Below are 57671 nucleotides of genomic sequence, written 5' to 3'. Positions count from 1 at the left end.
CGCCGGAGCCAACGCCATGGGCGCCAGCTGGGCGATCGGCTGCACCAAAGTAAACGGCAGGGCCTGCGCCGCCCAGGCGCCATTCGCAACGGCACATAGCAATAAAACCCGCACAAGCAGACGCCAGGGGCGGCAGAGATATTGATACATACGGGGAGACATGCGGGCATCCTTGGCGCTGGCTTATGCAAAGCGAATAAGCACCAAGTTTGACACGGAAGAGAAAAAAAGCCCGTCGATCGACGGGCTTCAAGTGTTGCAGAACGCTTCAGTTACAGCGGCTTGCCACGATTGCCATGCTGCGCCACAAAGTTCTGGACGGCCTTGAGCTCGTTAGCCAACACCGTGCACTTTTCTTCACGCTCGAACAGATCGACCAGGTGGGCAGGCAACTCCAGCGCCTTGCCAACACCCGCCTTGAGTACCGCGTCAGGGAACTTGACCGGATGCGCCGTACCCAGCACCACCATCGGCGTATCGAGGCTGCGACGACATTCGCGCGCGGCCCGCACACCGATAGCGGTATGGGGATCGAGCACTTCGCCCGTTTGAGCGAAGACATCGGCGATGGTCTCGCAGGTCTGCTCGTCGTCGACCGCCAGGGAATCGAACAGCTTGCGGGTTTCGGTCCAGCGGTCCTGTTCGACACTGAACTGGCCATCCTGCTTGAAGCTGTCCATCAACTGCGCGATGGCGGCGCCATTACGACCGTGCATGTCGAACAGCAGGCGCTCGAAGTTTGACGACACCATGATGTCCATCGATGGCGACAGCGTGGCGTGCAGGGTTTCCTTGGCGTAGCCATTGCCGCTCATGAAGCGGTGCAGGATATCGTTGCGGTTGGTCGCGACGATCAGTTGGCTGATCGGCAGGCCCATGTTGCGCGCCAGGTAACCGGCGAAGATATCGCCGAAGTTGCCGGTCGGCACCGAGAACGCCACAGAGCGCGCGGGGCCGCCCAATTGCAGAGCGGCGTGGAAGTAGTAGACGATCTGGGCCATGATCCGCGCCCAGTTGATCGAGTTGACCGCGACCAGACGCGTGCCCTTGAGGAAGCTCTGGTCGGCGAAGCTGGCCTTGACCATTTCCTGGCAGTCGTCGAAGTTGCCTTCAATGGCGATGTTGTGGACGTTGTCGCCGAACAGCGTGGTCATTTGCCGACGCTGCACTTCCGAAACCCGCTGGTGCGGATGCAGGATGAAAATATCGACGTTTTCGCAGTGCTTGCAGCCTTCAATAGCAGCCGAACCAGTATCACCGCTGGTGGCACCGATGATGACCACCCGCTCGCCGCGTTTGGCGAGGGTGTAGTCGAGCAGGCGACCGAGCAGCTGCAAGGCGAAGTCCTTGAAGGCCAGGGTCGGGCCATGGAACAGTTCCAGCACCCACTCGTTGGCGTTGAGCTGGCGCAGAGGCGCCACCGCTGCATGGCTGAAGCCGGCGTAGGTCTCTTCGAGAATTCTCTTGAAATCGGCGTCGGGAATGCTGCCAGCAACGAACGGGCGCATTACCCGGAACGCCAGCTCGTGGTAAGGCAGGCCGGCCCAGGAGGCAATTTCTTCCTGGGTAAAGCGCGGCAGGTTTTCCGGCACATAGAGGCCGCCATCGGTGGCCAGGCCAGCCAGCAGCACGTCTTCGAAATTGAGCGCCGGCGCCTTGCCGCGCGTACTGATATAACGCATAAGAGCAAACCTTTGGTTTGAGCTTCAAGCTGCAAGCTTCAAGCTGCAAATCAGCGCGCCGTGGCGTTGATCTTGCAGCTTGCGGCTTGTCGCTTGCAGGCTGTTGTCAATTCAGTTGTTCGACGCGGATGCGCACCACACTGCCGATTACATCCTGCAGGGCTTCGAGCGCGGTAATGGCGTCGTTCATGTGTTGCTCGACCACGCGGTGGGTCAGCAGGATCATCGGCACCAGACCGTCTTGCTCCTCGACTTCCTTCTGCATGATCGACTCGATATTGATGCCACGCTCCGAGAGAATGCTGGCCACCTGAGCCAATACGCCCGGGTGATCCTTGGCCTGGATGCGCAGGTAGTAGGCGCTCTCGCAGGCTTCGATCGGCAGGATCGGGTGGGCCGACAGCGAGTCAGGCTGGAAGGCCAGGTGCGGCACGCGGTTCTCGGGATCGCTGGTCATGGCGCGAACCACGTCGACCAGGTCCGCGATCACTGACGAAGCGGTGGGCTCCATGCCGGCGCCAGCGCCGTAGAACAGCGTCGAGCCGGCGGCGTCCCCGTTGACCATGACCGCGTTCATCACACCATTGACGTTGGCGATCAGGCGATCGGCCGGAATCAGCGTCGGGTGCACGCGCAGCTCGATGCCATTGGCGGTGCTGCGGGCCACGCCCAGGTGCTTGATGCGATAGCCCAGCGCCTCGGCATAGTTGACGTCAGCGGTGGTCAGCTGGGTGATGCCTTCGGTGTAGGCCTTGTCGAATTGCAGCGGGATACCAAAGGCGATGGATGCCAGGATGGTCAGCTTGTGCGCGGCATCGATACCTTCGACGTCGAAGGTCGGATCGGCTTCGGCATAACCCAGCGCCTGGGCTTCAGCCAGCACGTCCGGGAAGGTGCGGCCCTTCTCGCGCATTTCGGTGAGGATGAAGTTGCCGGTGCCGTTGATGATCCCGGCGACCCAGTTGATGCGGTTGGCGGACAGCCCTTCACGGATCGCCTTGATCACCGGGATGCCACCGGCAACCGCTGCTTCGAAGGCGACGATAACGCCCTTCTCGCGGGCTTTGGCGAAGATCTCGTTGCCGTGCACGGCGATCAGCGCCTTGTTGGCGGTGACCACGTGCTTGCCGTTGTCGATGGCCTTGAGCACCAGTTCGCGGGCAACGGTGTAGCCGCCGATCAATTCGATGACGATGTCGATCTCGGGGTTGCTGGCGACCGCGAAGACATCGTTGGTAATGGGGGTTCCGGTAATCTGGCAATTCGGGTTGGGCGAACGCATGGCAATTTGTGCCACTTCGATACCACGCCCGGCACGGCGGGCGATCTCCTCGGCGTTACGTTGAAGCACATTGAAGGTGCCGCCACCGACGGTACCTAACCCACAGATGCCTACTTTGACCGGTTTCACTCTGAACTCCCCATGAAACGGCCGACACTGAGTCGGCCGTGAAATACGGTCGCAAACGGGTTGCGACCTGATGTTTTGTTGCCTGGCGTGATTATTCGCCAGCCAGAGCCAGCTTGGCCACTTGAGCCGCTGGCTGGTAGCCCGGTATCACTTGGCCGTCAGCCAGAACAATGGCAGGCGTGCCATTGACGCCGATCGACTGGCCCAGGGCGAATTGCTTGCTGACCGGGTTGGCGCACTTGGGTGCCTCGACATCCTTGTTGGACATGAGTTTTTCAAGCGAGCCTTTGCGGTCCTTGGAGCACCACACCGCTTGCAACTGCTGATCGCCTGGCGAATCGAGGCCCTGGCGCGGGAACGCGACATAGCGCACTTCAACGCCCATCTTGTTCAGCTCAGGCACTTCGGCGTGGAGCTTCTGGCAATACGGGCAGGTGGTGTCGGTGAACACGGTGATGTGCGACTTGGTCTCGCCGACGGCCGGAAACACGACGGTTTCGGCCTGAGGAATGGCGTTGATGGTCTTGGCGATCGCTTCACGTTCGGTCTTTTCGGTCAGGTTGACCGGCTGGCCGTCCTTGAGCTGATAAAGATAGCCCTGCATAACGAACTGGCCATCGGGGCTGGCGTACAGTACGCGGCCACCTTTGAGCTTGACCTCGTAGAGGCCGTTGAGCGGGCTGGCCGCCACGCTTTCGACTGGCACATCCAGCTTGAGGGTTTGCAAGGTATTGCGAATGGCCTGTTCGGGGGTATCCGCCGAGGCCGCGACGCTGAACAGCGCAAGCGCAGCAGCAGCGACAATATGGGTTACGCGCATGAGAACTCCTGGGGCGACGTATGGACAGTCGGAGACGATGGCGACGCGCCTGGAGCGACGTTCGAGGTCCGGCTTTGTTGACCCGCCAAGCCTATCACATTCGCTACGCCGGGCCGAACAGGCAGGCCGTAACTCGATGTTTTTCACAATGCCCCTTCACCCCCGAGGATGGTGCACCGCGTGCAGTTCCTGCAGGCGTGCGCGGGCCACATGGGTGTAGATCTGAGTAGTCGACAGGTCGCTGTGCCCCAGCAGCATCTGCACCACGCGCAGGTCGGCGCCATGGTTGAGCAAATGGGTCGCGAAGGCGTGGCGCAAGGTGTGCGGCGACAGCGACTTGGAGATCCCGGCCACCCGCGCCTGATGCTTGATGCGGTGCCAGAACGTTTGCCGGGTCATCTGCTCGCCGCGCTGACTGGGGAACATCACGTCACTCGGCCGACCGTTCAGCAACTGGTCCCGGGCACCGCGCAGGTACCGCTCGACCCAGACGACAGCCTCTTCGCCCATGGGCACCAGCCGCTCCTTGTTGCCCTTGCCGACCACTCGCAGCACACCTTGGCGCAGGTTGACCTGATCCAGCGTCAAACTGATCAACTCGGTGACCCGCAGGCCGCAGGCATACAGCACTTCGAGCATGGCCCGGTCGCGCTCACCGATTGCCTCGCTCAAGTCCGGAGCCTGCAGCAAGGCTTCGACATCGGCCTCGGAGAGAGACTTGGGCAAGGGCTTGCCCAGTTGCGGCATGTCCACCTGCAAGGTCGGATCGACGCCAATGAGCCGCTCGCGCAGCAAGTAGCGATAGAAACCCCGCGCGCCGGACAGAAACCGCGCGGTCGATCGCGGCTTGTAAGCCTGCTCGACACGCCAGGCCAGGTGATCGAGGATCATCTCGCGTCCGGCGCTGCCCAACTCGACGCCACGCTCCTGCAACCAGCCATTGAACAGCGCGAGGTCGCTGCGATAGGCCTCGCGACTGTTGTCGGACAGCCCCTTTTCCAGCCACAAGGCATCCAGGTACTGGTCGATCAGCGGGTGGTCGATGGCGGGCATAAAAAACTCGAAGACTGGTTTGCACGCATTCTACCCGCCCCTTGCCGATAAATCGCAGGCAACAAAAAAGCAGCCCGAAGGCTGCTTTTTTTATCAGATCAAAACTGCACTCAGGACAGTTTTTCCTTGATACGTGCGGCTTTACCAGACAGGTCACGCAGGTAGTACAGCTTGGCTTTACGCACGTCACCACGACGTTTCACGGCCAGGCTGTCGATTTGCGGGCTGTAGGTCTGGAAAGTACGCTCTACGCCAACACCGTTGGAGATTTTACGTACGGTGAAAGCACTGTTCACGCCGCGGTTCCGCTTGGCGATAACAACGCCTTCGAACGCCTGCAGACGTGCACGATCGCCTTCCTTCACTTTCACCTGGACGACAACAGTGTCGCCTGGGGCAAAGGTAGGGATCTCTTTGGTCATCTGCTCTGCTTCGAGTGCAAGGATGATTTTGTTGGTCATGCTGTGCTCCTAAGGAAAATCTCTCGATTTACCATCGATACGTTAACTATCGTCCCGCTCACGAAGGTATTCCGTGAGCAGCTTGTTCTCTTCTCCAGAAAGCGAGCGTCTTTCCAGAAGATCGGCACGTCGTTCGTAGGTCCGCCCAAGGGACTGCTGCAAACGCCAGCGCCGGATATGTGCGTGATTGCCACTTAGCAATACGTCGGGAACACGCTGATCCGCATACACCTCCGGTCGGGTGTAGTGCGGGCAATCCAGCAGACCATCGGTGAAGGAATCTTCCTGCGCCGAGTCCGCATGCCCCAAAGCTCCGGGCAGCAGTCGTGTAACCGCATCGATCAAGACCATGGCTGGCAGCTCGCCGCCAGACAGCACGTAATCTCCAATCGACCACTCTTCGTCGACATGAGCTTGAATGAACCGCTCGTCAACGCCTTCATACCGCCCGGCGATCAGAATCAATGACTCCGATGTCGCCAGTTCCTGCACCGCGCCTTGTGACAACGGCCGGCCTTGTGGCGACAGGTAGATCACCTTCGCCGCTTCCCCTGCTGCGCTTTTGGCCTGGGCCAGAGCGTCTTCCAGAGGCTTGATCTTCATTACCATCCCGGGGCCGCCCCCAAAGGGCCGGTCATCCACCGTATGGTGGCGATCCGTGGTGTAGTCCCGCGGATTCCAGCAGGTCAATTGCATCAACCCCTGCTTTACCGCGCGGCTGGTAATGCCGTATTCACTGATGGCCGAGAACATCTCGGGGAACAAGGTGATCACTTCTACGCGAAGGCTGGCCATCGCTTAGAAGTCCGCATCCCAATCAACCCTCATCTCGCCAGCGGCCAGATCGACCTTCAACACGCATTGCGCCGTATAGGGCAACAGGCGTTCACGATCATCCAGGCTGCCCGCGCAGGGCTTCACCACCATTACATCGTTAGCGCCGGTCTCCAACAGGTGATCGATGGTGCCGAGCAGTTGCTCCTGCAAATCGATGACTTTCAGACCTTGAAGCTGGTACCAGTAGTACTCGTCTTCGGTCAGGTCGGGCAAAAGGCTCCGCGAGATGCAAATCTCGTAACCGGACAGAAGGCGTGCTTCGTCACGATCGTCGAGGCCTTTGAGCTTGGCAACCAGATCCTTTTGAGTGGAACGGCCGCTGACCAGCTCTACCTGTTTGACCACAACGCCGTCACGCTTGAGCGTCCAGGTCTTGTAATCGAGCAGGTTTTCTATCGGATCGGTAAAGGAAAAGACCTTCACCTCGCCGCGAACGCCGTGAACCGAGAAAATCTTGCCGACAACGATCAAGTCATCAGCGGAATCTGGCGTCGCGTTCATATTGCTCAGGCCGCAGCCTTGGCAGCTTCCTTCAACAACTGAGCAACGCGCTCAGAAGGTTGTGCACCAACGCTCAACCAGTGGTTGACGCGCTCTTGGTTCACGGACAGACGGATTTCCTGACCACGAGCAACAGGGTTGAAGAAACCAACCTGTTCTTTGTGCGAACCGTCACGTGGGTTACGCGAGTCGGTTACGGTCAGTTGGTAGAATGGGCGCTTTTTGGAGCCGCCACGAGCCAGACGAATGGTTAGCATTGAACATCGTTCCTGTAGTCGGTGCTGCAAATCATAATGCACAGCGGGCACACGGGTGCCCGAAAGGCCGCATATTCTCAAGGAATACACGGACATTTGCAAATGCCTTTTTCCGGAAGGTATTCCGGGGTTCAGGCTTGCAATGCAAATTTGCTCATAAACCGTTGTGAACAACGGATTTCGGCCGTTTGGCCAGGCAGCCCGCGGCATCGCGGGCCTATCGCTCGACGGCGGCAACAGGCCGCCATCGAACCGAATTCTGTTACATCCTCGGCATGCCACCGCCGCCGCCAGGCATCATGCTGCCCATACCGCGCATCATCTTGGCCATGCCGCCTTTGGTGGAAAACTTCTTCATCATCTTCTGCATCTGCTTGTGCTGCTTGATCAAGCGACCGATGTCCTGCACCTGAGTGCCGGAGCCCATGGCGATCCGACGCTTGCGCGAACCGCTGATCAGATCAGGGTCGCGGCGCTCGGCCGGGGTCATGGAGTTGATGATGGCTTCCATCTGCTTGAACTGTTTTTCCGCAGCGCTCTGGGCGTTGCCCATCTGCGCCAGGTTGACGCCACCCATGTTCGGCAGCTTGTCCATCAGGCCACCGAGGCCGCCCATGCCCTTCATCTGCACGAGCTGATCGCGGAAGTCTTCGAGGTCGAAGCCCTTGCCCTTCTTGAGTTTCTTGGCGAGCTTGTCGGCCTTGTCCTTGTCGAGATTCTGCTCGGCCTGTTCGATCAGGCTGAGCACGTCCCCCATACCCAGGATGCGCGAGGCGATACGATCAGGGTGGAACGGCTCGAGCGCTTCGCTCTTCTCGCCCATACCGATGAACTTGATCGGCTTGCCAGTGATGGCTCGCACCGACAGCGCGGCACCACCACGCGCGTCACCGTCGACCTTGGTCAGCACCACGCCGGTCAGCGGCAGGGCATCACCAAAGGCCTTGGCGGTATTGGCGGCGTCCTGGCCGGTCATGGCGTCGACCACGAACAGCGTCTCGGCCGGCTTGACCGCGGCGTGCAGGGCCTGGATCTCGGCCATCATCTCGGCGTCGATGTGCAGGCGACCGGCGGTGTCGAGGATGACCACGTCGATGAACTTGAGCTTGGCTTCACGAATCGCCGCGTTGGCGATGTCGACGGGCTTCTGGCTCAGGTCGGACGGAAAGAAGGTCACACCGACTTCGCCGGCCAGGGTTTCGAGCTGCTTGATGGCCGCCGGACGGTAGATGTCGGCCGATACCAGCATCACGGTCTTTTTCTTGCGCTCCTTGAGGAAGCGCGCCAGCTTGCCGGCGGTGGTGGTTTTACCCGCACCCTGCAGACCAGCCATAAGAATGACCGCCGGTGGCGTGACGTTCAGCACCAGGTCTTCGTTGGCGGCGCCCATCAGGCTTTCGAGCTCGGCCTGGACGATCTTCACGAACGCCTGCCCTGGGGTCAGGCTGCGCGACACCTCGGTGCCGACGGCACGCTCCTTGACGGCGTTGACGAAGTCCTTGACCACCGGCAAGGCGACGTCGGCCTCGAGCAGCGCCATGCGCACTTCACGCAGCGTGTCCTTGATGTTGTCCTCATTCAGCTTGGCCTTGCCGGTGACATGGCGAAGCGTCTGTGAGAGCCGGTCGGTTAGATTTTCAAACATGCGCGATCCTATACAGGTTCGGTTGAACCGAGGTTTTGGTAGCGGGTGGCTCGAGCGCACTCGAGGGGCCCGCTCCAAGGGCAGGGCGGCGATTATAACCAAGAGTGAGGCCGGCCGACACTGCCGGTGAGCGCAGTCTTTCGTCCGGCGCGCTTTCTATGCCAAACTCGCGCCTTTAGAGCCCGCTCGTCAGGACTTATGCCCCCCTTGTCACCCAGCCTGTTACCCAGCCTCGCCGCCGCCCTTTTATACGCCGCTGCGACCGTCTATCAAGCATTGCGCCTCGGTCAGGGCGAAAAGGCCAGCAGGCGACTGCTGTTCGTGCTCGGCGCACTGGCGGTGCTCGCTCACGGTACGGCGCTGTTCCCTCAGCTCTGGACGGCACATGGGCTGAGCCTCGACTTCCTCAATTCGGCCAGCCTGATCGCCGCAGCGGTCATTGCCCTGACGCTGGTCGCGTGCTTCAGCCTGCCGGTACACAACCTGCTCATTCTGCTGTTCCCGCTCGGGATCATCACGGTGCTGCTGACGCAATTCGTGCCCAAGGGTACCGTACCGTTCATCGATGAAGAGCCCGGCATCCTCGCGCACATCCTGTTGTCGCTGCTGGCCTACGGCATGTTCACCATCGCCGTGGTACAAGCCTTGCTGCTGCTGCTGCAAAACCATCAGCTCAAGCACAAGCACCCCAAAGGCCTGATCAAGAACTTCCCACCCCTGCAAACCATGGAAAGCCTGTTGTTCGGCTTCCTGTGGGCTGGTTGGGTGCTGCTGTCGATGTCGCTGGTGTCCGGCTGGCTGTTCGTCGAGAACCTGTTCGCTCAGCACCTGGTACACAAGACCCTGCTCGCCTGTCTCGCCTGGATCGTCTTCAGCGTGCTGCTGTGGGGACGCAACCGTCTTGGCTGGCGCGGCCACAAGGCTATTCGCTGGACTCTCTCGGGCTTCTGCCTTTTGATGTTGGCGTACTTCGGCAGCAAGCTGGTACGCGAATACATCCTGCACATCTGACGGCGGATCATGGACACTTTGCCTCTGGCACCCCTCTTCTGCCTGCTGGTGCTGACCTTGCTCTGGGCGGCGCTGTTCACTGCGGTGGAAGCCTCCCAGCACCAGCTCAATCAACGCGCCAAGGGCAAACGCAAGGCCCCGGACGCACCGACCTTGCACGCGCCGCTCGACAGCCTGGTGCTGTGCGTCACGGTCAGCAAGATCGCCACCATCACCCTCGCCACCACGCTGGGCATGTACCTGTGGGGCGATCGCGGTGCCTGGCTGGCGGCAGTGATCATTGCCGCCGTGCTGCTGATCGTCGCCGAGTTCTTGCCGCGCCAGCTGGCCCGGCGCAATCCCGAGGCGTTCATCATTCTGGGCAACACCTTGCTGCGCCTGCCGCTCAAGGTGCTGTACCCAATCGCCTGGCTGCTGGCGGGCTTCGCGCGACTGTTGGCCAAACCGTTCAAGGTCAAGAGGCGGACCGGCGGCCTAGACCAGGACACGCCATCACCGCGCGCGGTGCTGGACGAGCTGTCCAGCGAGGCGCGGGCCAACAAACCGCACCTGCTCAATACCCTGCATGCGCTGGACAAGATCACCGTCAACGACATTCTGGTGCCACGCAACGATGTCGACGGCATCAACCTCGATGACTCCCTCGAAGAAATCACCGACCAATTGATCGCCAGCCGCCATACCCGCTTGCCGGTCTTCCACAGCGACATCAATCTGGTCGAACGCGTGCTCAACACCCGCCAGATCAGCCATTTGCTGCCGCGCCGCGAACTGACCATGGAGGCGCTGCTGGGCGCCTGCTATGAGGCTTATTTCGTGCCGGAAAGCACGCCCTTGCAGATGCAGCTGCTCAATTTCCACAAGCAACAGCGGCGCCTCGGCGTGGTGGTGGACGAGTACGGCGAAGTGCTGGGCCTGGTGACACTGGAAGACATCCTCGAAGAAATCGTCGGCGAATTCGAAGACGAGCACGCGGAGGACAACCCCCACATTCACCCGCAGGCCGACGGACGCTTCGTCATCGATGGCGCGGCCTCGTTGCGCGACCTCAACCGCAGCCTGGGCTGGCACTTGCCCAGCGACGGCCCCAAGACCCTCAACGGCCTGATCACCGAAGCGCTGGAAAACATTCCGGAGAGCAGCGTGTGCCTGAAGCTGGGACGCTATCGCCTCGAAATCCTCGAAACCGAGGATAACCGCGTGTCCCGCGTACTGGTCTGGCACACCAGCAGCCTGCCGCCGGCGCTGTAGCGGGGGCCTGTTCGACGGCGAAAACCGCCTGCAAGCCCCCTCGCTACAGGCCTCGCCAGACACAAAGCGTTGATCCAGAGCGGCGGCCTTCCTATAATCGAGCCGCTTACCCAGCCCGCCGACACCTGTGCCCACCCGCACTTGAGGTGATCCGGCCAGTCAGCCCGCCTGACAGTTCGTGCGCATGTCTGCCGCCAGCCGCTCTCACCCTGAGCCTGGCCTGCGCCCGCCCCCATCCCTGGGGCGCCTGTCCCGCACCAAAACCATAACAATTTGCTGCTGCGAAGCCCGGCCTTGCGCCCAGGCGTCTTTGCCGCAGCACGACTGCCAGGGATTATCCGCATGATCAGCCAGACCCTCTATAACGAGGCCAGCGCGGCGCCACCGGCCAACTCTGCCGCGCGCGTCGCCACTGCCAGCTTCATCGGTACGGCCATCGAGTTCTATGACTTTTATGTATACGCCACGGCCGCCGCCCTGGTGATCGGTCCGGTGTTCTTCCCGCAGACCTCCGGCACCGCGCAGATGCTCTCGGCCTTTTTGACCTTTGGTATCGCCTTCCTGGCCAGACCCTTGGGCTCGGCGCTGTTCGGCCACTTTGGCGACCGCATCGGCCGCAAGTCGACATTGGTGGCGTCCTTGCTGCTGATGGGCGTGTGCACCACGCTGATCGGCGCCCTGCCCGGCTACGATGTCATTGGCGCCTGGGCGCCCATCCTGCTGTGCGTGCTGCGCTTCGGCCAAGGCCTGGGGTTGGGCGGCGAATGGGGCGGCGCGGCGCTGCTGGCCACCGAAAACGCCCCCAAGGGCAAACGCGCCTGGTTCGGCATGTTCCCGCAACTGGGGCCGTCGATCGGTTTTCTGTTGGCCAACGGGTTGTTTCTGACACTGGCGGTCTGCCTGAGCGATGAACAATTCCGCAGCTGGGGCTGGCGGCTGCCGTTTCTGCTCAGTGCGGTCTTGGTGATGCTGGGCCTGTATGTGCGCCTGAAACTCGAAGAAACACCGATTTTTGCCAAGGCCGTTGCCCGGCACGAGCGGGTCAAGATGCCGGTGGTCGAGTTGTTCAGCCAGCATTGGCAGCCGATGGTGCTGGGTGCAGCCTCCATGGTGGTGTGCTACGCGCTGTTCTATATCTCGACGGTGTTCTCGCTCAGTTACGGGGTCTCGACTCTGGGTTATAGCCGTGAAGGCTTCCTAGCCATGCTGTGCTTCGCCGTGCTGTTCATGGCGGCCGCGACGCCGCTGTCGGCCTGGCTCAGCGACCGTTACGGGCGTAAACCGGTGCTGATCGTCAGCGGTCTGCTGGCGGTGGCGAGCGGTTTCAGCATGGAACCCCTGCTGACCCAAGGCTCGACGGCGGGCGTGCTGGTGTTTCTGTGTGTATCGCTGTTCCTGATGGGGGCGACCTTTGCCCCCATGGGCGCCCTGCTGCCTGAGCTGTTTCCCACGCATGTGCGCTACACCGGCGCGTCGGCGGCGTACAACATCGGCGGGATCGTCGGGGCGTCGGCCGCACCCTTCTTCGCGCAGAAGCTGGTGGCGATCGGCGGCTTGAGTTATGTCGGCGGGTACGTGTCGGCGGCAGCCGTGCTCAGCGTGCTGGCGGTGCTGTGCCTGAAAGAGACGCGGGATGAGGATTTGAGCCAGATCTAGGCCAGCCACACCGGCCTCTTCGCCAGCAAGCTTGACTCCTACAGAATCGACCGGTGTTGAGTCATACACTGTGGGAGCCAGGCTTTGCCCGTGAAAGCGCCAGGTGACGCGACGCACATTCAGCGCCGCATCAGGGTGCCGATTGCACGGCTTACAGCTCGACCTTGACCGCCTGAGCCGCGCGAGTCGCCTTGGCACGTGCCGCTTCGATCGACTCGTCACGCGCCAGCGCCACGCCCATGCGGCGTTGGCCGTTCACTTCGGGCTTGCCGAACAGACGCAACATCGTATCCGGCTCGCTCAACGCCTGCCCCAGGTTGGCAAAGGCCGTCTGTGTCGACTGCCCTTCCACCAGAATCACCGCCGAAGCCGACGGCCCGAACTGACGGATCACCGGGATCGGCAAGCCGAGAATGGCCCGGGCGTGCAGCGCGAACTGCGGCAGGTCCTGAGAAATCAGGGTGACCAGGCCGGTATCGTGCGGGCGCGGCGAGACTTCGCTGAACCACACTTGATCGCCCTTGATGAACAGCTCGACACCGAACAGCCCGCGACCGCCCAAGGCCTCTGTCACCGCCCGTGCAACGCGCTCGGATTCAGCCAGCGCCACCGGGCTCATGGCCTGAGGCTGCCAGGATTCCTGATAATCGCCCTTCTCCTGCCGATGGCCGACCGGCGCGCAGAAGGTGGTGCCACCGATGTGGCGAACGGTCAGCAAGGTGATCTCGTAATCGAAATCGATGAAACCCTCGATGATCACCCGGCCCTTGCCGGCGCGACCGCCTTCCTGGGCGTAGTCCCATGCCTTTTGAATATCGTCTTCACCCTTGAGCAGGCTCTGGCCTTTGCCCGAGGAGCTCATGACCGGTTTGACCACGCACGGAAAACCCAGGTCGAGCACCGCGGCACGGTAGTCTTCGAAGGTATCGGCGAAGTGATACGGCGAGGTCGGCAGGTCCAGCTCTTCGGCGGCCAGGCGACGGATGCCTTCACGGTTCATGGTCAACTGCGTAGCCCGCGCGGTCGGAATCACCGTGTAGCCTTCAGCCTCCAGCTCCACCAGGGTGGCGGTGGCGATGGCTTCGATTTCCGGAACGATGTAGTGGGGCTTCTCAGCCTCGATCACCGCACGCAGGGCGTCGCCATCGAGCATATTGATGACATGGCTGCGGTGCGCGACCTGCATGGCCGGCGCATCGGCATAGCGATCGACGGCAATCACCTCGACGCCCAGGCGTTGCAGTTCGATCACCACTTCCTTGCCCAACTCGCCAGAGCCACACAGCAAGACGCGGGTCGCGGTGGGCGACAGGGGGGTTCCGATACGGGTCATTTCAGGTCCTCGAACAATAAGGAGGGATCGCGGGCGCCGGGCAGCCACCCGATAAAGCCCGGCATTTTACATGACCGGGCATCCACTGTTCAGCGCCGGGCGAGGTTTTTCCGTGCCCGCCAGTGCATGATCATCCACACCACGCTGACCCCAGCGAACTTGGACACCAGCGCCGTGCCGACCACTGCGGGGAAAAGAGCGCCGATCATGCCGAAAAAGATGAAGGTATCGAGCGGAATGCTCAGCGCCGAGCTCAGCCACAAGCGGTCATGCAACGGCCGCTTGGTGATGGAAAACACCAGCCAGTCGATCAGTTCCGAGAGGCCGAACGCGGTGGCGCTAGCCAGGGCGATGGCCGGATCGGAAGTGATGTAGGACAGCACCAGGGCCGCCAGCATCGCCAAGAGGGTGCCATGACCGAAGCGGGTCTGGACCATGTCGCGCAGGATGAACACCAGCCCGCCCCATGCCGACCAGATGACATCCAGGTGCGGCGCCGCAGAAAAAGCGTAGTTGATCAGCACGACGCTGGCGATGTAGGCGATCAGGAAGGGCATGGGATTGTGGGCAGGCATAGAGAAAGGTATCCAGTTTACACCTGTGCTCGACTCCAGGGCCTCATCGCGGGCAAGCCTTGCTCCCACCGGTGCACGACTCGCTACTGTGGGAGGCGATCAGGAAGGGCATGGGATTCGAGAAAGGTATCCAGTTTACACCTGTGTGCTCGACTCCAGGGCCTCATCGCGGGCAAGCCTTGCTCCCACCGGTGCACGACTCGCTACTGTGGGAGGCGATCAGGAAGGGCATGGGATTCGAGAAAGGTATCCAGTTTACACCTGCGCGCTTGGCTCCAGGGCCTCATCGCGGGCAAGCCTTGCTCCCACCGGTGCACGGCTCGCTACTGTGGGAGCAAGGCTTGCCCGCGACAGGGACGGCCCGTTCCACACCGATGTCACTGACTGAACAGCAACCCCTGCGTCCTCGCCCGCTCGTGGCACTGAGCCAATACTGCACGCCGCTCGTTGTTGTCCATGCGCCCCCAACGGGTGATCTCCGCCGCGGTGCGCTGGCAACCGGTGCACATGTCGTGGTCATCCAGCGCGCAGACGCTGATGCAGGGCGATGCCACCGGGCGTTCGCGTTCAGTGCTCATGCTGGGTCCACGGGCTTGAGATCCCGCGCATAGCGCCGGGCATTGTCGACATAATGCTGGGCGGACGCCCGCAGGCCTTGCTTCTGGACCTCGGTCAACTCGCGCACGACCTTGCCCGGAGAGCCCATCACCAACGAGCCATCGGGGATTTCCTTGCCTTCGGCGATCAGCGAATTGGCGCCGATGATGCAATGCTTGCCGATTTTTGCGCCATTGAGGATGACAGCGTTGATGCCGATCAGGCTGTAGTCGCCCACCGTGCAACCATGCAGCATGGCGTTGTGGCCAATGGTCACACCGGTGCCGATGGTCAGTGGCACGCCAGCATCGGTGTGCATCACGGTGCCATCCTGCACATTGCTGTTCACGCCGATATCGATCAGCTCGTTGTCACCGCGCAGCACGGCGCCAAACCACACACTGGCGCCGGCCTGCAGGCGCACCTTGCCGATCAGTGTGGCACTGGGCGCAGTCCAGCTGCTGGGATCAAGATCGGGCGCGTCATCGCCCAGGCGGTAGATCATGGAAAAGATTCCTCGGTCGCGGGGTCAGACCGGCGTGAAGTGCGCAGGCGGACGATGCAGGCTGATATTGGCGTCATACAGCAGGTTCATCAACTCGACGATCATGATCGCGGACAGCCCCCAGATCTTGTAGCCGTCGTAACGGTAACTGGGCACATACCAGCTCTGGCCGGCATAATCGATACGATGGGTGTGCTCGCGCGGGTCCTGGCGAAAAAACTCCAGCGGCACGCTGAAGACCGCGGCAATTTCCGCATCATTGGCGCGATATTCGACAAAGTCGGGAATGATCCCCACGAAAGGCGTGACCTTGATGCCGTGCTTGGACACCAGCGGGCTCAGTGGCCCGACGATTTCCACCAACCCGGGCGGCAGGCCGATTTCCTCTTCGGCTTCGCGCAGGGCGGTGTACATGAGGTCAGGGTCTTCGGGATCGCGGCGCCCACCGGGAAAGGCGACTTCACCGCCATGGGTCGACAGCCCCTTGGCGCGCAGGGTGAGTACCAGTTCGGGCGTATCCCCACGAGTGATGGGCAATAAAACGGCGGCCTCGGGAAAACGCTGATCCGTCTCCAGGGTGCGCGGCGTATGGCTGCTTACACGGCGAAGTAGCTCGTCCAGCATGGCTTCTCTCAATGCGTTGCTTGCCCTGCATGATGCACCAAAGCGACGCGCCGCCCAAGTGCTGTTTATGGGTCCGTGCTGCGGTGAGAGGAGCGCAGATATGCACTTAAGCTGTTGGCCGCTTCGCTTGCGTGGCTTGCCAGCAAACCCCGGCAAGCACCAAGATAGGCCCATCGACCAGGAGGCCTTCCATGAAATTCTGCAGCCAGTGCGCCCATCCCGTCAGCCAGTTGGTGCCCGAAGGCGACAACCGGCTGCGCTTTGTCTGTGAGCACTGCCACTGCATCCATTATCAGAACCCCAATATAGTCGCTGGTTGCCTGCCGATCTGGGGTGATCAGGTGCTCTTGTGTCGGCGCGCCATCGAGCCACGCTACGGGTTCTGGACCTTGCCCGCAGGGTTCATGGAGAACGGCGAGACCCTCGAGCAGGCCGCCTGTCGGGAAACCGACGAAGAAGCCTGCGCCCGCGTGCGCGACCTGGCGCTCTACACCCTGTTCGACCTGCCGCACATCAGCCAGGTACATGTGTTCTTCCGCGCCACGCTGGCCGATCTGGATTTCGCCGTGGGGAGCGAAAGCCTCGAAACCCGGCTGTTCAAGGAAAGCGAAATACCTTGGTCGGATCTGGCTTTTCCAACGGTCGGACGTACCCTAGAATGCTACTTCGCTGACCGGCTGGGGGATCACTATCCAGTTCGAAACGAATCATTGCCCCCTCTGCTCACCGGGTTGCCGGGCAGCCCTACCTGACGCCCGGCGGGCGCGTATTCATTCAGGATGTCGTTAAATGCGCTGGTTGCTTGCCTTGCTTTGCCTGTCTCTTCCGGCGTTTGCCTGCGCAGAGCTCACCGTTACGGTAATCAAGCGGCCCATCGCTGCGGTATCGGCGCCTGCGCCCGTTGCACCGAGAGCGGCACCCTCGTCGCCAGCGCAAACCGTCACCCCGGCAGCCAACGCCGCTAAGCCGACGCCCCCCGGCGCAGCGGCTTGGGCACCGAACTTGAAAGCACCAGTGCCCTCGGTCGCCTTTGCCCCGACAACCACCCTTCCAGCGCCTGCCAGCCCTGCCCGCACCCTGGCCAATATCGCCATCGACAAGGTGCTGGTGATCAAATCCGCCCACCGCCTGGAGCTCATGAGCCATGGCGAGCCGGTCAAGGCCTACAAGATTTCCCTGGGCAAGCAGCCCCGCGGGCCCAAGCTGGCCGAGGGCGACCGCCGCACCCCCGAGGGCTTCTACTGGCTCGACTGGCGCAAGACCAGCGACCGCTACAATCTGGCCATGCACGTGTCCTACCCCAATATCGATGACGCTGCCCGTGCGCGCCGTGAAGGCACCCCCCCAGGCGGCATGATCATGATCCACGGCACGCCGATCAGCGACGACTACCCGGAATGGTACTTCGCCTCCCTGGACTGGACCGACGGCTGCATCGCCATGAACAACGCCGACATGCGCGAGGTCTGGTCGCTGGTCAAGGACGGCACGATGATCGAGATTCGCCCCTGATACCTGCGCTCTGAACTGTTTTGTACCTCTGTAGGAAATACCCCACACACTGCTCAGCCTCCCCTGACACCGTTGTAGGACTCGTCTGGCCGACGTAAATAGCCTCGCTCAGTAGAGTTGCCCGAAACAATCAGATTCGGGTAAGGCACATGACCGCCACGCTTCTACAGCGCTCTGTAAGGCTCCGTGCAGGGGTCATGACCGCCCTGGCCCTCGTCCTGCTATTCAGCCCGGAAGTGGCCGCACAGTCATTGATCGACGCTCAGAGCGTGGTGCGCCAGCGCGAACAGCTCGAACTCGGTCAGCGTTTACGCAGCATGAGGCGCCCGCCACCCCTCCTGGGGCCCGCCTCGGTGGCGCCGCCAAATCAGGCCGCCATCCCCTTCTCCTTCAGCCAACGCTGCTGGTGGGTCGACGGCATACGCCTGACCGGCAATCGCCTGATCGCCCAGGCAGACATCACCCAGGCTATCGCACCGCACCTTTCAGCGTGCATCGATACCGAACAGATCAACCGCCTGCTCGCCGCCATCACGGCCTTGTATGTCGACAAAGGCTATATCGCCAGCCGCCCCCAGTTGGCGTTGCCCCCCGCCGATAGAGAGCCACTGCGCCTCGACATCACCGAAGGCTTCGTCGAGTCGATCGAGGTCAGCGACCAAAGCCTGCCCCTGTCACTGCGCAGCGCCTTCAATGGCATGCTCGGGCAACCGCTGCAGCTACGAAACCTGGAGCGCGGGCTGGAACAACTCAATCGACTGCAGGCGTTCGACCTCACCGCCGACGTCGAACCCGGCGATGCTATCGGCGCCAGCCGTATCGTCATCCGCCCCCTCAGCCGCCCCTCGCGCTGGAGCCTCAACGCCAACTTCAACAACGCCGGCAAAGCCAATACCGGCCGGCATCAAGCACAACTGACGGTTAGCCTGGACAGCCCGTTGCACCTTAACGATTTCATCTACCTCAGCGCCGGCCAGACGTTCGCCCATGCTCCAGCCTTGAGTCGCATCCTGGGTGTTTACTACGCCATACCGTTCGAGGCCTGGAGCTTCAACCTGAGTGCCAACGGGTCCGAATACCAGATGCCGGTGGTCGGACTGGCGGGTACCAGACTCAGCCACGGCAGCAATACCGCCCTGGGCATGGGGCTTGAACGCAGCCTGTGGCGGGATCAGCAACGGTTGCTGAGCGCCACCGTGCGGATCGACCGCAAGCGCACCGACGCGTGGATCGGCGAACAATTGCTGGAGCCGCAAAGTCCGCGACTGCTGAATGCCGAAGCGGGCTTGAATCTGCTATGGACCCAGCAAGGCATCTGGACCGCCTACCTGGGCGTCAGCCGCGGACTGAGCGACTGGCGCAGCGATGCCCAGCACCGCGACGTGATACGCAAATCAGGCGGCAACCCCAGCGCGCTACCCGACTCGCCACGCGGGCAATTCACCAAATGGCGCATATCGCTGGGCTACCTGACGCAGCGCCCCTGGGCCGGCCAGCAGTGGCAATGGCGCAGTCAACTGGCCGCGCAATACAGCCGCGACCCGCTCCCCCCCGCCGAGCAGCAGGTGCTCACCGAGCAGTACGCCGTGCGCGGCCTGCAGGACCTGTCGCTGGCAGCCAGCAACGCCGCCAGCTGGAACAACACCCTGATCCTCAAACACGGACTTGGCGCCGGCTGGTCCCTCGAACCACAGCTAGGGCTGGACGTCGGCTGGCGGCGCCTCGATCCCTTGCAGCGTGCTATCCGCGATCCGTTTGCGTCGGTAGCGCGCATGGCCGCCGCCAGCGCCGGCATCGCGCTGGTCAACCGCCATACCCGCTTGAACCTTGGCTATCAGCACGCACTGTACCTGCCCGGCGCATCCCGGCCACCGGGGTTCTGGCGCCTGGAGCTGGCGCTGAAACTGTGATCTCCCTACCTACAATAACTAGAGAAACGCCAATGATCCCCCTGCCGCTTCCCCTGTTCCGCCTGCGTCACGATCCCCTGCGCTGGATCATCGCCAGCCTGCTGCTGGCCCCGGCGCTGGCCAGCGCACAAGACGGTATCCAGCCGGCGCCCGGCCCCAACGGCGCAATCGCCGGGGTGGATCCCAATGGATCCGCCACCGTGATCACCCCAGTGGCGCCCAACGCCAATGGCGACTCGGTCAACTTCTTCGAGCTCTACAACGTCGCCAGGGAGGGCGTGGTCATCAACAATTCCCTCAGCGCCGGGGAGTCGCAGCTTGCCGGCTACCTGGCGGCGAACCCGCAGTATCAAGGGCGCGCCGCCGATATGATCTTCAACTATGTCATTGGCCAGGAACAGTCACGCATCCTCGGCACCCAGGAGATTTTCGGCCAGGCCGCCGACTATGTGCTTGCCAACCCCAATGGCATCTACGTCAACGGCGGGGGATTCATCAATGCGCCGCGCGCCTCGTTTCTGGTCGGGCGACCGGACATCGACGGCACCGGCGTCGTCTACCTCGACAGCCTGCGCGGTGACGGCCTGCTGGAAGTGGGCCCCAAAGGCCTGCAGAACCCTCAGGGCAGCATCAGCCTGATTGCGCCACGCATCGAGACCACCGGAGATCTGACCAACCAGGGCCAGCTGGACATCATTGCCGGCAACAACCGCCTTCGCTATGACGATGGCGAAATCGTCGAGACCGCCCAGCGCAGCCAGGCCGAGCAACGTTACGACGCCAGCCTGTTCGGTGCCATGCGTGCCGGGCGCATTCGTATCGTCAGCACCGCGCAGGGCGCCGGCGTGCGGCTTGCCTCACCGCTGATCGAGGCTGGCGACGGCGTGCAGGTGCATTCGGCCGGTGAGCTGCATCTCAGCGGGGACAGACGCGACGCCAATCACATAAAACTCACCCGCCTCGATTCAGGCGCCGGCCGCCTGGACCTGCGCAGTGAGGGCGATATGCACCTGAGCGCGCTTGATGCCTCAGGGAGCCACATCAACGTGCGCACCCGCAAGAACCTCTATCTGGACGCGGCGACCCGCGAGACCATTGCCAAGGACAACGAAAACTGGAAAAACAAAGCCTGGTTCGTGACCACCGAAACCTATCACCGCGATCGCACCACGACCGAGACCCAGCAGCTCGGCAGCCTGTTCGCCGCCGCCGCAGACATGAAGGTGGAGGTCGGCGAAAACGCTATCGTGCGCGGTGCTTTCGTGCGGGCTAACGGCCACTTGGAGGTCAGAACCGGCGGTGATCTGCAGATCGAGGCGGCGATAGATCGCAAGCACGTGGATGAACGAAGCGCCCACCGCAAGCACCTATGGCGCCAAGACACTCGCCGAGAGACGATCGAGGAAACCGCCGAGCAAAGCATGCTGCTCGGTGGCGATATCGACCTGCAAAGCGGCGGCAAACTGCGCATCGGCGGCAGCTCGCTCGAAAGCCGCACCGACATGACGATCAAGGCCCGCAGCGTCGATGTCGACACCGTCGCCTTGAAGGACAGCAAGAGCGACAAGCGCTATCGAGGCGACTTGGTGTCCGGGCATTTTTTCGGTGATACCGGCAAGGATGGCGACCAGCGCGTGACCCACCAAGGCAGCACGGTGGAGGCCGGCGGCAAGCTGATCATCGACACGGATCGGCTGGCCGTGCGCGGCAGTCAGGTCAAGGGCAGCGAGGACGCGCTGTTGATCAGCAAGCAGGACGGGGTGTTCATCGAGAGTGTCGAGAACATTCGCAAGGTCGAGACCAGCAAGGACAACAGCAAGGTGTTCGGCCTGTTCAAGGACGACCGTCGTCATGAGCGCGAAGAAACGCTCAACAAGAGTAGTGAAGTGCGCGCCGAGAGCAATCTCCAGGTCGTGGCGTCCCAGGATATCGTCGTCAAGGGTTCAACGCTGATCGCGGACGGCAAAGTGACGATCGAAGCCGGGGGTGATGTGAAAATCGAGCCGGTCAAGGATCGAGTCGTCGAGAAGAACACCCGCACGACTCACGGATACGTCGCGTCGGCGGGTGAGACCAAGGTCGCCGAAGACGGCAAGCCGGGGAGCAAGCAGTTCGCCGGGCAAGTCGGCTGGGAAAAGAACACCGACAGCATTCATACCGTTGACGAGAGGGTGCAGGGCAGCGCGCTTGAGGGCAATAGCCTGACACTCAAGGCCGGCGACGAGGTAGTGGTCGACTCGTCCAGACTCAAGACGCGTGATGGGGATGCCGAGATTAACGGCAAGGCGGTGAAACTCCTCAGCACCGATGCCGAACACAGCAGCGAACAGGAGCGGACGGTTTCCGGCGGCTATGTACGCGTCGAGGGCGGAATCGATCGTGTCGGCAGCGCTTCGGTAGGCAAATACGAACATGAGCGCGTCACCAAGAACAGTACTCAGGCAGCAGCCACCGAGCTGGACATCAATGGCACTGCACGGATCATTGCCGACAACGGCACAGGCCTGGTGCAAAAGCACGGCGCCAGGATCAACGTCAAAGGCATCTATGAAGAGCACGCTGGCACGGTCGACAACCAGGCGGTGTACGACACGACCCGCGAAACCACCGACAAGGTCACCCTCGAAGGCAAGGCAGGCCTGAGCATCGAGTACAAGGACATCACTCGCCCGATAGAAAAGGCCGTCAATGGCGAAGAACAGACCCGCCTGCAACAGAACGGCGTCGAAGACGCCATGGACCCACCGAGCCTGGGCATCGACATCGCCGCCGGTTACCAGAAGCGCAAGGCCGAAGAATCCACCAAAACCGCGCGCGGCACCCAGATCAAGGCCGACGTGATCGACCTGCACGTGCCGGGTACCGTCACGGATGTGGCCACCCAGTATGAAGCCCGCAAGATCCAAATGATCGCCCAGGAACACCAGATGCTCGCGGCCGCCAACCTGCAGCAAAAGACCCTGGATCGCTGGAATGTCGAGGTCGCCGCACGAGTCGATACCGTCACCGGTAGCGATATCAACGCCAAACTCCTGGGTGTCGGTGACTCGATGAACAACGCCTCCACCCAGCAAGTCGCGGTGCCGGGCAGCCTGACCGGCCGGCAAGGCATCACCATCCAGCTGGGCACCAATGGGATCTACGAGGGCACGCGGATCAACGGCGGTTCGGGCGATGTTTCGATCGTCAGCGGCGGCACACTTTCGGCCCCTCAGGCCAACGACCGGCAGAGCGTCGACGAGCAATCCCTGGGCGGCTTCGGTCAGCTGAAAGCCAGCACGACGCCGGGCGCCAGCAAAGCGGCGAGCCTGCTGAGCAAGCTTGATGGCAAGGAAAGCCACACTCAGGACGCTCAGGCTCGGATCACGCAGATCGACACGACCGGCAAGGTACGCCTGAAAAGCGAGGATGACCTGCGCCTCGAAGGGACACGCATTGGCAGCGCGCAGCAGCCAGCGGCCAGCATCGATCTGCAAGCGAATGGCCGGGTGCAGGTTTTGCCCAGCACCGACACCCATGAAGCCAAAGGCTCAGGCATGGGCGGCGCGCTGCAAATCACCGCTTCCGGCAATCCGACTGCAGGCGGCAAAGGTGGCGGCCTCGGGGGTGCGTTCACTACAGCGCGGGTCGACGAACAGGCGCAGACTTCGCACAACGCCGAGTTCCAAGGTCGCGACGGCGTCACTTTCGCCAGTGCCGCCAAGGCGGACGACGCAGTGCACCTGCAGGGCCTGCAAGCCACCACCAAGGCTCTGCAGGTTGATGCCAGCAACGGCGGCGTGCTGATCGAGTCAGCGCAGTCCACTGACCATCGCGACAATATCGACATGGCCGTTGGCGCTGGCGCCAACAGCAAAAGCAACCCCGCTGCCCCGAGTGCCGATACTTCAGGCCTCTACGGCCGAGTAAAGCTGGGGCTGGAGCAACTGGATAGCACCACCCACAGCAACGCTCGGCTGAAGGCCGACTCACTGATGATCAATAGCGCTGACGACACACGACTGGCCGGCGCCAACCTGGAGGCGGGGAATATCACCGGCGCCGTCGGCGGCGACCTGCACGTCGAAACACGCCAGGACCAGGTCGACGGCCTGGCAGTGAATGTCGACCTGAAACTCAGCCGGGAGAAGAACCCCCAAGGGCTGGTCAACGGCGCCACCTCGCTGGCCGGGCCTTTTGGTGCCAAGGTGCAGGAAGCCGCTGGCAAGCGGCTGTCGAAAATCGACCCGAACATAACTCCTTCGGTCGGCATCGATGTCGTGGAGCAGCATCGCAATACCGCACTCCGGGCCACCGCATTGACGGCGACCCGGAACATCGATCTGCAGGTGCAAGGCAACACCACACTGACGGGTGCGAGCCTGACTGCGAGCAATGTCGAGTTGGGTGATGGTGCAGTGAAGAAGACCGACCTCAGCGGTCAGGACTATCGGGCAGAAGCCGGCATCAACGGTTCGAATGCACCGCTGGATCTGGTGAAGGGGTTGAAGGATTCATTTGGCAAGGACACCGAGAACGGGGTCAATCTTGGCCTGGTTCGAGGGGGTGGGCATAGCGAGACGCAGCAGCTCAAAGCGACTGTACAGCAGCGTTAGTGCAGTTATCGCGGTAGCCGGCCCGGCCACTTCGCCAGCAAGCTGTGCTCCCACAGGCATACGACTCAAGGTCTCTGCACTGTGAGAGCAAGGCTCGCCCGCGAAGGCGCCAGTAGCCATGGAACAGGATTACCGGGTGTCAAAAACTTTCGAGCCGCCACACCTCATAGGCCGGCGTCTCGTAGGGATGGGCGGCCTTGAGCGCGGTGACGACGTCGGCAATCATGCCTTCATCGACCACCAGCTCGACCTTCCACTCCACGAGTTTTTCGACGATGCCGCTTTGGCCAATGAACGGCTGGCTGCCGTCCAGTGGCCGGAACTGGCCCTCCCCCAGCACCTGCCAGCAACACTGGTCATAGGCACCGAGGCGTCCCCCGCCAGCCGTGAAGACCGCCTGTTTGACGGCCTCCAGATGGCTGGGCGGGACGAAAAAGGCCAGCTTGTACACGCCTTAGTTCACCCACACGCGAGCATTGCGGAACATGCGCATCCAGGCGGCATCTTCGTTCCAGTCCTCAGGCTTCCACGAGTTCTGCACGCCTCGGAATACCCGCTCCGGGTGCGGCATCATGATGGTCACACGGCCGTCACGGCTGGTCAGACCGGTGATCCCGCGCGGCGAACCGTTCGGGTTGGCCGGGTAGGTCTCGGTGACCTTGCCGTGGTTGTCGACGAAGCGCAGTGCCACGCAACCCGACAAGTCCGCTTGCAGCAGCGCGTCCTGGCTGGCGAACTCGGCATGGCCTTCACCGTGAGCGATGGCGATCGGCATGCGCGAACCGGCCATGCCCTGCAGGAAGATCGAGTTCGACTCCTGAACCTGAACCATGGCCACCCGCGCCTCGAACTGCTCGGAACGGTTGCGCACGAAGTGCGGCCAGAACTCCGACCCCGGAATCAGCTCGTGCAGGTTGGACATCATCTGGCAACCGTTGCACACACCAAGGGTGAAGCTGTCGGTGCGCTCGAAGAACTGCTGGAACGCATCACGAGCACGAGCGTTGAACAGCGCCGACTTGGCCCAGCCTTCACCGGCACCCAACACGTCGCCGTAGGAGAAGCCGCCGCAAGCGACCAGGCCCTTGTACTCGTTGAGATCGACACAACCGGCGAGGATATCGCTCATGTGCACGTCGATGGCGTTGAAACCGGCACGGTCGAAGGCCGCAGCCATTTCGACCTGGCCATTGACGCCCTGCTCCCGAAGCACGGCCACCTGCGGGCGCACACCTTTCTTGATGTACGGCGCGCTGATGTTGTCGTTGACATCGAAGCCCAGCTTGGCGCTCAGGCCCGGGTTGTCTTCTTCCAACAGGGCATCGAATTCCTGCTCGGCGCAGGTGACGTTGTCACGCAGGCGCTGGACCTGATAGCTGGTTTCGGCCCACTGCCGCTGCAGCAGACGACGCTCGCCGCTGAAGACGGTTTCGCCGTAGAAGCTGATCCGCACTTCGCCGTTGTTGACCGGCTGGCCGATCACCGCGACGCAATCCCCCCCCAGACCCGCCGCACTGAACTGCGCGAGAATGTCCGGGGTGGCATCCTGGCGAACCTGGATCACGGCACCCAGCTCTTCGTTGAAGAGGATGGCAGGGATTTCCGCAGCGTTGTGGGCCAGGGTATCGAGGTGCAGATTGAGGCCGCAGTGACCGGCGAAGGCCATTTCGACCACGCTGGTCAGCAAGCCGCCGTCGGAACGGTCGTGGTAGGCCAGCAGGTGACCGTCGGCATTCAGGCCCTGGATCACGGCGAAGAAGGCCTTGAGGTCTTCTGCGTCATCGACGTCCGGCGCCTGGGCACCGAGCTTGCCGTGGGTCTGGGCGAGGATCGAGGCGCCCATGCGGTTCTGGCCGCGACCGAGGTCGATCAACACCAGATCGGTCTCGCCCTTGTCCATGCGCAGTTGCGGTGTCAGGGTCTTGCGGATATCGGTGACCGGCGCGAAGCCGGTGATGATCAGCGACATCGGCGAGGTGACGCTCTTCTCGACGCCCTCATCGCTCCAGCGGGTTTTCATGGACATGGAGTCCTTGCCCACTGGAATGGTGATGCCCAACTCAGGGCACAACTCCATGCCGACCGCTTTTACCGCGTCGTACAGACGAGCGTCTTCGCCCGGATGACCGGCAGCGGACATCCAGTTGGCAGACAGTTTGATATCGGAAATCTTGCCGATCGCCGAGGCGGCGATGTTGGTCAGGGTTTCGCCAATCGCCATGCGCCCGGAGGCCGGAGCATCCAGCAGTGCCAGCGGCGTACGCTCGCCCATGGCCATGGCTTCACCGGTATAGACGTCGAAGCTGGTGGCGGTCACGGCGACGTCGGCCACCGGAACCTGCCAAGGACCGACCATCTGATCACGGGCCACCAGGCCGGTGATCGAGCGGTCGCCGATGGTGATCAGGAAGCTCTTGCTGGCCACGGCCGGGTGATGCAGCACGCGGGTCACCGAGTCGGCGAGATCCAGGGTGCTCGGATCGAAATCGTCGCCCAACTCAGCTTCGCGCACGGCACTGCGGTGCATGCGTGGCGCCTTGCCCAGCAGTACTTCCAGCGGCATGTCCACGGCGTTGTTGCCGAAGTGGCTGTCGGTAACGGTCAGCTGCGGCTCGGCTGTGGCTTCGCCGACTACTGCAAACGGGCAGCGCTCACGCTCGCAAATGGCCTGGAAGCGTTCGAAGTCGGCCGCGTCGACGGCCATGACGTAACGTTCCTGGGATTCGTTGCTCCAGATTTCCAGCGGCGCCATGCCTGGCTCGTCGTTCGGCACATTACGCAGCTCGAAACGACCGCCACGGCCGCCGTCGTTGACCAGTTCCGGGAAGGCGTTGGACAGACCGCCCGCGCCGACGTCGTGGATGAAGCTGATCGGGTTCTTGTCGCCCAACTGCCAGCAGCGGTCGATGACCTCTTGGCAGCGGCGTTCCATTTCCGGGTTTTCGCGCTGTACCGAGGCGAAGTCCAGATCCGCCGAGCTGGCACCTGTGGCCATCGACGAGGCAGCGCCGCCGCCCAGGCCGATTAGCATGGCCGGGCCACCGAGCACGATCAGCTTGGAGCCGACGGTGATCTCGCCTTTTTGCACGTGTTCGGCGCGGATGTTGCCCATGCCGCCAGCCAACATGATCGGCTTGTGGTAACCACGGACTTCTTCACCGTGGGGGGTGTTGATGGTCTGCTCGAACGTACGGAAATAGCCCGTCAGCGCCGGGCGACCGAATTCGTTGTTGAACGCGGCGCCGCCCAGCGGGCCGTCGAGCATGATGTCCAGCGCGGTGACGATGCGCTCGGGCTTGCCGTAGGCCTTTTCCCAAGGTTGTTCGAAACCCGGGATATTCAAGTTGGACACAGTGAAGCCGGTGAGACCAGCCTTGGGCTTGGCACCACGACCGGTCGCGCCCTCGTCGCGAATCTCGCCACCGGAACCGGTGGACGCGCCGGGGAACGGGGCGATCGCGGTCGGGTGGTTGTGGGTCTCGACCTTCATCAGGATGTGCACCGGCTCCTGCACCGCGCCGTACTGGCGGGTGTCAGGGTTCGGGAAGAAACGCCCGGCAACGTTGCCGACGATCACCGAAGCGTTGTCCTTGTAGGCCGACAGCACGCCTTCGCTGTGCATCACGTAGGTGTTCTTGATCATGCCAAACAGGCTTTTTTCCTGGCTCTGGCCGTCGATATCCCAACTGGCGTTGAAGATCTTGTGACGGCAGTGCTCGGAGTTGGCCTGGGCGAACATCATCAATTCGATGTCGTGGGGGTTGCGCCCCAGTCCTACAAAGCTGGTGACCAGATAGTCGATTTCGTCTTCGGCCAGGGCCAGGCCCAGCGAAACGTTGGCGGCTTCGAGCGCGGCGCGGCCACCACCGAGCACATCGATGGCGGTCAGCGGCTTGGGCTCGGCGTGGCTGAACAGGCCGGCGGCCTCTTCAAGCTTGCCCAGCACGATCTGGGTCATGCGGTCGTGCAGCACGTCCGCCACCAGCTGTGCCTGAGCGGCATCGAACTCGCCGGCGACATAGAAGGCAATACCGCGTTCAAGCCGCGAGACGTTGCTCAACCCGCAGTTGTGGGCGATATCGCTGGCCTTGCTCGACCAAGGCGAAATGGTACCGAAGCGCGGCATGACCAGGAACAGGCGCCCGGCAGGCTCCTGCACCGGCACGCTCGGGCCGTATTTGAGCAGACGAGCCAGGACGTGCTGTTGCTCGTCGGTCAATTCGCCAGTGACTTCAGCGAAGTGGGCAAATTCAGCATACAGGCCAGTAACAGCAGGGACTTTCTGGCTCAGTTGCTCGAGTAATTTACCGTGGCGAAAGGCAGAAAGGGCAGGAGCGCCGCGCAGGATCAACATCTTCGGGACAGCCTCGAGAAGGGGTGTGCTTTGAGGCCGTGCATTCTAGCCTAAACCGTTGCTCACGGCACCCGAAACGGTGTCGCAGTACCAATCCGCGTGTCGGCCCCTGTGGGAGCGGGCTCTGCCCGCGAGCTTTTATGCCTCAGAAGCTTGGCGGGCAGAGCCCGCTCCCACAGTTGTAGCATCAGGGGCTCACACTACTGAGCACCCCGCATAGCAGACCATCCCCATTCTGTCGAGATATGGCGACGGACGCGCTTTGCGTATACTGCACCGATGTTTGCCCAGAGAGTTTCACGCTCGCGCTGCGCCAGATGGCTCGGCGTACTCGGTATCTTCCTGGCGCTCAATGGCTGCGTGGATAAAACCACCACACTGGAGCGCATCAAGGAGGATGGAGTCCTGCGCGTTGTCACCCGCAACAGCCCGGCAACGTACTTCCAGGATCGAAATGGTGAAACCGGTTTCGAGTACGAACTGGTCAAGCATTTCGCCGACGATCTGGGCGTAAAGCTGCAAATCGAGACCGCCGACAACCTCGACGATCTGTTCGGACGCCTCGGCAAACCCGGAGCTCCAGTGCTGGCCGCTGCGGGTCTGGTCAGCACACCGACGCGCGACAAGCAGGTACGCTTCACCCACCCTTATCTTGAAGTCACCCCGCAGATCATCTACCGCAACGGCCAATCGCGGCCGACCGAAGCGGCCGATCTGGTGGGCAAGAAGATCATGGTACTCAAGGGCAGCAGTCACGCCGAACAGCTCGCCGAGCTGAAGAAGCAATATCCTGAAATACAATATGAAGAGTCCGACGCCGTCGAAGTGGTCGACTTGCTGCGGATGGTCGACGAGGGCCAGATCGACCTGACCCTGGTCGACTCCAACGAAGTGGCCATGAACCAGGTGTACTTCCCCAACGTGCGTGTCGCCTTCGACCTCGGCGATGCCCGTCAGCAACGCTGGGCCGTGGCGGCAGGCGAAGACAACAGCCTGCTGGACGAGCTCAACCGCTACATCGACAACGTCGACAAGAACGGCACGCTGCAGCGCCTCAAGGATCGCTACTACGGCCATGTCGACGTACTTGGTTATGTCGGCGCCACCACTTTCGCTCAACACCTGCAGCAACGTCTGCCAAAATTCGAGAAGCAGTTCCGCACTTCGGCCAAGACTGAAGAGGTGGACTGGCGCCTGCTCGCCGCCATCGGCTATCAGGAATCCATGTGGCAGGCGGACGTCACCTCCAAGACCGGCGTGCGCGGCCTGATGATGCTGACCCAGAGCACCGCCCAGGCCATGGGCGTGTCCAACCGGCTCGACCCCAAGCAGAGCATTATCGGCGGCGCCAAGTACTTCGCCTATGTGCGCGACCAGCTCGATGACAGCATCCTTGAGCCCGACCGTACCTGGTTCGCCCTCGCCTCCTACAACATCGGCTCGGCGCATCTTGACGACGCGCGCAAGCTGGCGCAGAACGAAGGCCTGGACCCCAACAAGTGGCTGGACGTCAAGAAGATGCTGCCGCGCCTGGCGCAGAAGCAGTGGTACAGCAAGACGCGCTACGGCTACGCCCGCGGCGGCGAGCCGGTGCACTTCGTGGCCAACATCCGCCGCTATTACGACATCCTCACCTGGGTGACGCAGCCACAGCTGGAAGGCAGCCAGGTGGCGGATGGCAATCTGCATGTGCCGGGGATCGACAAGACCAAGGCACCGGAGCAGACGCCGCCGCTCTGATTGGCCAGCGCCTAGAGTTTCGCGCGACGGGCCTTGAAGAACTCACTCAAAATCGCCCCACACTCCTGCGCCAACACCCCCCCCTCAACCACCACCCGATGGTTCAGAAAGCCTTGGCTGAAGAACTGCCCCTGGCTCTGCACGATCCCCGCCTTGGGCTCGAGCGCGCCGTACACCACTCGCGCGATTCGTGAATGCACGATCAATCCGGCGCACATGCTGCAAGGTTCCAGCGTGACGTAAAGTGTACTGCCCGGCAGCCGGTAGTTCTGCACCGACTGGGCGGCGTTGCGGATGGCGACCATCTCGGCATGGGCGCTGGGATCGCTGCCACTGATGGGGCAGTTGAAACCACGGCCTACGATTTCGCCGTTCTGCACCAGTACTGCCCCCACGGGCACCTCACCCAGCGCTGCGCCCTGGGCGGCCAAGGCCAACGCCTCGAGCATGAAATCCCGGTCGCGGCTGCGGTCGACGATCAATGGCTGACGCATCAGGCCACCTCGATCGCGGCCATGAGGCCGGTTTCCATGTGGTCGATCACATGGCAGTGAAACATCCAGGTCCCCGGGTTATCCGCCACCAATGCCACTTGGGCGCGCTCGTTGCGACCCAGCAGGTAGGTATCGGTGAAGTACGGAACGACTTCATGGCGATTGGATGCGATCACCTTGAAACTCATACCGTGCAGGTGGATGGGATGCTGGTACTGGGTCATGTTCTTCAATTCGAGGATGTAGCTGTTGCCTTTGACCAAGCGCGCGATGGGGCGATCGGCGCAGGTCTTGTCGGTGATATCCCAGGCCTGGCCATTGATCTGCCAGAGGCTGGGCGGGCGACCATTATCGGTGTCTACCGAGACGGAGCCAACCCATTCGAAGTTGAAGTTGATTTTTTCGGCGTTGTTCAGGTCCGGCTCGGCCACCGGATTGGCAGGCAGCGCAGGCGGCCAGTCGCGAGTGGTTGCCGAGTGCTCGACCGGTGCGACCACCCGAAACGTGCCCAGCCGCACCGGGCCATCGCGCAGGGCGATCACCTCGCCGGCCGCCGGCGCGCGAATGGCCAGATCGATGCGCATGCCGGGGCCGAGCCAATACTCCTTGTCCAGATCGCGTGGTTCTATCGGGTTGCCGTCCAGCGCGTAGATCCGCGCCTCGAACTGGCCTCTGAGATTGATCCTGTACGTGGCGGTGTTATCCAGATTGAGCAGGCGGACCCGCACCACCTCGCCCGCCGGCAAGTCGACGACGCCCAGATGCACGCCGTTGACGCTGGACAGGCGTCCCAGCGTGCCATTGCGAGCCGCTTCGCGGGCAATACTGAAAGGCAGGAAGGCCCCCTGCTCGTCCACGTGCCAGTTCTTCAGGCTTACCGTACGCTCGTGAGCGAAACCTGTAGGTTCGCGCTCTTCTATGATCAACGGCCCCACCAACCCGCGCCCCAGTTCTTCGCTGCTGGCAACATGGGGGTGGTACCAATAGCTGCCAGCATCCGGCACGCGGAAGCGATAGTCGAAGAATTCGCCCGGTTTGACCGGTAACTGGGAGACATAAGGCACCCCGTCCATTTCCAGCGGCAAGCGGATGCCGTGCCAATGGATGGTGGTTTCGACCGGCAGCCGATTGATGAATCGCACCCGCAGCCAGTCGCCCTGCCTCGCGCGCAGTTCAGTGCCCGGCGCACTCGGCCCGAACGCCCAAGCCTGGGTGGTATGCCCCGGTACCAACTCGACGTCCAGCGGTGCGGCAATCAGCTGATAGTCGTGCCCGACCTCAGGATCGGAACGCCCCAGCCAATAACGCCCCAGCCCGCCCGCAGTCACCCCGACCACAGCAAGGCCGGCCACGCCCGTGAGAATTTGGCGGCGGGTAACAGACATGAGCGGATATTCCTGATGGCGACGACATGGCGCCCCGGATGGGCATAAAGGGCGAACAAGATACACCGGCTATCAGGGAATGATTCGCATTGAAACAATTTGTAGCAGGAAAGCCTACGTAGGCAGGTTTATTGAAAGAAAAGTGCGGGACTTATCGCAACGCGCTTGCTCAAGGCATGGGTGTGGTCAACACGCCATTAGCACATCCGCCCTAATTGCTCGCCAGGCGCCTTCATCATTAAATCTGCGGGCATTTTTCGCATTCACCTGAAGGTACCTATGAAGCCATTTCGCACCGCCCACTCCCTTGCTCTCCTCGGCACATTAATGCTCGGCCTGGCCGGCTGCCAAGTCATCAAGCCGACTGAAGACGACCTCAAAAGCAGGGCCCAAACCAGCATTGGCAAGCCGATAAGCCACATCTCGAACGTACGCAACGACAGCAGCACTACCTATTTCACGGCCAAGACAGTGACCGGCGATTACGCCTGCGAACTGCCGAGTGGGGCCATGGTTGCCCTCGGCTCGATGGGCATGGGCATGGGCGCGCAATGCACCAAGCAATAATGGCTCGACTGGCCGCGATGTAGCCAGCATTCGGCTGGGCTAACGGGCAACCGAGGCCTTCGACCGATATTGGCGAGGTGAGCTGTGAGCGAGGTCGCGCAAGGTAACGCGCAGCTCTGCGGGTCGCACGGGTTTGCAAAGCAGAGTGATCTGGCGGCCGTGCAACTGCGCTTGAAGCTTCTCGATGTCGTGCCCGGTGAGCATCAGCGCCGGCACCGCCCAGCCACGTTGCTCGCGAAGCTGGTCAATACATTCGATGCCGGTGGCATGGGCACCCAAGTCGTAGTCGGCGATGATGACATCGCAATCGCTGCTCAGGTTCTCATCACTCAAGGCTGCCTGCACCGAGCATCCCCAGCGCTCCAGCAGGGCCTGGGTCGCGAGCAATACGTTGCGGTCATCCTCGATCAGGCACACCTTCAGGCCCGTCAACAGTCCGGCCTGCTGAGGGGATTCACGATGGAGAAGTGGTGCCGGCGCACACGTCAGCGGCAAGCCTGAGAAACAAATTGACGTGCCCCGGCCCAGGTGTGAACGAATGGCTACCTCGACATCCATCAACTGTCCGAGGCGCTTGACGATCGAGAGCCCCAGGCCGACGCCTTCAACATCAGTGTCGCGCCGCTGTCGGACCCGATAGAACTCTTCGAACACTTTCGCCAGGTCCGCCTGGGCAATCCCCCTGCCGCGGTCGTGGATCACGATTGCCACCGTATCGCCCCGCTGGCGCACGCCGATCAGGACGGGTCGCCCGGCGCCATATTTGAAGCAGTTGGACAGGACGTTCTGCACCATGGTGGACACCAACGTTGCATCCACCCGAACCCAATGGGCACAGGGCCGCAAGCGTACTTCCACACCCGCCCAACGCGCAGCCTCGGCGTTCTGGCGCACCAGGTCGTTCAGCAGCTCCCCCAGGTGTACCGCCCGAAGCCTGGGCTGCACGCGGTCATTGTCGAGGGTATAGAGATCGAGAATCGAGCGAAACAGCTGGGACACGTTGAGCAGGGAGCGGTCGATGCTATCCACCAGCCGCCGCTCGTCATCGCCCAGCCGCGCCTCGCGCAGGCAGGCAGTGAACAGCCCGATGGAGTGAATCGGCTGGCGCAAGTCATGGCTGGCCTGGGCCAGGAAGCGCGACTTCTCCCGGTTGGCGGCAGCGGCCTGTTCCGAGGCCTTGCGGGTACGCTTCAATAGCAGATGGGCATAACCGGGGATCACCGTGCTGGTCACCATCAGCATCAGCACCATGAAGGGCTGCGCTTGCCAATAGGGTGTCAGGCAATAGACGACGACCAGCGCGAGCAACGCCAAGCCAGTGGCAATCGCCAGGTAGCGCGAGCCGAAACGCATGCCGTTTCCCAGGTTGACCCACACGATCACGGCGTACAGCGCCAGTGCGGCCTCTCCTCCGACGACCAGGCCGAACGAAGTGCCGGTGTAGTCGTGGACCATACCTAGGACGCGGCGCAGCGGATAATGCCCGGGCCAATGGGCGATGACATAGCGAAACGCCACAGAGGCAATTAGAAACAACAAGCAATACATAATAATTGGAAGATAGGTTTCCATCCTGTGCCCAGGCAGAAATCCTAAAGCGCCAACATATACAATGGCCACCAATGTCACGATGATTCGAAAGTTGGCCTGATCGAGCTCCGCGCTTTTTTCAAAAGCCATGGGAATCTCCTTATATTGTTATTTTAAATATCCGTACCATTCAGTATCCAGCCGCTTATCGGCACGCCGACTTGACCTATCAGCAGAGGACGGCCCAGGAGGGCAATGAATGCCATGTAAAATAATAATTGCTGACGACCACCCATTGTTTCGCGAAGCCATGATGCGCACCGTCCAACGGCTGCTGCCCGAGGCACAATTGCAACAAGTCGGTGACTTCGCGAGTGTGCAAGCCGCCCTCCACAGCGCAGAGGAAATCGACACCCTGATTCTGGACCTGCGCTTTCCCGGCCTGACCTGCCTCGCCGACCTGGCGCAATTACGTCAACAGCTGCGGCGTACCACGCTGATCGTGATGTCGATGGTGGACGACCCTGCGCTGATCGAAAAAATCATGGCGCTCGGCGTCGATGGCTTTATCGGCAAGAACATCACCACCGATGAAATCGCTGAGGCGCTCCTGGCAATCCGCCAGGGTGAAGTGCTGGTGAAATTTGCCCCCTCCGGCCTGCTGCCATTGGAAACCAATGTGCTCACGCCGCGCCAGCAAGATGTGTTGCGGCTGATTGCAGAAGGCAAGACCAACAAGGAAATCGCCAAGGCGCTAGCGATTTCGCCCTTCACCGTGCGCATCCACGTGTCATCGCTGCTGCGCAGTCTCAACGTGAAATCGCGGGCGGCAGCAGCGGTGAAGTATTCGGTGATTGGTGGCTGAAGTGGGCAGCCGCGGCAAACGGGCCACTATTGGGGCACGCTAAAGCCCTGGACCACATCGTGATCGAAATAGATATCCAGGATAAGCCCCTGTCTGGTAGGTGATCCGCCTGCCACGGTGCCGGCGTCATTCACTGCGACTTGCGCTTTGAATACCTGATACTGGGCAGCCGAGAGTTTCTGACCCATCTCCTGCGGTACATAGCCGTGGGCGATGTTCAAATACTTCTCGAGGCCTTCCTGGCTTTTTTCATAGGTCCAGGTGCTCTGTGCACTCAGGTCCGAACCGCCCCTTGTCGGCTTTCCAAATAGCTCCAGCACTTGGGCCTTGGTGGTTTTACCCACAAGAAGCGTTTTATTCAGATAATCCATATCATATTTCTTCGCGCCGACACCGAAGGTATTCATATTCCCCATCAAATCGTTCGAGTTTGCACAACTGGTCAAAACAGCGACCAGCAGGCACATTCCAACGCCGTTCCTGAATGTGTTTCTATATATTACGGACATGAGGTTACCTTGCATGTTTTTTTCAGCAAATTTTTATATTTATACCCGCACAGCTTAAGGAGCGGGGGCTGGCTTCGCTATAGTGCAAGTGTGCTATAGCCCAGTGCCAGTAATGTTGAAAATACTCCATCGAGAAAGCAAAAAGCCCGCAACTAAGCGGGCTTAAGGGTATTGCGTGTTATTGGCTACCGGACGATGCCGGACGTCCCATTATTCCCACTCTATTATTGATGAGCAGGTAAATCTCAGGAAAAATGGCGCTTCCGGAGAGTTGAATCGCACAAGACCATGAAAAATACCATTTCACATCTCTGCACATCATTCGTTATCTGTCGCAGATTATGCCGTAACACTCAGGAGTGATTCCCCTTACTGACTCGCCTACAAGACCTAGCCAAGTCGTCGATGTGCGAAGGCTGACAGGTTCAACGTCAAGCCCTGCAGCAACCGCAGGACCTCTGGATCGTTGTCCGTGAGAAGCTCGACCAGATCCTCTTGGTCAGGTTGCCCAAGCGCTACGCGATATAGGAGGCGTTGCGTCTTCAGCTTGGCAAATCGATCGATGTCGCGGCTCTGCGGCAGGGCGAACAGGTGGCGTTTGAGGTCAGCACCGGGCAGCGTCCACCAAGGTGTGAGGCCGGTTTCGTCATCCTTGAAAGCCTCGTCGGCACCTTTTGCTATCGCGTCCCAGGGAGAGGTCAGGTCGCGCCGGGCCGTGGTCAAGGCGTCCTTTCCGAGCTTGTCGGCGAGCGGACGGCGGACGGCGAGGCCGCCAAAACGCTGAACGCGGCCCTCGCGCTGTTCGAGATCGACCGGGCTCGAGCACAGGTCCCAATGCCCGAGACGGTCACACCAGCTATGGAAATCGAGACCTTCCTGGCCAACTGAGGTGGTCGCGAGGACATAGGGCCAGAACGGCGTATTAAACGCGCTGCGAATCTCCTCCGAGCGCGCGGGCGTCTGGTTGTCGCCGCCCTGATCCTGACGCTGCGTCTCGCTCTCAGTGCCGCCGAACGGCACGGCGGCATGGCAGCGGATGCGGATCTTCTCTTTCTTGGCCAGCCCTTTGAAGCCGAACGTCCCGACATTTGCAGAGAGCGCTCCAGACAGGTCGTCGATGAGGCCGATGCCACCCACCTTGGATTTGCGCAGCCAGAAATGCTCGTCGAGCACCGCTTCGAGACAACCCTCGACGCAGGCGCGCTGATATTTGGCCGTCGCGTCGTCTCCCGGCAGTACCGACCAAAAGACCGGACGATCAAGATAGGTGCGCAGCTTGGTCCAGCAGAACCGCGCCAACTTACGATAATGCTGACCTTTATAGTCGAAAAGCTCCGGTAGATGGCGATAGAGCGCGCGGCCGGCGACAACACCCGGTGCGCCGAGCGCCATGTCGACCAGCGCCTCGAGCTCCCACTTACTGATCCAGCTAATCGGCTCCGCCTGCTGACGCTGTTCGAGGAGGGATTGGAGAGCCGCGTCCTTCGGCGCCACCCCTCCCCACTCCTTTTGGATCGCTGCAAACTCGCGAACGTGCGGCTGCGGCTGCGCAGCTTCGATCGTTGCGAGCACCGCCCAAGCTGGCTTGCGGCGGCGACCATCACGCTTGTTCGGCGCCTCGGGCGCAATGGATACCGGCAGCGCCCGAATGATCTGCTGCCTTGCCCGAGCACGAACTTGCTTGATCGAGGCGCCGTCGCGGACGTCGAGCGGATCGACAGCGCGGATCAGGAACGGACTCGGGTGGAAGAGCGCGAAGGTCGGCCCCTGATTGGGCTTAGGGTTGAGGTGGCGCTTTTTCCAAGCGTTCGCATAGGGCAGGGAGCTTCTCCCTACGAACTTGCGCTCGACCTCCAGGCTGACGAGCGCCGCGACGCTTTGCGGCGTTGCTCTAAATCGGCTGAAGATCATCATCTTCTGGGGCCGCCCCACCTTTGCCCAAGGGCCTGCAGGCTCCCACCAAGTCAGTGACGGCAGCATCCAAGGTAAAGCGAGCGCATCGGTTGGCAAGATATCGCCGAGCGCCCGGAGCTTGGCACTCCCCCAGGCATCTTTCGGTGGCTTGGACCAGGTCGTGACGCCAAGACGCGGGACGCTGCGAGTCGCCGGGAATTCCACACCACGTGTAATTTGATAGCGGTCGCCGAGGGCCTGTGCAGGCAAAGGGACCGACAGCCAATAGGCAATCGTGGCGGTCTTCAGGTTCTTAGGCACCGCAGCGGTGAAGTGGCGATAGACGTCTAGGTCGTGCGGTTCGATCCGCACGGGCTTGGGCGGTGGTTCGCTGCTTTCTCGAGCGGCGGGACGTTCCGTCCGAGACATGAGCGGCGTCAGCAGTCTCTCTAGCTGATGCTTGATCGTCTCAGCCTCGCCGATCGCCGCCCCACGGCTCTCGACCGGCAGGCGGCCGATCGCGTGCAGCAGATCTCCGAATCGGCGGAATTGCGTCTCAGCCTCGGAGCGAACATCAGCACCGCCCAGAAACGCGATGAGATCGAACAGCTCGACGTGCGGCGCCCCACCCGCGCCGGTCTCCCAACGCTCCGCATAAAAGCGGTACGGCGTGGCCGAGATCAAGAGAATTTGCGGTGGCGAGGAGCCGCCCTTGCCTTCGAGCATCTGGAGCGCGAGTGGATTATCCGCGCGCCCATCGAGCAGCTCGCGGTAGCACTGGAACTCGTCGAGGATCACAAGATCCGGCCTTGCGGAGTCGAGCGCCGCTTGCGCCAGAGCCTTGCGCATTAGACCGATCGTGTGGCCGTCCGAGATCATCTCGTCATTGGCTGCTTGCGAGATCGTCTTGCGCGCTGCCCTGCCAAATTCTCCTCTGAGCGCCCGGCCATAGGCGGTCTTGAAGGCAACTGAGGCGTATTCGAACTTTCGTTCGGCTTCGGCGAGAGCCCAGCCCCAGCCTGTCGTCGCGCCGTGCTCAATGAATTTGTCCGGAAACGTGCTTGTCAGCCCAGGATAGATCTCATCGAGCAACAGTTTGATAAAGGCACGTTCGACCGCTTTGCCGCCGTAGAAGCGCTTCTTGCTGGAGAAGGAAGTGTGGGGCGTGAACGCGTATAGCCGCAGGCTGCCGGTACGTTTCTCCTCGATAGGGATCAGACCGACGCGATCAATCTTCGAGAGCGCCGCGTCGGCGGCATCCTCGTCCAGGAAGCGCAGCAGTTCGACCTTGTTCTGATCAGCGACCTTGTGACCGCTCGAGATGTAATAGACCGTGAACTTGCGGGCATTGTGGGCGAGCGCCGCGAGCGTGTCGCGAGCGACGACGGTCTTGCCGAGGCCAACCTCGTCAGCAACGAGGAACCGGCGAAGCGGATTTCCGCCGGTAAGAGCTTTTATAGCCGCTGCGACCGTCGCTTGCTGGAACGGCTTGGACCGGGCACTCATGAGGCGAGTTGCATACGGGCGATCGCCCAAATCTGTGCGAGCTCGTTCAAATCTTTCTTCTCCGCAGTGGTGAGGTTCTCGTCATGGGCAAGTAGCGCTTCGACATAGGGCCCGAAGTGTTTATCAACCCTTGTGAACGCCCTCTCATCGCGAGCCCAAGCGGTGAGGATGTCTTCGAGCGTCAAACGGCTATAGCTCAGCGCCTTGCGCCCATTGGCCGGCCCTTCCATTTCTTCGTCCCAGGCAACGTCGCCGATCGGAGTGGTTTCTCCGCCTAGCATCGCCCGCATCCAATCGTGGAAAGCGCGCAGCCCCATGTGACTGGCGAGAGCGGCGAGGTCGCGTTTTTCATCGAGCGGGGGATCGACCGTTACGCGCTGCATCCACCGCGCTGATTCCCCGGCTGAGGATATGCGGACCTGGATAAACGCTGATTGGATCGACAGCGGAATAGCCCCGAGATCGAGCCGGACACCGTGCTGGGGCCACTCGAGAAGATCGCCATTGGCATGCCCGGCGGACAGGCGGTGGCTCGCATCCGTGAGTTGCGGCTCTGCTCTCGCATCGAGGACGAAGCGATCGTCATCACGGCGGAGGATCGGATCCCATGATGCCATGAGCGCCTTGCGTGATTCTTCTAGCGCATCCACCTGGCTGGTGTCGGCGGGATTGGTCTGCGCAAGTGCCTCGATCGTGACCGGGGTGGCCTTGCCAATCAGGAAATCGAGGCCGGCATTGAACGCGTCGCCCGCTTCGAGCTCGACCATTACTTCGGAATTCCTTCCAGCCCAAGCACGTTCAGTGGCGTTGGCGCTGCCAACGCGGACGATTGTGTTATCACCCTGATGAAAAGCGACGAGCTTGGCATGAAGCGCAAGAGGCTGTGGCTCGGCTTCGTCGTCCGACGTCGAGGTCTTGGGTACCTCCGGAGCCTTCTCCTCAATGGTCTCATCTGGTGCCGCATAGGCGAGGACACGTGAGAAGGCCGCGAGCGACGACCCCGACCGGTTCGCAATGTCGACCAGCGCCGGCATCGAGGAGACCAAGGTTCGCGCGCCGGTCGGGCCCCAACGCCCCGCTGCTTTCAGAAAATTCGGGGAGAGAAACGGGCTAACGATCGTGATGCCATCGATAGTGCCCGCAGGAGGCTCGACGGCCAGAGCGACACCGTCTTCGAGACCGTTGAGAAGAGCCCGCAGTCGAAAGCCCTCCGGTGCCTCCCACCAGACAGAGTCCAGTTCCTCACTAATGGCCGAGGCATCCACTCGACCGGCCGATCTTGCAAGGTTAGCGGCAAGATCACCAATGCCGTCGAGGCGCATTCGACCTTTTCCACGCTTTCCATACCCGTCGAGAAGCACACCCACCTCAAGGTCCTGTGACCGGGTGAGGTTCCGGCTCCCGATCCATAGCTTCCAGCGGGTCGTCCCCTTCTGGCCTTCGTACGCCACGAGTGCGATCTTTGGATGCCAACTGCGGACACGCTCGTCATGCGTCTGCTCAATCACGAATTGGTCGAGAATACCCGCCACCCTCGGTAGCGCGACCGGCCGCACGATTCTCCCGCGCTGAACTATGATCCGCACACGGTGCCGCAACTGATCAACCGCTTCTGCGAAATCAATCGCCGCGCCCGAGCCCTTCTCGTTATTACGACCGACCAGCGCCAGCAGCATCGCTGCGATGGCCGAAAGGTCCACCGAATAGGTCGCGAACAGCGCCAGACGGACGGTCTCGCCGCGCTCTGGGCGAAGCTCGTCAAGATAGGGCTGTCCGTCCCATGCTGGCGGGCGCTCCATTACGCGACGCCCTTCAAGTCGCGGAGAAGGCGTTTTACATTGCCCCAGCGGTAGTGAAGCGGATGCGCGAAGCCATGATTCTCGGCCTGCCACTCCATGCGCCGATCGACACCGAACTGGTTGTTAGCGAGGCGCGACCGATCACCTTTTCGGCTGTACTCGGCCCTGCTATAGACATCGAGCAGGGAAGCCGGATTCTTCGTCCTCGAGCGGATCCAGGCGAGCGTCTCGCGAAGCACAGCTTCGACGGGCGCAGGGAGGTGGCCGACATCGTCGAGGAATTGAGCGAAATCGAGGGCCCCCGCCTGCGTCCCCCATTCATCAACGACGTCCCCGAGACTCGCACGATGCAGTTTCTCCTGGGGGCGCTTGTCTCGGGTTTCCTTCAAGGACTCAACAAGTGCGGCATAGACAGCCCGGCCAATCGCCGAGAGCGCGGCTGCCTGTCCGGCGCGCTTCAGAAGAGCGGCGTCCTTACCCGCAAGGCTAAGGATCTCGTCGCCCCAGCAATGCACGGCATCATCCAGCGGACGCCCCACGAGCTTGGCAAAAAGGGAGGGCTCGCTCGGGTCGCTCGGTGAACGGACAGAGCGAAGCTTGCGAGCCAAGAATTCCTGTTCACGTGCCGAGAGCTCGAGCGTCAACTTGCCGTCGCCGTCCCATCCCGCCGGTGCTTCGATTAGACCCGTGATCGGCCATGCGACCGCATCGATGGGCTTGCCGTCGTCATCCTGCATCGACCGCTTGCTTCCGGCCGCGAGCAGCCGCGCCATGTCGGGGCGGCTCCAAGGACGTCCGTCGGGGCGGGCGCCGATCAGTCCCCATTTCGTGAGCGCCGTCCAGTAGACATAGGCAGGCGGCTGGCTTATGGCGCGAGGATAGACCTCACCACCGATCACGCCGTCGGGTTCCCCTTTACTGGCTTTGAACTGAAGGCGGCCGGTCAGCCTATGTTCAAGATCAATGAATGCATGGGCGAAATCTTTGGGGGCCGGCCGCTTTGCTCGCAAGCTCTGATATAGCCAGGGGATGAGGAGTGCGTATCGCAGTCGAGTATGCAGGACCGAGGTGCCTGGAAAGAAATGGTCTGCGTAACGTTGGTGGACAATTAGGAAGCCAACCTCATCGCGGACACCGGAGCTAGCACCGAACATCAACTGCTCCGCCTGCCCAAGTGCCTGTCGCGAAAGGAACGTAAAGCCGAAAGATGACAAGAACCTGCTCCCTATGAACTCTGCAAATCGGATTGCTGTTCGATCCTTTGGCGAGGCCCGGTGCCCCTGCGCAGTATTACCTTCCCGGAGCAGTACGATCAACCTTTTATTCTCCGCGCTTGTTTCGATTACCAACCCCATTAGTGTTAGCTATAACGGCGCCAGCGCTTATTGGTACGTTTCATATCGGCCTCCCTCCAAAAAATTAAAAATATGTATAACGGGCCAAGGTGACCTCCCCACCCAGATTAAGAGCCCAAATTTAAGGTAGCACGCTTTCAAACCTCCCTGCTAAACAAGCTATAAACTTTTAAACAAACCTACTCATCGCTAAAGCCATAGCTTATCGAAGTGCTTTCCGAGCTGACTATTATTACAGAACGAGCATTGGGGCTTTTTGAGTCCAGAACCTCCAAATAATAAAGCTCAGGAGTCCTCAACAGGAGTTTACCTTTGATTAAACTGCTAGAACCAGACTTCCCAAACCCTAACGGCTCGGCTAGCACAACAGGCATGCCTCCAACACGCATCTGAAAAAGGGCATTACCTGCTAGCGCAGCTGCATAGGAGTGGAATATAACAGGGGAAATCAAGGCTATCGCCGAGAAAACCAACGGAACCCACCAGCGACGAATTTTCCCATCAATACTATTGGAAATCCAAAAGAACACATAGCCGCCAATTAGAAAAGAAAAAAATATGGTCGGCACCACAAGATCATAATTATCAGCGATATAGGCAGCACTAAACAGTACGCCTAAAATCAAAAGCGCGGACACAATTGACAGCCCTACCAAAGCTTTCGGGGCTTTCATTTTCCACAAAATAGCTGCCCCCATCAAACACACTGCTAACACAACAAAATTAAAAAGAACATTCAAACTAATGATCTGCATGCCTCCCTGCTGCGAACCAAATATCTCAAATGCAAAAAAACCATGCTTCCGCATATATATAGACAACAACAAACTAGGCAATACAGACAACGTCATGGCAAGCATTGCCGCAGAGCCCAGATACTTAACAAGTCCACGCTTATTGTCGACAACCACCTGGAGAAGTTCTTTTTTTGCATCGCCGCCCTTTTCCCAAAAGAGCACTCCCAGCATCAACAGCACAAAAAGCATTTCCACAAAAAATCTCCATGCAAACTAACAATATGCTCCAAACGAATTCTACGAACTGTAGACCCCATAGGAGCAGGACCCTTGCTTATCGACCATCATAGGAAAAACTTGAGAGCCGAGAATATCATGCAAAAAAAAGTGCCTTATCCGCATCATACTCAAACCGAAGGATATAAGGCTGGTGCATCATACAAAATTCCATGCATCAAAAATTACGACACGCGCCGGCTGAAAATGACTTCTATCTTGAACCACCATTCATATTGGGACGTCAGGCACCACACCCGAATCTTAGAGCATATTTATAATGCACATTGATACCGCCAAAAAAAGCCCGCTATCAAGCGGGCTTGTAAAAAACTAAATTGGGATCATTCCCACTCAATCGTCGCCGGCGGCTTGCTCGACACGTCATACGTCACCCGCGAAATCCCTTCGATCTCGTTGATGATTCGCCCACTGACAGTTTCCAGCAGCTCGTACGGCAGATGCGCCCAGCGCGCGGTCATGAAGTCGATGGTTTCCACGGCACGCAGGGCCACGACCCAGGCGTAACGGCGGCCATCACCGACAACACCGACCGACTTGACCGGCTGGAACACCACGAAGGCCTGACTGACCTTGTGGTACCAGTCGGCCTTGCGCAGTTCTTCGATGAAGATATGGTCGGCGCGACGCAGCAGGTCGGCGTATTCCTTCTTCACTTCACCGAGGATGCGCACGCCCAGGCCCGGGCCCGGGAATGGGTGGCGGTAAACCATGTCGTACGGCAGACCCAGCTCGAGACCGAGGCGACGCACTTCGTCCTTGAACAGCTCGCGCAGCGGCTCGACCAGCTTGAGGTTCATCTCTTCCGGCAGGCCACCAACGTTGTGGTGAGACTTGATCACGTGGGCCTTGCCGCTCTTGGCGCCAGCCGACTCGATCACGTCCGGGTAGATGGTGCCCTGGGCCAGGTACTTGATGTTGTCCAGTTTGCTCGATTGCGCATCGAATACGTCGATGAAAGTGCGGCCGATGATCTTGCGCTTCTTCTCCGGGTCGGACTCGCCGGCCAGGTTGTTGAGGAACTGATCTTCAGCGTTGGCGCGGATCACCTTGACCCCCATGTTCTCGGCGAACATGGCCATCACTTGCTCGCCTTCGTGCAGGCGCAGCAGGCCGTTGTCGACGAAGACGCAAGTCAGCTGGTCGCCGATGGCTTTGTGCAACAGCGCGGCAACGACCGAGGAGTCGACGCCGCCAGACAGGCCCAGCAGGACGTTGTCAGTACCGACCTGAGCGCGGACCTGGGCGATGGCGTCTTCGGCGATCTTCGACGGTGTCCACAGTGCTTCACAGCCGCAAATATCGAGGATGAAGCGCGACAGGATACGTCCGCCTTGCTTGGTGTGGGTCACTTCGGGGTGGAACTGCACGCCGTAGTAGCCGCGTTCGTCGTTGAACATGCCAGCGATCGGGCAGCTCGGGGTGCTGGCCAGAATGTGGAAGTCCGCTGGCATTTTGGTGACCTTGTCACCGTGGCTCATCCACACGTCGAGGCCGAACAGGCCGTCGGCGTCGATATGGTCTTCGATGCCGTCCAGCAGGCGGCTCTTGCCAACCACGTCGACGCGGGCATAGCCGAATTCACGCAGATCGGAACCTTCGACCTTGCCGCCCAGTTGCTCGGCCATGGTCTGCATGCCGTAGCAGATGCCGAATACCGGTACGCCCAGGTCGAACACCGCCTGCGGGCAGCGCGGGCTGTCGGCCTCGTGGACCGACTCGGGACCGCCGGCAAGGATGACGCCTTTAGGGGCGAATTCGCGGATCGCGGCGTCGTCCATGTCGAAAGGATGCAGCTCGCAGTACACGCCGATTTCGCGCACGCGGCGGGCGATCAGCTGGGTGTACTGGGAACCGAAGTCGAGGATCAGGATGCGGTGGGCGTGAATGTCGAGGGCCATGACTCATTCTCGTCTGTAATCAGAAACGACACGGGGCTGTCAGAAACAGCCCCGGTTAAAATTCATCATCGCGCTCCGGCGTGTAGGCCGGAGCGCGATCACTATCAACCTACGCGATAGTTTGGAGCTTCCTTGGTGATCTGCACGTCGTGGACGTGGGATTCAGCCATGCCGGCACCGGTGATGCGCACGAACTCGGGCTTGGTGCGCATTTGCGCCATGTCGGCACTGCCGGTGTAGCCCATGGACGAACGCAGACCACCCATCAGTTGATGGATGATCGCGGCCAGCGAGCCTTTGTAGGCGACGCGGCCTTCGATGCCTTCGGGCACCAGTTTTTCGGCGCCTTCCGAGGAGTCCTGGAAGTAGCGGTCCGAAGAGCCCTGGGCCTGGGACATGGCGCCCAGCGAGCCCATGCCACGGTAGGCCTTGTAAGAACGACCCTGGAACAGCTCGATCTCGCCCGGTGCTTCTTCAGTACCGGCGAACATCGAGCCCATCATCACACAGTAGGCGCCAGCGACGATGGCCTTGGACAGGTCACCGGAGAAGCGGATACCGCCATCGGCGATGAGTGGCACACCGGTGCCTTCCAATGCAGCGGCGACGTTGGCGATCGCGCTGATTTGCGGAACGCCGACACCGGCGACGATACGGGTGGTGCAGATCGAGCCCGGGCCGATACCGACCTTGACCGCATCAGCGCCCGCTTCAGCCAGGGCCTTGGCGGCTGCGCCGGTAGCAATGTTGCCGCCGATGACCTGAACGTCCGGGAAGTTCTGCTTGACCCAGCGAACGCGGTCGATCACGCCTTTGGAGTGACCGTGAGCGGTGTCGACCACGATCACGTCGACGCCGGCATTGACCAGCGCAGTGACGCGTTCAGTGGTGTCCTTGCCGGTACCGACCGCAGCACCGACGCGCAGGCGGGCCTGATCGTCCTTGCTGGCCAGCGGGTAGGCCTTGGCCTTTTCGATGTCCTTGACGGTCATCATGCCCTTGAGCTGGAAGTTGGCGTCGACGATCAGAACCTTTTCGAGGCGGTGCTTGTGCAGCAGCTCGCGCACCTCGGCTTTGTCAGCGCCCTCACGGACGGTGACCAGACGCTCTTTGGGGGTCATGACTTCGCGGACCGGGACGTCCAGGCGATTCTCGAAACGCACGTCACGGGAGGTGACGATGCCGACCAGGTCGCCATCGTGCAGCACCGGTACGCCGGAGATGTTGTGCAGGCGGGTCAGTTCGAACAGATCACGAACCGTGGCGTCGGCCTCGATGGTGATCGGGTCCTTGACCACGCCGGCTTCGAACTTCTTGACCTTGCGGACTTCCGCGGCCTGTTGTTCGATGGTCATGTTCTTGTGAATGATGCCGATGCCGCCTTCCTGTGCCATGGCAATGGCCAGACGGGCTTCGGTGACGGTGTCCATCGCAGCTGAAACCAGGGGGATGTTCAGCTCGATGCCACGGGTCAAACGGGTCTTGAGACTGACTTCGTTGGGCAGTACTTCGGAATAACCGGGTACGAGAAGGATGTCGTCGAAGGTCAGTGCTTCTTGGCTGATACGCAGCATCGCGGGAGCTCCCGGGCGGGAAAAATGGAAGCGCGCCATTGTACCTATACATGCTGATGGATGAAAGGTAAACCTTCGTGGCAACGCCATTTACTGGCAGGGGCGGCTTCAGCTGTCTCGCAGTATCACCGAGACGTTGGCCACGGGCTGATCGAGCCAATCGGCGAACTCGTCGACGAACGCTTGCTGCAACCCTGCTGCCTGCCAGTTATTGAAGATGAAGCCTAGATTGGAAAAGGCACATGGTTGCAGAAACAGGAAACCATTTATGTCGTCTTCATGCCCGCATTCGGGGCAGGTGAAGTTGTCGGTGTAGCCCGGCATCCAGTCTTCGAGGCTATCGAACAGCGCCTCGCCGACCTCGCGGCGGCACTCGGCGCAGCCAGCCTCGTGGAGAAAACCGACGTCCGGGGTGAAGATGCAGCGATCGGTGACCACTTCCAGGCCGTTGACCGAGTCCTCATAGGGCAACAGTTCCGGCTTCAGTACCACGCTGCGCGCGCCTGGGCCGATACCGTAGGCCATGCGATTGCCGGTGCGCCCGCAGGTGGTGAGCGCCTCCTGGATGATCTCCTTGCGCACCAGCCAGCGCAGAATCGCCCGTGCTCGCGGTTCATGGACCGGGACAGTGGAGAGACGCGGGACGATGATGCTTTGGGTGTTCATGCAGCGGCAGGCCTCTGAGCGAGTGAAGTTGTCGATGATACCACCGCACACTGCCGTAGCCAGGGAGCTTGCCCCTGATTGTGTCAGCCACACTAACGGCGCTGCCCCTGCCCGATCGGGGGCAAGCCCCCTCGCTACAGGGTCGGTAACCCTTTATGATGCCCGGCATGATTAAAGACCCCTTTGCCAGACTCGGTCTGGACCGCGAAGTGCTTACCGTCAGCCAACTCAATGGCCGTGCCCGGGTGCTGCTCGAGGACGTGTTCAGCAATATCTGGGTCGAGGGCGAGATCTCCAACCTCGCACGGCCGGCTTCCGGACACGTGTACTTCACTCTCAAGGACAGCGGCGCCCAGGTGCGTTGCGCCTTGTTTCGACAGAACGCCGCCAAGGTGCGCCAGGCGCTGAAGGACGGGGTGGCGGTCAAGGTGCGTGGCAAGGTCTCGCTGTTCGAAGGCCGCGGCGATTACCAGTTGATCCTCGACACCGTCGAACCGGCCGGTGATGGCGCCCTGCGCCAGGCCTTCGAGGCGCTCAAGGACAAGCTCGGCGCCGAAGGGCTGTTCAGCAGCGAGCGCAAGGTCGCCCTGCCCGCTCATCCGCGGCGCATCGGTATCGTCAGTTCGCCCACTGGCGCGGTGATTCGCGACATCATCAGTGTGTTTCGTCGCCGCGCTCCGCAGGTCGAGCTGACCCTGATCCCTACCGCCGTACAAGGGCGCGAAGCCATCAACCAGATCGTGCGTGCCCTCAAGCTGGCCGACAGCCGCGGCTTCGATGCAATCATCCTGGCCCGGGGCGGCGGCTCGCTGGAGGACCTCTGGTGTTTCAACGAAGAGGCCGTGGCCCGCGCCATCGATGCCTGCGTGACGCCGATCGTCAGCGCCGTGGGGCACGAAACCGATGTATCGATCAGCGACTTCGTGGCCGACGTCCGCGCCCCCACGCCATCCGCCGCGGCGGAGCTGCTGGCGCCGGACATGAGCGACTTGCAACGGCGCATCGAGAACCTGCAGCGCCGACTGCTGCTGCGCATGCGCAATCAGTTGGCCCACCACAGTCTGCGCCTGGACGGCCTGACACGCCGGTTGCGCCATCCCGGCGAGCGTCTGCGCCAGCAGGCCCAGCGCCTGGACGACCTGGACATGCGCATGCGCCGTGCTTTCGAGCAACGCCTCGCTCAACGCAAACAGCGCCTCGCTCATCTCGATGCCCGCTTGGCCGCGCAGCATCCTGGGCGCGCCTTGGCGTTGCTCAAACAGCGCCTGGCAGGTCTCGACACGTTGATGCGCCGCGCCATTGAGCAACGCCTCAAGCGTGACCATGAACGCCTGAACGCAGTGGACCAACGCCTGCCCAAGGCCATCACCGCCACCCTCAAAGACCGTCGCCAACAGTTGCAGACACAGATGCAGACGCTGCACCTGGTCAGCCCGCTGGCGACGCTGGGCCGCGGTTACAGCATCCTGCTGGACGAACACGGCCAGGCCATCCGCAGCGCCGCACAGACCCGCACCGGTCAGCGTCTGAAGGCCCGCCTGGGCGAAGGCGAGCTGGACGTGCGGGTCGAAGACAACCACCTGACACCGGTCACCCTGTCACTTCTGGACTGAACCATGCGCCTGATCGCCTTGCTGTTGTTGTGCCTTTCGTCCATGGCCCAGGCCGACAGCTACATTACCCGTTTGCTGGACAAACCGGTGCCGGGTGGCGTCGCGGTCGTCGACCTCGGCCCCGCAGCCATGGCACCCAAGGCCTTTATCGACGGCAAGCCGGTGCTGGTAGTCAAGGAGCAGGACAACTGGCGCGCGATCGTCGGCCTGGCGCTGACGGTCAAGCCCGGCAGCCAGACGCTCAGCGTGCAGAGTGCCAGCGGCACCCGCCAGGTGCCCTTCACAGTCACCAGCAAGCACTATCCCGAGCAGCGCATAACTCTCAAGAACAAGCGCCAGGTCAATCCCGAACCTCAGGACTTGACCCGCATCAACCAGGAACTGGCGATCCAGACCACCGCCTACCGCAGCTTCAGCCCCGGCACACCGAGCAATCTGTTGCTCGACAAGCCTGTGAACGGTCCCCTGTCGAGCCGCTTCGGCGTACGCCGCTTCTTCAATGGCGAAGAGCGCAATCCCCATGCAGGCCTGGATTTCGCGGTGCCTGCGGGCACGCCGATCAAGACCCCGGCCGCTGGCAAGGTGATCCTGGTGGGCGATTATTTCTTCAACGGCAACACCGTATTCGTCGACCACGGCCAGGGCTTTATCAGCATGTTCTGTCATATGTCCAAGATCGACGTGCAGCTGGGACAAACGCTGGCACGCGGCGCCGTGGTCGGTCGGGTTGGATCGACCGGTCGGGCGACGGGGCCGCATATGCATTGGAACGTGAGCTTGAATGACGCGCGAGTCGATCCGGCGATTTTCATCGGGGCGTTTCAACCGTAGTGCAGCGGCGCGTCGTTCGCGAGCGCGCTTCGCGGCCACCAATCATCTGCGAGAGATTCCAGGGTTCTATGCCAGTAGCACCGGCCTCTTCGCGGGCAAGCCTTGCTCCCACAGTGCAAGGCTTGCCCGCGAAGGGGCCGTCGCTGACACACCCACCCATTGCGCCCATCGAAGTCCGTGAGCAATTACCCATGCATTCGCCAACCATCACCGCGATAAAAATCCAATAAAGCCAGATTAAAGGCAACTTCTACCAATTTTTTCCACACCCTTGCCATCTTTTCCCTCAATGGTTAGGGTTGACCCCATGAACAACGCAAACACCCATATTCTGCTCCGCCAGCACGCCAGCCTCTGCCTGGTGAGTGCCCGACTGCCAGGCTGAATCGCGTCGCCTCGCCCATCTCCTTCAGTAGTTATTTTTCGGCAGGCCCTCTCCATCGGCCGCATTCAAAGGATTTTCGCCATGAGCATGCTCAAAGACCCGTCACAGAAATACCGCGCCTTTGCCACCGTCGACATTGCCGACCGCACCTGGCCCTCGAAGACCATCACCGCCGCGCCGATCTGGTGCAGCTCCGATCTGCGTGACGGAAACCAGTCGCTGATCGAGCCGATGGACGCCGAGAAAAAACTGCGCTTCTGGAAAACGCTGGTCAGCGTCGGCGTCAAGGAAATCGAAGCGGCCTTCCCTTCTGCCTCGCAAACCGATTTCGACTTCGTGCGCACCCTGATCCAGGACGGCCACATCCCGGACGACACCACCATCCAGGTGCTGACCCAGGCCCGTGAAGACCTGATCGCACGCACGTTCGAATCCCTGCGCGGTGCCAAGAAAGCCATCGTTCACCTGTACAACGCTACCTCGCCGTCGTTCCGCAAGATCGTCTTCAACCAGGACAAGGCCGGCGTCAAAGAGATCGCCGTGAGCGCGGCCAAGCTGTTCGTCAAATACGCCGCCCAGCAGCCCGAAACCCAGTGGACCTTCCAGTACTCGCCGGAAACCTTCAGCGCCACCGAGCTGGATTTCGCCGTTGAAGTCTGCGATGCCGTGATCGAGGTGTGGAATCCGACCCCGACCAACAAGGTGATCCTCAACCTGCCGGCCACCGTTGAAGTGTCGACCCCGAACATCTATGCCGACCAGATCGAATGGTTCGGCCGCCATGTATCACGCCGCGACAGCGTGCTGATCAGCCTGCACACTCACAACGACCGTGGTACCGGCGTCGCCGCCACCGAGTTGGGCCTGATGGCCGGCGCCGATCGCGTCGAAGGCTGCCTGTTCGGCAACGGCGAGCGTACCGGCAACGTCGACTTGGTCACCCTGGGCCTGAACCTCTATACCCAAGGCGTCAACCCGCAGCTGGACTTCTCCGACATCGACGGCGTGCGTAAAGTGGTCGAAGAATGCAACCAGATTCCGGTGCACCCGCGCCATCCGTATGTCGGCGATCTGGTGCACACCGCGTTCTCCGGCTCGCACCAGGACGCCATCCGCAAGGGCCTTACCCAGCAAAAAGAAGGCACCGTGTGGGAAGTGCCCTACCTGCCGATCGACCCAGCCGACATCGGACGCAGCTACGAAGCGGTCATCCGCGTCAACAGCCAGTCCGGCAAAGGCGGCATCACGTATCTGCTCGAACAGGAATACGGCATCAGCCTGCCGCGCCGCATGCAGATCGAATTCAGCCAGGTCGTACAGGGTGAAACCGATCGCCTGGGCCTGGAGATGACCGCTCAGCAGATCTATGGCCTGTTGCGCAAAGAGTATCTGCAAGCCAACACGCCGTACGCACTGATCAGCCACAAGCTGCAGGAAGAGAACGGCAACAGTGCCGTAGATGTGGAAGTGCACAGCGACGGCGAGACTCAGCACTGGCGCGGCAAGGGCAACGGCGCCTTGGAAGCGCTGGTCGCCGGCCTGCCCATTTCGGTAGAGATCATGGACTACAACGAGCACGCTATCGGTGCGGGCACCAACGCCAAGGCAGCCGCGTATATCGAGCTGCGTGTGGCCGGTGAGCGCCCGGTGCATGGCATCGGCGTGGATGAAAACATCACCACGGCCAGCTTCAAGGCCCTGTTCAGCGCGCTGAATCGCTCGTTGAGTCAGCAGCAAGCGAAAGCGGCTTGATGCACTGCTGAATAAAAAACCGGCCCTCAGTGGCCGGTTTTTTTGTGTCTGGTGGTTTTGTCCTGAGAGCGGAGTTGGGCCGAGGGGCCGGGGATTTGAGTGTGGGCGAGGGGCCGTATGGCGGGCGGCGACCCCAAGGCCGGCTCGAAAGCAGAACCACCCCACTCCCATACCAAAAAATGCTGCAACCCACCTCAGCACCAAAAAATCAGCTCAGACTAAACCCATCAGCATCCCGAAACGCCGGAAAACGCTCGCGATAACTGGCCAGATCGCCCGCGCTTAGGATCGCCCGCACCACCCCGTCCAGCTCGCCTGCGCACAGCAGGGTTTCACCCTGAAAATCCAGCACCTGGCTGTCACCCGTGTAGGCGAAGCCCTTGCCGTCCGTACCAACGCGATTCACGGCGGCCACGTAGCACAGGTTCTCGATCGCCCGCGCGGGCAGCAGTCGATTCCAATGCAGGCGCCGCGCGCCCGGCCAGTTGGCGGTATAGACCAGCAGGTCGGTCGTCTCGGCGTCTCGGCTCCACACCGGAAACCGCAGGTCGTAGCAAATCAGCGGTCGCACCCGCCAGCCCTTGACCTCGAACACCGCCTGCTCCGAGCCTGCGGTGTAATGGGCATGCTCATCGGCCATGCGGAACAGATGGCGTTTGTCGTAATGCAGGATCTGCCCGTCGGGTTGGGCCCACAGCAAGCGATTGCGGTAGCTGCCGTCGGCTGCCTGGATGATCACGCTGCCGGTGATCACCGCCGCGAACTTTTCTGCCTGGGCCCGCAGCCACTTGCTGGTCGGGCCCTGCTCAGGCTCGGCCTGCCCGGCCGAGTCCATAGAGAAACCGGTGGTGAACATCTCCGGGAGGATGATCAAGTCGGCCCCCCGTGCCTGCTCCAGCAGCTCGTTGAAATGTTCCAGGTTGGCCGTGCGGTCGTGCCAGGCCAGGGTGGTCTGCACCAGGGCAATATCGAGATTGGTCAGGGTCGTCAGATCGCGCATAGTTTCAGGGCTGCTGCTCGCAGCGTCTCCTCGCGTTTGGCGAAGCACAGGCGTACCAGGCGTTGATCGGGTACCGGCGTTTGATAAAACACCGACACTGGAATGGTCGCCACGCCGTGCTCCTTGGTCATCCATAACGCCATATCGACGTCGTTCAGGTCGGGGCGGATTTGCGAATAATCGACCAACTGAAAGTAGGTACCGCCCACTCGATCAAAGGTGAAGCGCGAATTATCCAGCAGATCGCAGAACAGATCACGCTTGGCCTGGTAGAACGCCGGCAACTCCTCCACGTGCTGCGGCGCCGCGGCCATGTAGTCGGCCAGCGCGTATTGCAGCGGCGTCACACCGCAGAAACTGACGTACTGATGAATCTTGCGCAGCTCGGCGGTCAGGGCTGGCGGGGCCACCACGTATCCGGTTTTCCAGCCGGTGACATGGTAGGTCTTGCCGAACGAACTGACCACGAAGGCGCGCTGGAACAAGGCCTCATGGGCCAGCACGCTGACGTGCCTGGTGCCGTCGTAGACCAGATGCTCGTAGACTTCGTCGCTGACGACATAGATGTCCCGGTCGGCGATCAAGGCCGCCAACTGATCCAGATCGGCACTGCTGAGCAGGGCACCGCTGGGATTGTGCGGGCTGTTGAGGATGATCATCCGAGTGCGCGAACCGATGGCATCCTTCAGGGCCTGCCAGTCGATGGCGAAGCTGTTGGCACTGAGCTGCACGTGCACGCAGCGACCGCCGGCCAGTTCCACGGAGGGCTCGTAGCTGTCGTAGCAAGGGTCGAAAACGATCACTTCGTCGCCGGGTCGCACTACCGCCTGGACTGCGCAAAAGATCGCTTGGGTGGCGCCTGGTGTGATGGTGATTTCCCGCTCCGCATCGACGCTCACGCCATAGCTGCGAGCGAGCTTGATCGCCACCTGCTCGCGCAACGCGGGCAGCCCGGTCATGGGCGCGTACTGGTTATGGCCATTGGCGACATGATAGGCCACGGCATCGCGCAGGCCTTGGGGGCCGTCGAAGTCAGGGAAGCCTTGGGAAAGATTGATCGCGCCGGTCTGCGCCGCGAGCTGGGACATGGTGGTGAAGATAGTGGTGCCGACATTCGGCAACTTGCTGCTGATCATGGGCCTGTTCCTGCTGCACGACGTTCCGCCAACGGCGCGGGGTAGAGCGGCAGGATAGCTGATTGGCGAGAGGTGTAAAACGATGATCTCAGCTGTGGGAGCGGCCGGGGTCGCTCCCACAGAGGGTGTCGTGCGGCTGGAATCAGCGCTTGTCGCGGCGCTTCTTGTCGGCCTTCTTGTGGTGCGACATCAAACGGCGCTTCTTGTTGACCTGGCGGTCGGTGAGCGTGTTCTTGAGTTTTTCGTACGGGTTCTCGCCGCCCTTGAACTCGATACGGATCGGCGTACCAACCAGCTTCAGCACCCGGCGGTAGGTATTCTCCAGGTATCGCACGTAGGAGGTGGGTACCTTCTCGACCTGGTTGCCGTGGATCACGATCAAAGGTGGGTTGGCGCCACCCAGGTGCGCATAGCGCAGCTTGATGCGACGGCTGTTGACCATCGGCGGCTGGTGCTCCTGCACCGCATCTTCGAGGATCTGGGTCAGGCGGTTGGTCGGCCAGCGAGTGATGGCGGATTTGAACGAGTTCTGCACCGAGGCGTACAGATTACCTACGCCCGTACCGTGCAGCGCCGAAATGAAGTGGATATCGGCGAAGCTGACGAAGAACAACCGACGTTCCAGCTCGGTCTTCACGTAGTCGCGCTCGCTCGGCAGCATGCCATCCCACTTGTTCAGCGCGATGACAATAGCGCGACCGGCTTCGAGGGCGAAGCCCAGCAGGTTGAGGTCGTGGTCGACCACGCCTTCACGGGCGTCCATGACGAAAATCACCACGTTGGCGTCCTTGATGGCCTGCAACGTCTTGACCACCGAGAACTTCTCGACCTCTTCGTGGATCTTGCCGCGCTTGCGCACCCCGGCGGTGTCGATGAGGGTGTACTTCTCTTCGTTGCGCTCGAACGGGATGTAGATACTGTCGCGAGTGGTGCCCGGCTCGTCATAGACGATCACCCGGTCTTCACCGAGCATGCGGTTGACCAGAGTCGACTTGCCGACGTTCGGGCGACCGATGATGGCGATCTTGATGCCATCCTTCTCGCTCGGGCCAGGGATCAACACGGCCTCCTCGCCTTCCTTCACGTCAGCGTTGAGGTCCTCTTCGACGTCGCGGGGGAATTCACCAAGGGCGGCTTCGAGCAAGGCGTTGATACCGCGACCTTGAGCACCGGCCACCGGGATGGCATCGCCCATGCCCAGCGGAGCGAATTCGGCGCGGGCCATTTCCGGGTCGACGTTGTCGACCTTGTTGGCCACCAGCAAGGAGCGCTTGTTACGCTTGCGCAAGTGCTCGCCGATCATCTGATCGGCTGCGGTGAAACCGGCGCGGGCGTCCACCAGGAACAGCACCACATCGGCTTCTTCGATGGCCAGCAGTGACTGCTCGGCCATTTTTTCGTCCATGCCGTGTTCGTCACCGGAAATACCACCGGTGTCGACCAGGATGTAGGAACGCCCTTGCCAGCGCGCCTCACCGTATTGGCGATCACGGGTCAGGCCAGAGAGATCACCGACAATAGCGTCGCGGCTCTTGGTCAGGCGGTTGAACATGGTGGACTTGCCGACGTTCGGTCGACCCACCAGGGCGATTACGGGAACCATGCGGCTCTCCACTTCGTTAATTCAGAAAATACAAAAGCCGCTGCAGGGCAGCGGCCGGAATTCGGAGCGGCACGGTAGGTGCCGCAAGCCCCGGTGAACGGGGCTCCTTGAGGCCATACCTTGACCTCAAGCATAGACGCAACCTACTGCTTGATGGTCAGCGCCTCGAGCTTGCCGCTGTTGCCAAACACGTAGATTGTATCGCCGACCACCAGCGGACGCGCACGCAGGCCGTCGCTGTCGATACGGATACGGCCGACGAAGCGTCCGTCGACCTGGCTCAGCAGGTGCAGATACCCTTCCATGTCGCCGACAGCCACATAGCTTGAGAACACTTCAGGGGCCGACAGCTGGCGGCGGGCCAGTTTATCGTTGCTCCACAACGCCGTGGTGCTGCGCTCGTCGACACCTTCAACGGTGCCGCTCGCCAATGCCACGTAGACGTTACCAAAGCCCTCGGCGACACCGGCATAGCTCGATGCATCACGCTGCCAGAGGATACGCCCGGAGTCCAGATCGAGGCCGGCCATACGGCCCTGATAGCTGGTGACGTACAGGGTGCTGCCCGACAGCAGCAGACCGCCATCGATATCGACCACACGCTCGAGCTCCGAGCGCCCCTGAGGCACGGCGACCGGGGTTTCCCAGACCGGCACGCCGTTCTGGGTATCCAGGCCGACGACCTTGCCGTTGGACAGCCCAGCGATCGCCAGGCGGCTGGTCACCAGCGGAGCACCCGTGCCACGCAGGGTCAGGACCGCCGGGGTGCTGTCATACATCCAGCGCTGAGTACCGGTGGCCGCATCGATACCGAAGACTTTATCGTCCTGGGTCTGCACGACGACCAGATCACCGTTGTTGGCAGGCGGCGCGAGCACTTCGCTGGACACGCGAGCGCGCCACTTCTCTTCACCATTGCTGGCGTCGAGCGCGATCACTTCACCGGCGATAGTACCGATCATGACCAACCCGGAGCCTACACCCACAGCCCCGGAGACCGGCAGCTTGAGCTTCTTCTTCCAGTTCACGTCGCCAGTCGCGCGGTTCAGCGAAAAGACTTCGCCATTCACGTCGGCCGCGTAAATCGTGCCGCCATCAACCGCTGGCACCAGCATGTTGTAGGTTTCGCCCTGCCCGTCACCGATCGAGGTGCTCCACTGCTTCTGCAACACGACTTCTTCTTTGAAATCGGTGAGTTCGGCCGGTGGCAGTTCTTTTTTGCTGTTGCTGCTGCAACCCGCGGCCAAAACGGCCAGAGCCAGCAATGCTGCATGTTTCCAACGAATCACGTCACGCATCCCCTTTGGCCAGGTCGTCCAGCTTGATTTGCAGGCTACCGACCGCAGCGTCGTCAGACAGTGCAGCCTTGGCCTTCTGATAGGCAGTAAACGCTTCGTCGCCACGACCCAGCTGAACCAGCAGGTCGCCGCGCAGTTCTTCACGGGCGGCCAGGAACGACTTGTCGGCATCCCCGTCGAGCAGTTTCAGGCCGTCGGCGGCCTTGTTCTGCGCACCCAGCACCTGGGCCAGGCGCTGACGTGCGACCTCACCCAAGGTCGGGTTGAACGGCTTGTCGACGATGGCGCGCAGTTCGGCTGCCGCATCGTCGAGCTTGTTGTTGTCCACCGCCACTTTGGCCACGAACAGGCTGCCGTACTGGGCATACGCCGTACCGCCGAAGTCGGACTTGAGCTTGTTGGCCAGGTCGGCCACCTGGGCGGTGTCCGGCTTGCCGCTCGGGTTCAGCGTGGTCTCCAGCAGCTGCTGATACAGATTCGAAGCACCCTGGGCCTGATTGGTCTGGTATCGGTGCCAGGCCTGCCAGCCAAATACCACCACCAGGGCCAACAGGCCGCCGGTGACCAAGGGTTTGCCATTACGCTGCCACCAGTCTTTCAACTCGGTGAGCTGTTCATCTTCAGTACCTGACACCCCAATACTCC

The 57671-nt window shown here is 61.3% G+C and carries 46 protein-coding genes (1 of these 46 running past the window's edge); 13 read left to right on the top strand and 33 right to left on the bottom strand.

What is annotated here, in order from left to right:
* The 10 genes from REH34_RS21040 to ffh all read right to left on the bottom strand — a co-directional run.
* Nucleotides 1–162 carry the beginning of a transporter substrate-binding domain-containing protein gene (locus tag REH34_RS21040; protein ID WP_311969056.1) on the bottom strand. It extends 3474 nt beyond the left edge of the window, so only the first 162 of its 3636 coding nucleotides appear in the window; it begins with the start codon at nt 160–162; its stop codon lies off the left edge, out of view.
* Nucleotides 163–272: 110 nt separating this feature from the next.
* Nucleotides 273–1682, bottom strand: a complete 1410-nt coding sequence (gene thrC, locus REH34_RS21035; RefSeq protein ID WP_226503192.1) for a threonine synthase — start codon at nt 1680–1682, stop codon at nt 273–275.
* A gap of 106 nt (nt 1683–1788) precedes the next feature.
* Nucleotides 1789–3093, bottom strand: a complete 1305-nt coding sequence (locus REH34_RS21030; protein WP_226503191.1) for a homoserine dehydrogenase — start codon at nt 3091–3093, stop codon at nt 1789–1791.
* 91 nt (nt 3094–3184) lie between these two features.
* Nucleotides 3185–3913 (bottom strand): thioredoxin fold domain-containing protein, encoded by a 729-nt coding sequence (locus REH34_RS21025; protein WP_226503190.1) that lies wholly within the window; start codon nt 3911–3913, stop codon nt 3185–3187.
* Nucleotides 3914–4069: 156 nt separating this feature from the next.
* The gene (gene xerD / locus REH34_RS21020; protein WP_226503189.1) at nt 4070–4966 is read right to left on the bottom strand and encodes a site-specific tyrosine recombinase XerD; all 897 of its coding nucleotides are present in this window, start codon (nt 4964–4966) and stop codon (nt 4070–4072) included.
* 110 nt (nt 4967–5076) lie between these two features.
* Entirely contained in the window at nt 5077–5427 is a 351-nt protein-coding gene (gene rplS, locus REH34_RS21015; protein ID WP_027902605.1) for a 50S ribosomal protein L19, read from the bottom strand.
* Nucleotides 5428–5469: 42 nt separating this feature from the next.
* The gene (trmD, locus tag REH34_RS21010; RefSeq protein ID WP_311969055.1) at nt 5470–6222 is read right to left on the bottom strand and encodes a tRNA (guanosine(37)-N1)-methyltransferase TrmD; all 753 of its coding nucleotides are present in this window, start codon (nt 6220–6222) and stop codon (nt 5470–5472) included.
* A gap of 3 nt (nt 6223–6225) precedes the next feature.
* The gene (gene rimM, locus REH34_RS21005) at nt 6226–6765 is read right to left on the bottom strand and encodes a ribosome maturation factor RimM (protein ID WP_226503187.1); all 540 of its coding nucleotides are present in this window, start codon (nt 6763–6765) and stop codon (nt 6226–6228) included.
* Nucleotides 6766–6770: 5 nt separating this feature from the next.
* A complete protein-coding gene (gene rpsP, locus REH34_RS21000; RefSeq protein WP_226503186.1) occupies nt 6771–7022 on the bottom strand; it encodes a 30S ribosomal protein S16 in 252 nt (83 codons plus the stop codon).
* Nucleotides 7023–7284: 262 nt separating this feature from the next.
* Nucleotides 7285–8667, bottom strand: coding sequence for a signal recognition particle protein (ffh, locus tag REH34_RS20995; protein ID WP_226503185.1), 1383 nt, complete (start codon nt 8665–8667; stop codon nt 7285–7287).
* Nucleotides 8668–8865: 198 nt separating this feature from the next.
* Here ffh and REH34_RS20990 point away from each other — a divergent pair, with 198 nt between their 5' ends.
* The 3 genes from REH34_RS20990 to REH34_RS20980 all read left to right on the top strand — a co-directional run bounded on the left by REH34_RS20990 (nt 8866) and on the right by REH34_RS20980 (nt 12585).
* Entirely contained in the window at nt 8866–9678 is an 813-nt protein-coding gene (locus REH34_RS20990) for an inner membrane protein YpjD (RefSeq protein ID WP_226503184.1), read from the top strand.
* Between the two features lie 9 nt (nt 9679–9687).
* Nucleotides 9688–10929, top strand: coding sequence for a transporter associated domain-containing protein (locus tag REH34_RS20985; protein WP_311969054.1), 1242 nt, complete (start codon nt 9688–9690; stop codon nt 10927–10929).
* A 342-nt stretch (nt 10930–11271) separates the two neighbouring features.
* Entirely contained in the window at nt 11272–12585 is a 1314-nt protein-coding gene (locus REH34_RS20980) for an MFS transporter (RefSeq protein WP_311969053.1), read from the top strand.
* Nucleotides 12586–12736: 151 nt separating this feature from the next.
* Here REH34_RS20980 and purT read toward each other — a convergent pair whose 3' ends face one another.
* From purT to REH34_RS20955, 5 genes are all read right to left on the bottom strand, one after another.
* Entirely contained in the window at nt 12737–13918 is a 1182-nt protein-coding gene (purT, locus tag REH34_RS20975) for a formate-dependent phosphoribosylglycinamide formyltransferase (protein WP_226503181.1), read from the bottom strand.
* A gap of 89 nt (nt 13919–14007) precedes the next feature.
* Nucleotides 14008–14475 carry a VUT family protein gene (locus REH34_RS20970; RefSeq protein ID WP_226503681.1) on the bottom strand — a complete coding sequence of 156 codons (468 nt, stop codon included), beginning with the start codon at nt 14473–14475 and terminating at the stop codon, nt 14008–14010.
* A 395-nt stretch (nt 14476–14870) separates the two neighbouring features.
* Complete coding sequence (locus REH34_RS20965; protein ID WP_226503180.1) at nt 14871–15071, bottom strand: DUF1289 domain-containing protein; 201 nt, start codon at nt 15069–15071, stop codon at nt 14871–14873.
* Nucleotides 15068–15595, bottom strand: a complete 528-nt coding sequence (locus REH34_RS20960) for a gamma carbonic anhydrase family protein (protein WP_311969052.1) — start codon at nt 15593–15595, stop codon at nt 15068–15070. Before REH34_RS20960 ends, REH34_RS20965 begins: the two co-directional genes overlap by 4 nt.
* A 24-nt stretch (nt 15596–15619) precedes the next feature.
* Complete coding sequence (locus REH34_RS20955) at nt 15620–16219, bottom strand: CoA pyrophosphatase (protein ID WP_226503178.1); 600 nt, start codon at nt 16217–16219, stop codon at nt 15620–15622.
* A 191-nt stretch (nt 16220–16410) separates the two neighbouring features.
* Here REH34_RS20955 and REH34_RS20950 point away from each other — a divergent pair, with 191 nt between their 5' ends.
* The 4 genes from REH34_RS20950 (at nt 16411) to REH34_RS20935 (ending at nt 24236) form a co-directional block, all read left to right on the top strand.
* The gene (locus tag REH34_RS20950) at nt 16411–16971 is read left to right on the top strand and encodes an NUDIX hydrolase (RefSeq protein WP_311969051.1); all 561 of its coding nucleotides are present in this window, start codon (nt 16411–16413) and stop codon (nt 16969–16971) included.
* A 262-nt stretch (nt 16972–17233) separates the two neighbouring features.
* The gene (locus REH34_RS20945) at nt 17234–17731 is read left to right on the top strand and encodes a murein L,D-transpeptidase family protein (RefSeq protein WP_409373343.1); all 498 of its coding nucleotides are present in this window, start codon (nt 17234–17236) and stop codon (nt 17729–17731) included.
* Between the two features lie 197 nt (nt 17732–17928).
* On the top strand, nt 17929–19641 hold the full coding sequence (locus tag REH34_RS20940; protein WP_311969050.1) for a ShlB/FhaC/HecB family hemolysin secretion/activation protein: 1713 nt from the start codon (nt 17929–17931) through the stop codon (nt 19639–19641).
* 32 nt (nt 19642–19673) lie between these two features.
* Complete coding sequence (locus REH34_RS20935; RefSeq protein WP_311969049.1) at nt 19674–24236, top strand: hemagglutinin repeat-containing protein; 4563 nt, start codon at nt 19674–19676, stop codon at nt 24234–24236.
* A gap of 139 nt (nt 24237–24375) precedes the next feature.
* On the opposite strand, the gene REH34_RS20930 is transcribed toward REH34_RS20935, so the two are convergent.
* Both REH34_RS20930 and purL read right to left on the bottom strand, forming a co-directional pair.
* Nucleotides 24376–24687, bottom strand: coding sequence for a YqfO family protein (locus REH34_RS20930; RefSeq protein WP_226503174.1), 312 nt, complete (start codon nt 24685–24687; stop codon nt 24376–24378).
* Nucleotides 24688–24690: 3 nt separating this feature from the next.
* Nucleotides 24691–28590, bottom strand: a complete 3900-nt coding sequence (purL, locus tag REH34_RS20925) for a phosphoribosylformylglycinamidine synthase (RefSeq protein WP_311969048.1) — start codon at nt 28588–28590, stop codon at nt 24691–24693.
* Between the two features lie 279 nt (nt 28591–28869).
* Here purL and mltF point away from each other — a divergent pair, with 279 nt between their 5' ends.
* Nucleotides 28870–30330, top strand: a complete 1461-nt coding sequence (gene mltF, locus REH34_RS20920; RefSeq protein ID WP_226503172.1) for a membrane-bound lytic murein transglycosylase MltF — start codon at nt 28870–28872, stop codon at nt 30328–30330.
* Between the two features lie 11 nt (nt 30331–30341).
* Here the strand turns inward: mltF and tadA are convergent, their stop codons facing one another.
* Complete coding sequence (tadA, locus tag REH34_RS20915; protein WP_226503171.1) at nt 30342–30824, bottom strand: tRNA adenosine(34) deaminase TadA; 483 nt, start codon at nt 30822–30824, stop codon at nt 30342–30344.
* Nucleotides 30824–32209, bottom strand: a complete 1386-nt coding sequence (locus tag REH34_RS20910) for a multicopper oxidase family protein (protein ID WP_311969047.1) — start codon at nt 32207–32209, stop codon at nt 30824–30826. Before REH34_RS20910 ends, tadA begins: the two co-directional genes overlap by 1 nt.
* Nucleotides 32210–32488: 279 nt before the next feature.
* Here REH34_RS20910 and REH34_RS20905 point away from each other — a divergent pair, with 279 nt between their 5' ends.
* Nucleotides 32489–32776, top strand: coding sequence for a hypothetical protein (locus REH34_RS20905; RefSeq protein ID WP_311969046.1), 288 nt, complete (start codon nt 32489–32491; stop codon nt 32774–32776).
* 39 nt (nt 32777–32815) lie between these two features.
* On the opposite strand, the gene REH34_RS20900 is transcribed toward REH34_RS20905, so the two are convergent.
* Nucleotides 32816–34456 (bottom strand): hybrid sensor histidine kinase/response regulator, encoded by a 1641-nt coding sequence (locus tag REH34_RS20900; RefSeq protein WP_311969045.1) that lies wholly within the window; start codon nt 34454–34456, stop codon nt 32816–32818.
* Nucleotides 34457–34565: 109 nt separating this feature from the next.
* Here REH34_RS20900 and REH34_RS20895 point away from each other — a divergent pair, with 109 nt between their 5' ends.
* Nucleotides 34566–35171 (top strand): response regulator transcription factor, encoded by a 606-nt coding sequence (locus tag REH34_RS20895; protein ID WP_311969044.1) that lies wholly within the window; start codon nt 34566–34568, stop codon nt 35169–35171.
* A gap of 26 nt (nt 35172–35197) precedes the next feature.
* On the opposite strand, the gene REH34_RS20890 is transcribed toward REH34_RS20895, so the two are convergent.
* From REH34_RS20890 to REH34_RS20855, 8 genes are all read right to left on the bottom strand, one after another.
* Nucleotides 35198–35638 carry a hypothetical protein gene (locus REH34_RS20890; protein ID WP_311969043.1) on the bottom strand — a complete coding sequence of 147 codons (441 nt, stop codon included), beginning with the start codon at nt 35636–35638 and terminating at the stop codon, nt 35198–35200.
* Nucleotides 35639–36070: 432 nt separating this feature from the next.
* On the bottom strand, nt 36071–39079 hold the full coding sequence (locus tag REH34_RS20885; protein WP_311969042.1) for a helicase: 3009 nt from the start codon (nt 39077–39079) through the stop codon (nt 36071–36073).
* Nucleotides 39076–40878, bottom strand: a complete 1803-nt coding sequence (locus tag REH34_RS20880) for a phospholipase D family protein (RefSeq protein WP_311969041.1) — start codon at nt 40876–40878, stop codon at nt 39076–39078. The genes REH34_RS20885 and REH34_RS20880 overlap by 4 nt, the downstream gene beginning before the upstream one ends.
* The gene (locus REH34_RS20875; protein ID WP_311969039.1) at nt 40878–42092 is read right to left on the bottom strand and encodes a DUF6361 family protein; all 1215 of its coding nucleotides are present in this window, start codon (nt 42090–42092) and stop codon (nt 40878–40880) included. Before REH34_RS20875 ends, REH34_RS20880 begins: the two co-directional genes overlap by 1 nt.
* A gap of 320 nt (nt 42093–42412) precedes the next feature.
* Nucleotides 42413–43225 (bottom strand): hypothetical protein, encoded by an 813-nt coding sequence (locus REH34_RS20870; protein ID WP_311969038.1) that lies wholly within the window; start codon nt 43223–43225, stop codon nt 42413–42415.
* Nucleotides 43226–43590: 365 nt separating this feature from the next.
* Entirely contained in the window at nt 43591–45168 is a 1578-nt protein-coding gene (guaA, locus tag REH34_RS20865) for a glutamine-hydrolyzing GMP synthase (RefSeq protein ID WP_226503157.1), read from the bottom strand.
* 104 nt (nt 45169–45272) lie between these two features.
* On the bottom strand, nt 45273–46742 hold the full coding sequence (gene guaB / locus REH34_RS20860; RefSeq protein WP_226503156.1) for an IMP dehydrogenase: 1470 nt from the start codon (nt 46740–46742) through the stop codon (nt 45273–45275).
* 108 nt (nt 46743–46850) lie between these two features.
* The gene (locus tag REH34_RS20855) at nt 46851–47408 is read right to left on the bottom strand and encodes a sugar ABC transporter ATPase (RefSeq protein WP_226503155.1); all 558 of its coding nucleotides are present in this window, start codon (nt 47406–47408) and stop codon (nt 46851–46853) included.
* Between the two features lie 167 nt (nt 47409–47575).
* Here REH34_RS20855 and xseA point away from each other — a divergent pair, with 167 nt between their 5' ends.
* The 3 genes from xseA to leuA all read left to right on the top strand — a co-directional run bounded on the left by xseA (nt 47576) and on the right by leuA (nt 51989).
* Complete coding sequence (gene xseA, locus REH34_RS20850; protein ID WP_311969037.1) at nt 47576–49021, top strand: exodeoxyribonuclease VII large subunit; 1446 nt, start codon at nt 47576–47578, stop codon at nt 49019–49021.
* Nucleotides 49022–49024: 3 nt separating this feature from the next.
* On the top strand, nt 49025–49852 hold the full coding sequence (locus REH34_RS20845) for a peptidoglycan DD-metalloendopeptidase family protein (RefSeq protein ID WP_311969035.1): 828 nt from the start codon (nt 49025–49027) through the stop codon (nt 49850–49852).
* 466 nt (nt 49853–50318) lie between these two features.
* Nucleotides 50319–51989, top strand: a complete 1671-nt coding sequence (gene leuA, locus REH34_RS20840; protein ID WP_226503153.1) for a 2-isopropylmalate synthase — start codon at nt 50319–50321, stop codon at nt 51987–51989.
* A gap of 208 nt (nt 51990–52197) precedes the next feature.
* Here leuA and REH34_RS20835 read toward each other — a convergent pair whose 3' ends face one another.
* The 5 genes from REH34_RS20835 to REH34_RS20815 form a co-directional block, all read right to left on the bottom strand.
* The gene (locus tag REH34_RS20835) at nt 52198–52989 is read right to left on the bottom strand and encodes an amidohydrolase (protein WP_226503152.1); all 792 of its coding nucleotides are present in this window, start codon (nt 52987–52989) and stop codon (nt 52198–52200) included.
* Nucleotides 52977–54125: a pyridoxal phosphate-dependent aminotransferase gene (locus tag REH34_RS20830; protein ID WP_311969034.1), complete on the bottom strand. Its 1149-nt coding sequence runs from the start codon at nt 54123–54125 to the stop codon at nt 52977–52979. The genes REH34_RS20835 and REH34_RS20830 overlap by 13 nt, the downstream gene beginning before the upstream one ends.
* A gap of 142 nt (nt 54126–54267) precedes the next feature.
* Nucleotides 54268–55728, bottom strand: coding sequence for a ribosome biogenesis GTPase Der (der, locus tag REH34_RS20825; protein ID WP_226503150.1), 1461 nt, complete (start codon nt 55726–55728; stop codon nt 54268–54270).
* A gap of 143 nt (nt 55729–55871) precedes the next feature.
* Nucleotides 55872–57026, bottom strand: coding sequence for an outer membrane protein assembly factor BamB (gene bamB / locus REH34_RS20820; RefSeq protein WP_226503149.1), 1155 nt, complete (start codon nt 57024–57026; stop codon nt 55872–55874).
* The gene (locus REH34_RS20815) at nt 57019–57660 is read right to left on the bottom strand and encodes a tetratricopeptide repeat protein (protein WP_311969033.1); all 642 of its coding nucleotides are present in this window, start codon (nt 57658–57660) and stop codon (nt 57019–57021) included. Before REH34_RS20815 ends, bamB begins: the two co-directional genes overlap by 8 nt.
* Nucleotides 57661–57671: the final 11 nt, after the last annotated feature.

This window comes from Pseudomonas baltica, assembly GCF_031880315.1.
Lineage (GTDB): Bacteria > Pseudomonadota > Gammaproteobacteria > Pseudomonadales > Pseudomonadaceae > Aquipseudomonas.
The sequence above is the reverse complement of the archived record's forward strand: the minus strand, read 5'-3'. Positions and strand labels throughout refer to the sequence as shown.

What these genes read in the sequence shown, in the direction of transcription:
- tadA (WP_226503171.1), bottom strand. Translation starts at nt 30,824, where the DNA reads ATGCGTCAGCCATTGATCGTCGACCGCAGCCGCGACCGGGATTTCATG.
- REH34_RS20835 (WP_226503152.1), bottom strand. Translation starts at nt 52,989, where the DNA reads ATGCGCGATCTGACGACCCTGACCAATCTCGATATTGCCCTGGTGCAG.
- REH34_RS20970 (WP_226503681.1), bottom strand. Translation starts at nt 14,475, where the DNA reads ATGCCCTTCCTGATCGCCTACATCGCCAGCGTCGTGCTGATCAACTAC.
- ffh (WP_226503185.1), bottom strand. Translation starts at nt 8,667, where the DNA reads ATGTTTGAAAATCTAACCGACCGGCTCTCACAGACGCTTCGCCATGTC.
- xerD (WP_226503189.1), bottom strand. Translation starts at nt 4,966, where the DNA reads ATGCCCGCCATCGACCACCCGCTGATCGACCAGTACCTGGATGCCTTG.
- REH34_RS20885 (WP_311969042.1), bottom strand. Translation starts at nt 39,079, where the DNA reads ATGAGTGCCCGGTCCAAGCCGTTCCAGCAAGCGACGGTCGCAGCGGCT.
- rimM (WP_226503187.1), bottom strand. Translation starts at nt 6,765, where the DNA reads ATGAACGCGACGCCAGATTCCGCTGATGACTTGATCGTTGTCGGCAAG.
- rplS (WP_027902605.1), bottom strand. Translation starts at nt 5,427, where the DNA reads ATGACCAACAAAATCATCCTTGCACTCGAAGCAGAGCAGATGACCAAA.
- REH34_RS20955 (WP_226503178.1), bottom strand. Translation starts at nt 16,219, where the DNA reads ATGCTGGACGAGCTACTTCGCCGTGTAAGCAGCCATACGCCGCGCACC.
- leuA (WP_226503153.1), top strand. Translation starts at nt 50,319, where the DNA reads ATGAGCATGCTCAAAGACCCGTCACAGAAATACCGCGCCTTTGCCACC.
- REH34_RS20935 (WP_311969049.1), top strand. Translation starts at nt 19,674, where the DNA reads ATGATCCCCCTGCCGCTTCCCCTGTTCCGCCTGCGTCACGATCCCCTG.
- REH34_RS20985 (WP_311969054.1), top strand. Translation starts at nt 9,688, where the DNA reads ATGGACACTTTGCCTCTGGCACCCCTCTTCTGCCTGCTGGTGCTGACC.
- guaB (WP_226503156.1), bottom strand. Translation starts at nt 46,742, where the DNA reads ATGCTGCGTATCAGCCAAGAAGCACTGACCTTCGACGACATCCTTCTC.
- REH34_RS20880 (WP_311969041.1), bottom strand. Translation starts at nt 40,878, where the DNA reads ATGGAGCGCCCGCCAGCATGGGACGGACAGCCCTATCTTGACGAGCTT.
- REH34_RS20890 (WP_311969043.1), bottom strand. Translation starts at nt 35,638, where the DNA reads ATGTGCCTGCTGGTCGCTGTTTTGACCAGTTGTGCAAACTCGAACGAT.
- thrC (WP_226503192.1), bottom strand. Translation starts at nt 1,682, where the DNA reads ATGCGTTATATCAGTACGCGCGGCAAGGCGCCGGCGCTCAATTTCGAA.
- REH34_RS20900 (WP_311969045.1), bottom strand. Translation starts at nt 34,456, where the DNA reads ATGGCTTTTGAAAAAAGCGCGGAGCTCGATCAGGCCAACTTTCGAATC.
- REH34_RS20905 (WP_311969046.1), top strand. Translation starts at nt 32,489, where the DNA reads ATGAAGCCATTTCGCACCGCCCACTCCCTTGCTCTCCTCGGCACATTA.
- purL (WP_311969048.1), bottom strand. Translation starts at nt 28,590, where the DNA reads ATGTTGATCCTGCGCGGCGCTCCTGCCCTTTCTGCCTTTCGCCACGGT.
- REH34_RS20980 (WP_311969053.1), top strand. Translation starts at nt 11,272, where the DNA reads ATGATCAGCCAGACCCTCTATAACGAGGCCAGCGCGGCGCCACCGGCC.
- xseA (WP_311969037.1), top strand. Translation starts at nt 47,576, where the DNA reads ATGATTAAAGACCCCTTTGCCAGACTCGGTCTGGACCGCGAAGTGCTT.
- REH34_RS20895 (WP_311969044.1), top strand. Translation starts at nt 34,566, where the DNA reads ATGCCATGTAAAATAATAATTGCTGACGACCACCCATTGTTTCGCGAA.
- REH34_RS20830 (WP_311969034.1), bottom strand. Translation starts at nt 54,125, where the DNA reads ATGATCAGCAGCAAGTTGCCGAATGTCGGCACCACTATCTTCACCACC.
- mltF (WP_226503172.1), top strand. Translation starts at nt 28,870, where the DNA reads ATGTTTGCCCAGAGAGTTTCACGCTCGCGCTGCGCCAGATGGCTCGGC.
- REH34_RS20965 (WP_226503180.1), bottom strand. Translation starts at nt 15,071, where the DNA reads ATGAGCACTGAACGCGAACGCCCGGTGGCATCGCCCTGCATCAGCGTC.
- REH34_RS20910 (WP_311969047.1), bottom strand. Translation starts at nt 32,209, where the DNA reads ATGTCTGTTACCCGCCGCCAAATTCTCACGGGCGTGGCCGGCCTTGCT.
- REH34_RS21025 (WP_226503190.1), bottom strand. Translation starts at nt 3,913, where the DNA reads ATGCGCGTAACCCATATTGTCGCTGCTGCTGCGCTTGCGCTGTTCAGC.
- purT (WP_226503181.1), bottom strand. Translation starts at nt 13,918, where the DNA reads ATGACCCGTATCGGAACCCCCCTGTCGCCCACCGCGACCCGCGTCTTG.
- rpsP (WP_226503186.1), bottom strand. Translation starts at nt 7,022, where the DNA reads ATGCTAACCATTCGTCTGGCTCGTGGCGGCTCCAAAAAGCGCCCATTC.
- REH34_RS20855 (WP_226503155.1), bottom strand. Translation starts at nt 47,408, where the DNA reads ATGAACACCCAAAGCATCATCGTCCCGCGTCTCTCCACTGTCCCGGTC.
- REH34_RS20845 (WP_311969035.1), top strand. Translation starts at nt 49,025, where the DNA reads ATGCGCCTGATCGCCTTGCTGTTGTTGTGCCTTTCGTCCATGGCCCAG.
- trmD (WP_311969055.1), bottom strand. Translation starts at nt 6,222, where the DNA reads ATGGCCAGCCTTCGCGTAGAAGTGATCACCTTGTTCCCCGAGATGTTC.
- bamB (WP_226503149.1), bottom strand. Translation starts at nt 57,026, where the DNA reads ATGCGTGACGTGATTCGTTGGAAACATGCAGCATTGCTGGCTCTGGCC.
- REH34_RS20990 (WP_226503184.1), top strand. Translation starts at nt 8,866, where the DNA reads ATGCCCCCCTTGTCACCCAGCCTGTTACCCAGCCTCGCCGCCGCCCTT.
- REH34_RS20960 (WP_311969052.1), bottom strand. Translation starts at nt 15,595, where the DNA reads ATGATCTACCGCCTGGGCGATGACGCGCCCGATCTTGATCCCAGCAGC.
- guaA (WP_226503157.1), bottom strand. Translation starts at nt 45,168, where the DNA reads ATGGCCCTCGACATTCACGCCCACCGCATCCTGATCCTCGACTTCGGT.
- REH34_RS20940 (WP_311969050.1), top strand. Translation starts at nt 17,929, where the DNA reads ATGACCGCCCTGGCCCTCGTCCTGCTATTCAGCCCGGAAGTGGCCGCA.
- REH34_RS20950 (WP_311969051.1), top strand. Translation starts at nt 16,411, where the DNA reads ATGAAATTCTGCAGCCAGTGCGCCCATCCCGTCAGCCAGTTGGTGCCC.
- der (WP_226503150.1), bottom strand. Translation starts at nt 55,728, where the DNA reads ATGGTTCCCGTAATCGCCCTGGTGGGTCGACCGAACGTCGGCAAGTCC.